The sequence below is a fragment of the Polaribacter sp. Z022 genome, assembly GCF_023555495.1.
GTDB lineage: Bacteria > Bacteroidota > Bacteroidia > Flavobacteriales > Flavobacteriaceae > Polaribacter.
Genome location: NZ_JALCZO010000003.1, coordinates 1 through 57,671, shown reverse-complemented (window position 1 = coordinate 57,671; position 57,671 = coordinate 1). Strand labels below are relative to the sequence as shown.

Here is a 57,671-nt window from a genome sequence, read left to right as displayed (position 1 = left end):
ATACCATACAAGTTCAATGGTTTGGAAGAGGAACAAACTTACACAGAGTTTGGGATGAAAACATGATTGAAGATTGGGATATGAGCTATATTGAGTTGGCTAATAACGCTAAAGATTTATCTAAAAAACAAGTAGAAGCTATAGAAAAAGGTTCTGTTGTAGATTGGGTAAATGAAGTACACAAACTTACAGTAGAAGTATATAAATCTGCTAAAGTTGGAGAAAACTTACGTTACAGATATTCTTATGATAATTTTGGAATTGTAAGAACTCAACTTCAAAAAGGAGGTATTCGTTTAGCTAAAATTTTAAACGAAATTTTTAGCTAAAATAGTTAATAATGATATTAGAAACCTCTTAAACTATTGTTTAAGAGGTTTTTTTAGTTAATGATTTACCAATTATTTTCTTAAGAAAAATCTTATTTGTAATTTTATTGAATGAATAAAAAATATATATACGCCTTATTCTTTTTTGCAATATTGATTTCTTGTAAAAAAGAAGAAGTTAAAAATGTAATAGAAGTAACTTCTGTAAAATCTTACACTTATAAAGAGTTAAAACCTTTGTTAACTAAAAATGATGGTAAAACTTATGTTGTTAACTTTTGGGCAACTTGGTGTGCTCCTTGTGTAAAAGAATTGCCTTATTTCGAAAAATTAAGAGAAGAATATATTGGTAAAGATGTTGAGGTAATTTTAGTTAGTTTAGATTTTCCGAAACAAATTGATAAAAGGTTGATACCGTTTATTAATAAAAAGCAGTTAAAATCTAATGTAATTGTATTAAACGATGTTAATGAAGATGTATGGATAAAAGACATAGATTCTACTTGGTCTGGTGCTTTACCAGCCACATTAATTTATAGCAAAAAAGGAAGGAAATTTTTTGAGCAATCTTTTGAATATGAAGAATTAGAAAAAGAATTACAATCATTATTATAAACCTAAAACCACAATAACATGAATTATAAAAAATCAATTTTAATATTATTAGTAGTAGCAATGGCTTCTGCGTTTACAGGCAAAATAGTAAAAGGTTATAAAGTAGGAGATGTTATAGAAGACTTTAAACTTAAAAATATTGATGATAAAATGGTTTCTTTATCAGATTATAAAAAAGCAAAAGGTTTTATTATCATTTTTACATGCAATATGTGTCCTTATTCTGTGGCTAATGAAGATAGAATTATAGCTTTAGATAAGAAATATAAAAACTTAGGTTTTCCTGTAATTGCAATTAACCCAAATGATCCTGCAGCTTCTAAAGGAGATGGTTTTAATGATATGAAAGTAAGAGCTTCTGAAAAAGGATTTACATTTCCTTACTTATTTGATGAAGGCCAGAAAGTATATCCAAAATTTGGAGCAAGTAAAACTCCTCATGTTTATATTGTTAGTAAAAAATCTATGAAAGTTGAATATATTGGTGCTATAGACAACAATTCTAGAGATGAAGGAGCAGTTACAAAAAAGTATGTAGAAACTGTTGTAGATGAATTGTTAGCAGGTAAAAAACCAAGTGTTACAGAAACTAGAGCAATTGGTTGTTCTATTAAAGTTGTTAGATAAAAATTAAGTTTTTATAATTAAAAAATCCCAAGTTAAAAACTTGGGATTTTTTTTTTGATATATTTTTTTGATTCGATAACGGTTTTGTAAGAAGTCGAGAAAAAATTAATAATTATTATAAAGTGTTAGCTCTTTTTTTCTGTTTAATAACTTTTATTCCAACTACTATTAGTGTAATAAAAAATATACTTGTTGAAATACTTTTTATAACTGAAAATATATTAGTTGTATACACTGTAGTCTCTTTCAATTTTGGATAGTTTTTAAGCATTGTAATAATTCCGATATTTTCTAAATAATCTGCAATTCCTGCAATTATAGGTATAAGACAGAGATAATTATATGGGGAATTTAATTTGTTCAATTTTTTCAAGAAATATCCCAAAAGCAAACAGTAAGAAAGTCCAAACAGTAATGGGTAAATCATATCAACAGGTATTTGATTGGTTAGATATGTCAAACGTCCATTTTCTCCAAGTGAATTGAATAAATCACTTACATAATTAAAACTATATCCTGTTGGCATCATATCCAATAATTTCATCCCATTAGAGAATCCCATTGTTTTGGGGATTGTAACAGTTAGCATAAAAGTGTATACTATATTGGTCAAGATAAAAAGGCCTAAAACTTTTTTTCCTGAAATATTCTTTTCAATGAATTTTGTTAATCGTTCCATTTTTTTTTTAATAAGTGATTATTTACACAGATATACGTTTGTTTAAATAACTTATATCAGTAGTTAATTAAGTTATTTTTTTTTAAGCTTAAAATACAAACTAAACAAATAAAGTAAGCGTCGTTTTTTACAAAACGACGACTTACCAAGTAAACTAATAAAACCAAGTATTAGTAACTATTATATTAGAGTTAGCTATTCTAATAAAATTTTATTCAGATAAAGGTTTGTGGTTGTAACTCAAAACCCTTTTTAATTTCCATTTTTCGTTTTCTAGAATCCAAACGTGGGTAAAATCTGCTATTCCTACAGTTTTAAATTCTGAATTTTGTTTTTGTAAAAAGGTATGTTTTCCTTTTTGTATGGCTCCATATAGAATACCATTTTTGTTTAATTGATGTACTTCTAAAGTACCTGTAACTAATTTTCTTTTATTATTACCAGGTTTAGAACAAAGTCCGTTTTTAATTGAATTTATAAATTCTTCTCTATTCTGAATTCCTCCTAAATCATGATAAAATTCAAAATTATCAGCAATAATTGGTTCTAGCTTTTCAACTTCACATAAGTTAAAAGTACGTTTAAAAATGATGCTATCTTTAGATTTTAGTGTTTTAAATAAGTCAGAACTTTTATCAACTTGAGCATTTAAAACAAAATTGTAAAACAACATTGCAATAAAAATGAGCACTTTTATAAGGATAGAATTTTTAAAAGGTTCTAGAAAATTATTCATTGTTGGTTGGTTTTTTAAAATCTTGTGGTTGTACTTAACAACCACAAGAAAACTAATTTTGGTTGATTGATAATTGGTTATTTTCTAGAAACGCTTCCTCCAGATGAAGATTTTTTATTTACTGATTTTGGATTTCCTTTAAAATCAATATCTCCACCACTAGTAGCTTTTGCTTCTAATTTTTCTGAAGCAAAAACATTAATATCTGCTCCACTAGTAGCTTTAGCAATTACATTTTTACTTTCTAATTCGTATGCATCTATAGATGCTCCACTAGTTGCACTAGTAGCATGGTTAATTGAACTACCCGAAATTCTAATATCAGATCCACTTGTAGAGCTTGTTTCTACACTAGTAGCATCTACAGTTATTTTTATATCTGCACCACTAGTAGCTGCAATAGAAATTTCATCAGTATTAATAACTCCTTTTCCGTAAACATCGCTTCCACTTGTAGCTCTAACTGAAGTTAAATTTTTAACTGTAACATGTACTTTTCTAGCTTTTGCTCTCCAAATACTTTTTTCTGAATACACTTTTAAAATACCATCTTCAACTTCTGTAATAATAATATCATGTAAATTTTCATCAGCTTCTACAGTAATTTTGTTTTTAGAACCTTGTGTAATATATAAGTCTATACCAGTGCTTACTTTAATTCCTGTAAACTTGCTAGAAGTCTTTCTAGTTTCTGTAATTACATTTTTATTACCATTAACTCTATTAAAAACATCTACACTACAAGAAGTAAAAATAGTTGCTATAAATAGTACTGTTATAATTTTTGATATTGAATTTTTCATAAGTTTAGTTTTTAATTAGATTGTAAAAGTCTATTAATAGACGCTTAAAATCAAAAGTTGGTTACTCAATTGTTGTTTTTTATAGTTGAGTTGTATTAAATACTTTCTTGTTCAATAATATTTTCCTCTTCAGTTTCTTCTTCACAATCTGTACATTCTAATGTTTCTGCATTCATTTTAAAATGATGATTTACCATATCTTTATCATAAATGTCTTCATCATTATCTACATTATATAAAAAGTTTCTTACTGTATAGTCAAAATAAACAGTGTTACCTTCTGGTATGTAAAATGTAATATTTACTTCTTCATCTTTCCACATATTTTTAAACTCAGACAAATAGTAAGCATCTAATACAATTGTATTGTCTATAATTTCGAATTTATATTCAACTTTTTCGGCATTTTTATTGGCGCTATTTTTGCTTTTACCTTTAGATTCTTTTTGAAGAATAAAGTAAGCTTCATTAGAATTGCTCTTTTTTACATCTACTTTTACATAATTAGAGTATACTTTTGTAACACCATCTACTTCAACTTCATATTTATGAGAACTTCTTCTTAAATTATGTCTGTAATAAATTTCATCATCATTAACCATTTTTATAGTTAGAGTGTCATTTTTAGCAATATTTAAAGTTGTTTTTTTAACAGATTGCCCATAGTTTGCATGAGATGTTCCAAAATCTAAACCAGTAAATATCATTGTTAATAAAGCAACAATCCAAATACCTAATAAAGTTAAAGATGTAGCTTTTGTAAATTGTTTTACACTGCTAGATAGTATTCTTAATCCTAAAACAAATAAAATTAAAAAAGGAATACCAATTAATAAAAACAATGCTAACGTTAATACCCATTTAGGTAAAACAGCGTCATAGAAAAATGGTGGATATTGTAAAAATTCTCCATCTACATTTAACCATTCTAAACTTCCAACAGAAAACCCACTAATGATTAGTGATAAAATAACAGCAGCAGCAACAAAGACTAGTATTGCTCCAATAAATTTACCAATTACTTTAAAAAACACAAGTATAATCTTGCCTATAGTATTGATAAAATCTTGTAGTCCGTTATTTTTTCTTGCCTTTCCCGAAAAAGTTTGGTTCATTTTTTGAGAAATTTCTGAGGCACCATCTTTTATTTTATCTGAAGCTTGGTTAGCTAAATCTTTAACGTTTTCAGAAACATTTGTAAACTCTTCTCTTATCTTTTTTTCGATATTATCTATGTTTACAGGCTCACCCTCCATTTGTAATTTTTCTGCAGTAGTTTTAGCTTCTGGCAGTAAAATCCAAAGAATAATATATAAGATGATTCCAAAACCACCACCAAAGAATAATGCTAATAATCCAAGACGAATCCAAATAGTATCTACGTTAAAATAATGAGCAACACCAGATGCAACACCACCTAAAAATTTATCTTCACCATCTCTAAATAGTTTTTTTCCAGAAGAACTATTTCTTTTATAAGAATAGCTAGAGTCGTTATAAGTTTCTTCAGCTTCAGCATAATCTTCTGGTTGTCCCATTATTTTAATGATATCATCAATATCACCTTCATTAACAACTTGTCTAGCATCTGTAATTTTTTCAGATAATAATTCACTTATTCTAGCTTCTATATCTGCAATAATTTCATTTTTTCCTTGGGGATCATCGCTTAATGATCTAGAAATAGATTCTAGATATCGTTTTAGTTTCTGATAGGCAACTTCATCTATGTGGAAGAAAAATCCGCCTAAATTTATGTTAATAGTCTTATTCATTTTTCGTTGATTTTGTGCTAATTACTTGGTTAACTGCGTTTACTAAATTGCTCCATGTTTTATCTAATTCTTTTAAAAACATGCCTCCGTTTTCTGTTAAAACGTAATACTTTCTTGGTGGTCCAGAGGTTGATTCTTCCCATCTATAAGTTAGTAAGCCTGCGTTTTTTAAACGTGTTAATAACGGATATATGGTTCCTTCAACCACAATCATTTCTGCACTTTTTAACGTACTAAGAATTTCAGAAGTATAAGCATCTCCATTTTTTAAAATAGATAAAATGCAATATTCTAAAACACCTTTTCGCATTTGTGCTTTTGTGTTTTCTATCTTCATTTATTGTGGTTTTAAATGATTATTTAATAAATTTTATTGTAAAAGGATACTTATAATTTTCTCCTTCTTTTGCTTTTAATGATGCAATTATTATCAATGCAACTTTTATTAAGCCAACAATTCCTGCTAAAGAAGCTAAGCCAATAAATCCAAAAATATTATTAGAGTCAAAATCTATATTAATGTGATTAAAACTATTAAAATTGTCTAAGTTTCTAAATACAGAACCAATAAAAACAGGAACAAAAGACATTGTTAAAATAAATATGTATAAAGAATAACTGATGTTAAAATTTACAGCTTCTTTACCTTGTTCATCTAAAAATACGCTTCTATCTTTTAAAGTTTGCCACGCAATTAATGGTGTAATTATATTTCCAAATGGAAACATAAATCCTGCAAATGCAGAAATATGTATTAAAAAGGCATTGGTGTTTTCGTTATTTTGTTTCATGATTTCTGAAATATATAATACTTTCTTATGCAAATATATATCTTAAAAAAGGTATTATGCAATACATAGTACTATAATTAACATTTTTTTAACAAATTTAAATGAGTAGATTTTTTGATTAAAAAGCTTTGTATGTATTGTAAACATTGATGTTTTTGATTCGTTTATTTTAGTTATCTTGTCAACGAAAGAAATTATGTTAAAATTTTAAAATTGATTCTAAATGAAATTTACTCCAGGTAAAGTGAACCTTTTTAACTTTATAAATCTTCCATTAGCTTATATAGGAGGTGTTAGAGTACGTTCTATTTCTAATGATAAAGTTGTTGTTTCTATAAAACACAGATGGATGAATCAAAATCCGTTTAAAAGTATTTTTTGGGCAGCTCAAGGTATGGCAGCAGAAATGCCAACAGGTGTTTTGGTAATGAAAGCAATTAAAGATTCTAACAGAAAAGTTTCTATGTTAGTAACTAAACAAGAAGCAGAGTTTTATAAAAAAGCTACAGGTAAAATTATTTTTACTTGCAATGGGGGTGATGAAATTAGAAATGCAATTAAAAAATCTATAGCAACAGGAGAAGGACAAGTAATTGTATTAACTTCTGAAGGGAAAAATAAAGATGGAGTAGTAGTTTCTAAATTCCAATTTCATTGGAGTTTAAGAGTGAAACCATAAATTATTCTTTCTTTTTATACAGTTGAGGTCTTTCTTCATTATAATCACAATCTTGAAAAATACCACATGATACATTTGTACGTGCTAAAGATTTTGTTACTTCAAATTGTTTAGAAAGAGCTTCAATTTCTGGAGATAAATATTTCATTTTTTTCTTTAATTTTTATACAAATTTATTGTTTAAAATTATACTAAAAGTAAAATTATTGTTAAAGTTTTTAAAATAATAATCATAGGTTTTAGGTTTTTTAAAACCATATTATTAGTAAACTTTTTCTGTTAAAATAACCTGAATTTAAATTTATTACGCATCTAATTTATAATGATGATGTAAAAAAGTTATTAATTAAAAAATCTTAAATTTGAGAAATAATTATAAATTAATGTAACAAAAATGTTATCAATACTTCTTATATAATGTAAACCTTAAAAAATTAATTATGTATCAAGATAGAATACCTCAAAACTCATCAAATCAAAATGCTCACGAAATAGATTATAAAATTTTTGGTGAAGAAATGCAATTTGTAGAAATTGAATTAGATCCAGAAGAAGGTGTAGTTGCAGAAGCTGGAACTTTTATGATGATGGATGATCAAATTAAAATGAATACAATTTTAGGAGATGGATCTAATCAAGAAAAAGGAATCTTAGGTAAAATATTTTCTGCTGGTAAAAGAATTTTAACAGGAGAAAGTTTATTTATGACCGTTTTTACAAATGTTGGAATAGGAAAAAAGCAAATTTCTTTTGCATCTCCTTATCCTGGTAAAATTGTACCAATAGATTTAACCGAATTTGGAGGCAAGTTTATTTGCCAAAAAGATGCTTTTTTATGTGCAGCAAAAGGAGTTTCTATAGGTATAGAATTCTCTAAAAAATTAGGTAGAGGTTTGTTTGGTGGAGAAGGTTTTATCATGCAAAAAATGGAAGGAGATGGTCTAGGTTTTATTCATGCTGGAGGAACTATGGCTAAAAAAGAATTAAAACCAGGAGAAGTTTTAAAAGTAGATACTGGTTGTATTGTTGGTTTTACACAAACTGTAGACTATGATATTGAATTTGTTGGAGGAATAAAGAACACAGTTTTTGGAGGAGAAGGGTTGTTTTTTGCAACTTTAAAAGGACCTGGAACTGTCTATGTACAATCTTTACCATTTAGTAGATTGGCAGGTAGAGTTTTGGCAATGGCTCCAAGAACAGGAAATGGAACTAAAGGAGAAGGAAGTATTTTAGGCGGAATAGGAGATTTATTAGATGGAGATAATAGATTTTAATTAAGTATGATTCTCTAAGTTTTTTAATATAGATTCATAATCTACAATACATTTATTGCATAAAGAAACCACAGACTTTAACTTACTAGTTATAAGTTTGGGGTTTTCTTTTTTTATTGCTAAATCTTCTAAAATAGTTAAATCATCTACACAATTAATACCCATTAAACCAAATGAAGATTTAAAAAAGTGGGATATTTCTCTTACTTCAGTAAAATTTAAATTTGTTATGTTATTTTCTAAAACTTTAACCTTTGGTTTTGTGTCGTTTATAAAAACAGCAATTAGTTCTATAAGAAGTTCTTTATCATCAGAAAAAAAACTTTTTATCGACGATAAATCTAATATTTTACTTTCTAAAAACCTTTTAAAATCCATATTTTTAGCTTAACTTAGAAGATATATTTAAATGTTGATTTGTTAAAAGTACAAAAGATATATTTTACACTATTATTTTAGTAAAATAGTTTGTATTTTTAGTGTTAATTGTCCTCCAGAATATGTCAAAAGAAATAAAAATTGTAATTGCAGAAGACAATTCCGTTTTAAATCTTCTTTTAAAATTAAGTTTAAAAAAAGAAGGTTATACATTGTTTTTTGCTACAGATGGAAAAGAAGCTAAAACGTTAATTGAAAAACATGATCCAAATGTAATATTAACAGATATTATGATGGATTATTTTAGCGGTTTAGAAATAATAAGTTACGTTAGAAACGAACTAAAAAGAAACACTCCAATTTTAGTTTTTTCCTCATCAGGACAAGAAGAAACAGTTTTAAAAGCATTTAGTTTAGGCGCAAATGATTTTATGAGCAAACCTCTTATACCAAACGAATTGGTTTTTAGAGTAAAGAAAATGTTACTTTAAAAAGATGTAATATGTTTCTAAAATGTTTTTACTTTATATCTATAGACAATTACATAACTGAAACTATTATTTGGAATATAGTATTTGGTTTATCTGTATTTATTTTAATTTTAATTGTTTTTCTAATTATCCTTAGAAATAAAATTAGAATTGATGCAAGAAAGTATGCTATTTACGAGAAGAAAACCGAACAAGTTTTAATAGAATATTTATATGCTGTAAATGAAGGTTTAGAGTTAAAAGATGATAAAAAAAGAAACAAACTAAAATCTGATTTATTAAATAGAAGAAAAAGAAAAATAATAACTTCTATTTTTTTAAAACTAAGGCAAGAAGTTTCTGGTGGTTTAATCATAAATATGGGAGATTTATATGAAAAATTAGGTCTTCATAAATACGATAGAATTAAACTAAATAGCAAAAAATGGAACTCTATTGCTTTAGGATTAAGAGATTTAAGGTTGTTTAGGGTAAAAGGAATTCAAAACTCTGTTTCTAAATTTATTAACCACCCAAGAGAAGAAGTAAGAAGAGAAGCTCACCTATATTTTATTGGGGTTTTAGGTTTTAAAGGATTAAAATTTTTAGATAATTTAACAAGACCTCTTTCTGAATGGGATCAAATACAATTACTAGGTCAGCTTAAAAAGTTTGATGATCAAGAAATGCCAGATATTTCTAATTGGTTAAAATCTAATAATGATTATGTAATACTTTTTTCTTTAAATATTGTTTCTCTTTTTAATAGAATTGAAACTAAAGACGAATTACTGCTTCTTTTAAATCATGAAAACGAAATTATTAGAATAAAGGCAATAGAATTACTAAGTAAATTTGAGTTTATTGAAGCAAAAAGTATTTTAATTAAAAACTATGAGAATTTAACTAAAAAAGAGAAAATCGTTTTTTGGAATTTCTTAAAAGAAATAGCAACTAAAGAAGATTCTACCTTTATTTTAAAACATATTAATGAAGAAAGTTTTGAGGTAAAAGTTATAGCATTAGAAATTTTAGTTTCAATAAATAAAAAAGAATACAAATTGTTAGAAGAAAACTCTAATGATGCTTCTTTAAATAAAATTATTCATTTTTTAAATCGTAATTATGGATATTAATTATATACTAAATACAGTTGCTCAAGTATTTTATTACTTTTTCTTAATATTTACCATATTAATAATTTCGTCATATATAATATTAGCTTTCTTTTCTACTAGAGAAACATCAGATTATATTAAAAAAAATAGCTTTCTTCAGTATAAAGATTTATTGTCATCAGACCTAGCACCATCAATATCTATTATTGCACCTGCCTATAATGAAAGTTTAAATATTATAGAAAATGTAAGGTCTTTATTGTCTATCCATTATGTAAACTTTAATGTTATTATTGTTAATGATGGGAGTAAAGATGATAGTTTAGAAAAACTTATTAAAGCTTATAGTTTAGAAAAAGTAGAGTATTTGTTAGACGAAAAAATAAAAACACAACCATTAAGACATGGTGTTTTTAAATCTTTAAATCCAGCTTTTGATAAATTAATAGTTGTAGATAAAGAAAATGGAGGAAAAGCAGATGCATTAAATGTTGGTATTAACTTTAGTGAAAATAAATACATAGCTTGTATAGATGTAGATTGTCTTTTATTAAAAGACTCTTTGCAAAAAATGATTAAACCCTTTTTAGAATATACAGATACAAAAGTTATTGCTTCTGGAGGAGTAATTAGAATAGCAAATTCTTGTAAAATTGAAGATGGAAAATTACTTGAAATTAATTTTCCTAAAAAGTGGTTAGAAAGAGCACAAATTTTAGAATATTTAAGGTCTTTTCTTTTAGGAAGAATGGCTTGGGCTAGATTAAATGGTTTGTTAGTTATTTCTGGTGCTTTCGGAATTTTTGATAAAGAAATAGCAATTAAAGTTGGTGGTTATGATACCAAAACAGTTGGAGAAGACATGGAAATTGTTGTAAGAATGAGGAAGTATATGGAAGAAACAAAGCAAAAATATAAAGTTGCTTATATACCAGATCCTTTGTGTTGGACAGAAGCTCCAGACAATTATAAAATTTTTACTTCACAAAGAAATAGATGGACTAGAGGTACAATAGAAACTTTAAAAATGCACAAAAATATTGGCTTAAATCCTAAATATGGCATTTTAGGAATGTTAAGTTTTCCTTATTGGTATATTTTTGAAAGATTAGCTCCTATAGTTGAGGTTTTAGGTATAATTTATTTTATACTACTAGTAATTTTTAGAGAACTAAATTGGGTTTTTGTGTTAGGTTTTTTTCTTGTAGCATATCTATTTTCATTAGTGTTTTCTTTTGTAGCTATATTTTCAGAAGAGTTTACTTACCATCAATACAAGAAAAAGGGTACAGGTATAGAACTTGTTTTAACTATATTTTTTGAGCCCCTAATTTTACATCCTTTTGTTTTGTATGCAGCTATGAGAGGTAATTATGATTATTATTTTAATAAAAAGAAAAAGTGGGGGGTAATGACTAGAAAAGGATTGTCTAAATAATCAAAAAATGGAACTATGAAAATATTTAGAAATAATTCAAGAACATATTTACTTTTAAATTTATCATTATTATTGGTTTTTTGTTGTATTAGTTTGTACGAAATAATAACAACTATTATAAATGGTAAAGAGAGTATTAATTTTTTTACAGCCTTTTCATTTAAATTTATAAATCACTTTTTTACGGTTTTATTAATTTTTACATTCTTTTTTCCTTTTTATTATTTATTAAATAAAGTCAAAAAAAAACTTGGTAAATTTTTTATAATATTCATCTTCATTTTATTAGTATTAATAGAATATTCATTAACAAAATATAGCCTTACCACATTATTAAATCTTGGAGCAGATTTATTAGGTTATTCTTTTGATGATATTGTACTTACTGTGAGTTCTTCAGAAAGCACATCTTTGTTGTATTACTTAGCATTTTTACTTTTTCCATTGCTTTTTGTTATTGTTCATTTTCTTAGTAAAAAAGTAATGTTAAAAAGAAAATATTTAATAGTCTTATTGGCTATTTCGTTTATAGTTATCTGTGTAAAATTTATATTTTCAAACATTTCAGAATCTAATTTTCAAAATAAAACCTATTATTTTTTAGAAGATGTAATTAAATTTAAGATTAATAAAGCAAATTTAAAAACGGATAAATTTAAAGATGATAATGAATATCCGCTTTTAAAACCATCTGATGTAACAAAAGATGTATTAGGACCATACTTTAATCACTCTAAACAAAAACCGAATATTGTTCTTATAATTGTTGAAGGTTTAGGAACTGAGTTTATAGATGGTAACAATTATAGTGGTTTTACTCCTTATTTAGATTCTTTAATACCAAAATCTTTATACTGGCAAAATTTTGTTAGTAATGCTGGACGAACCTTTGGGGCATTGCCATCTATAACAGGTTCTTTACCTTTTGGTGAAAATGGATTTTTAGAAATACCAAAAACACCTGCTCACATTTCTTTATTTAGTGTGCTAAAAGATAATAATTATACAACTTCTTTTTATGGTGGTGATAAATCTAGTTTCGATAAAAAGATAAACTATTTAGAATATAATGGTGTTGATAATGTAATTGATGAAAAGAAATATGATAGTTCTTATCCTAAGTCTGTAAACGAATCAAATGGATTTTCTTGGGGATATTCTGATAATGAAATCTTTGAAAAAGCGTTAACTGTTTTCGATGATTTAAAATTACCAAGATTAGATGTAATTGCAACTCAAACGATACATGAACCTTTTACTTTTCCTATAAAAGATATCTACTTAACTAAAGTTGATAGTATTTTAAACAACGCTAAAAATCTAAAAAGTGATAAAAATGACTTTTTAGTAAATAAAGATATTTTTGCAAGTATTTTATATGCAGACAATAGTCTTAAAAAGTTTATGGAGACTTATAAGAAAAGAAAAGAGTATAGTAATACTGTTTTTATTATTACAGGAGACCATAGGTTAATACCAATTTCTCAAAAAGATAAACTGTGTAGATTTAATGTGCCTCTATACATTTTTAGTCCAATGTTAAAAAGAGCAAGTAGAATAAAATCAATTTCTTCTCATTTTGATGTTACACCAAGTCTTCTATCATTTTTATCAAATAATTATAATGTACAATTACCAGAAAAAACTGCTTTTGTTGGCAAAGGTTTAGATACAGTAACTACATTTAGAAACATAAAAAATATTCCGTTAATGAGATATAAAGGAGGTTTAAATGATTTTCTTTATAAAGAATATTTGTATTCTGATGGAACTATATTTGAAATAAATGAAGATTTTAATATCTATAAAGTTAGTAATAACAATGTTTTAGAAGAAGCCACAAAAGCATTTAATAAATTTAAAAATATAAATGCATATGTTACAGAAAAAGATAAAATTTATCCTAAAGAATTCGTTAAATCTGTAGTAGGAAAGTACAAATTTACTGAAGAAGAATTAAAACAAATTTCTTCTTTAACAAAAGGTTTATCTTTAAATGAAATTTTTAATGTGGCTAGAGAAAATGCTTTTAATGATAAGAGAGAAATTGCAAGATTATTATGTAACTATATTTTAAGTACAGAACCAAATTATGTAGATGTTATTTTGTTAAAAGCAAGAACTTTAGGTTGGGAAAGGAAGTATGAAGATGCAGAAAAATCATTGTTAAATGCTTTAAAAAGAGCACCTTATTATTATGATGTTTATTTAGCTTCATTAGATATGTATTGGTGGTCTTCTCAAAACGAAAAAGCAATAAAAATATATGAAAAAGCTAAAAAGAATAAAGTTGATAATGATGAAATAGCATTTAAAATGGCAAGAGCTTATGAGTCTATGGGTAAAATAGAAAGCGCTCATAAAATTATTGACAGTATTCTAAAAAAACAACCTAAAAATGTTGATTTTATTAAATTTAAAAACGCATTAAAATGATAAAGAAAAGAATATTAGTTTGTAAAATATTAATGCTGATTTTATTTTGCAATTATCAATTAGAAGCACAAGAAAAAGTATTTAATGGAGATCCTGATGAATCTTTTAAAATAGCTAGAGATTTAGCATTTAATGGTAAACGTAAACAAGCACAAGATTCCTTAAGGTTAATTTTAACAAAATATCCAAACTATTTAGATATTAGAGCTTTTTTAGCGAGTACATATTCTTGGGATGGAAATTATGCACAAGCAAGAGAAGAGTTTTCTAGAGTTTTAAAACGAGATAAAAAAAGGAAAAATACTTGGGTAGCAGCTATTAATAATGAGTTATGGGCAGATAAACCATTTAAAGCATTAGAGTTGTCTAAACAAGCTATTATTAGTTTTCCAAAAGACGAAGATTTAATTCAATTAAAAGCTAAATCAGAATTTAATTCTGGAGACACTGAAGAAGCTTTTGTAACTATAAACAGTGTTTTAGAGTTAAACCCAGATAATAAAAAAGCTATTGATTATAAAGAATCTATTACCAACCTTTTAAGAAATAATGCAATAGGTGTAAGTTACTCTGTAGATATTTATAAAAACAATGATAGAGATCCTATGCATTATGCTACCATAAATTATTCTAGATCTACAAAATATGGAAGTATAACAGCAAAACTTAATTATTCTAATAGATTTAGTACAGACAATTATCAGTACGAATTAGATTTATATCCTAGAATTGTAGAAGGTATGTATGCTTATTTAAGTGCAGGTTTTTCTAATAGTCCTTTAAACCCAAGTGTTAGATATGGTGCAGAATTGTATAAATCTTTACCTAAAAGCTTTGAAGCTTCTTTAGGTATAAGAGGATTAAAATTTTCTACTACTACATTAATTTATACAGGTTCTGTAGGATGGTATACAGGTAATAGTTACTGGGTTTTTAGAACTTATGTTACTCCAAATGATGCAGGGTCAAGTAAATCTGGAAGCATAGAATATCGTAAATATGGTTCTGATGCAGATAATTATTTTAGAGTTTCAGCTGGTTTTGGAATTTCTCCAGAATTAGATAGGTTTGTAACGAATGTTGGTCAAGATGAAATTTTTCAATTAGATTCTCAAAAAATAAATTTAGGATATTATTTTTCCTCAAAAAGTAAAATAAATGCTTGGGGTTTTTCAGCTAATTTTTACAGAGAAGAAAAGCCTTTTTCTCCTGGAGATTACTTTTTATACACTTCTTTAGGAGTATCTTATAGGGTTCGATTTAAATAAAATTTTTAAAAATTGTTCGCTATTTTTTTATTTTTAAAATAGTTAGTTCACTATTTTTATTTAGGATTATAAGATGTAATTTTCCATTTATATTAATTTTTTTTAAAGCAATAGCTTCTTTATTATTAAAGTAACCATTGTCTTTTGTAAAACTTAAAATATTTTCTTTATTTCCTAATAAAATAAAGCCTTTAGAAGCATCATATCTAATAGTTTCTACTTCTGCACTATAAATATTTCCTACTCCTAAAATATCTAGAATTCCATCATTATTAATGTCAATTATTTCTGTACTTAAAGTTGGAGAAAACTGAGCTTCTTTAGGTAATTCTTGAATTTTAAATTCTCCATTTCCTTTGTTTTTTAGAATTACTGTTGCAAAATTATGTACAACATAATGATGTGCATTTTTTAATTTTTCAGAACCATAAATCTCTGGCATAGTAGAAGCAGCAAATTCTCTAAATGTTTTTACTTTATTTCCTAAAAATGGAGTTTGTTGAGTTGAGCATTCTTTACCACGAACAGGTAATAAATCACCTGTTTTAGAAACTTTACTTAAGGCAATATCAAAGCTTTTATTGTCATCAAAATAGTCTGCATAAATGTGTAAAGGCATCTCTTTAGTTGGGTGAAATTTATTGTTCTTTCCCCAATTACCAACAATATAATCTATATTTCCATCTTTATCTATATCTGATGCTATGATAGATTGAAACCAACCATTTAAAGGGGTTATTCCTTCTATTTCTTTTAGAAAAAAATTAGCGTTCTTATTTTCATAAATTGTAATTGGCATCCATTCTCCTACAACAATTAAGTCTTTATCACCATCGTTGTCAAAATCTGTAAAAACAGCATCATTTATCATTTTAAGATTGGTAATGTTATCAAACTTTTTATCTATTACGTTTGTATATTTTCCATTATTATTTTCTAAAAAGTAAGGTTTGTCAGATAATGGATATTGACCATGTTTTACATTACCACCAATAAAGATGTCAATATCTCCATCTTTGTCATAATCAGCAAAAGCAATCCCTTTAGTATTAGCTAACATTGTTGGAAGAACTCCTTTTTTAAAGTTTCCTTTACCATTGTTTATGTATACTCTATCTTGTAAAAATTTATTATTGCTTTCAATTTCATAACCACCTGATGAAACGTATAAATCTAAATCACCATCATTGTCAATATCTAAAAATGTAGCATCAGTATCTTCAAATTCTTTTTCTGAATCAAATAAAAATTTATTGGTTTCTATAAACTTTCCGCTTTTAGTTTGTACGAAAATTGCTGCTGTTTTTCCTTTTGCATTTCCAACAAAAAAATCATCTAAACCATCATTATTTATATCTGCAACACAAATTGCTGCACCTTTTTCTGATTGTTTTTGTGGAAGTAATATTTGTATTTTAAAATCGTCGAAAGTATTCTCTTTTTGAGTGTAGTTAATTCCAATATTTGATGGATTTATAGCCTCAAACAAATTACTTTCAATTTTAGATGAGGTATTACTTTTTGTTGCATTTTTAAACTCTAATATAGTATTAGTATTAATTTTTACATCTGTTAATATTTGTTGTTTTCCGTTTTTCCACTGAACAATTACACTATCAATTTTTTTATTATTTCCTATTCCAAAATTTAAGGTGTTGCCAACAGAAGATTGAAAACCTCTACTGGCATAATGTTGTTTAGTTTGTTGTAAGTTTTCTGAAAATACTGAGATTTTAGCTCCTATTCCGAAACTGTTTTTATTTGAACCTTTAAAAGAAAATGAAATATAATTATTGGTAGAATTATTTTGATAAATGGACGCTTTTTCAGCTTGATTGTTAACTATTAAATCTAAATCTCCATCATTGTCTAAATCTGCATAAACAGCTCCATTAGAATTTATTTTAGTGTTAAACCCCCAATTTTTAGTTTCGTTTTTAAATGTTAAGTTTTGTTGGTTTTTAAATATGTAATTACTTAATTTATGAGAAGGCATCATTTTTATAGCTTGCTCTAAAGAAACTTTTTTACGGTTTCTAATATTGTTTCTCATTTGATTTCTAAAATCTTGATTAGATAAATCGTGCTCTATGCCGTTTGTAATAAAAATATCATTAAATCCATCATTGTCAAAATCTGCAATTAGAGGAGCCCAACTCCAATCTGTTTTTGCAATTCCTGCCAATTGCCCAATTTCAGAAAAGGTTCCATTTCCATTATTTAACTGTAACATGTTAGACATATATTGATGATGATACCCTATGTTAACTAATTGATGAAAGTTAGAAATACTCATGGTTGCCATATTTTCTTTACCACGAATATGATCTTCTGCCATCATATCTAAAACAACTAAATCTGGTTGTAAGTCATTATTAATATCAGCAAAATCGGATCCCATACTATTAGAAGAAATATGGTTAAAATGTTTTAAAGCTTCATCTTTAAAAGTTCCATTTCCTTGATTTATGTATAAAAAATCTGGTTCTAAAAAATCATTAGCTACAAAAACATCGGGTAAATTATCGTTGTTAAAATCTCCAATAGAAGCACTTAATCCCCATGCTTTATTTAATATACCTGCTTCTTTAGTTACATTTGTAAAAGTTGTGCCATCATTTCTAAATAATTGATCAGAGTTATAATCTTCTTTTGTTTGCTGAATTCTTGGATCTATATTTATATTATTTCTAAAATCTTGACGATGATTAACTAAGTACATATCTAAATCATCATCATTATCAAAATCGAAAAAATATGCTTGAGTAGAAAAACCATAATGATCTAGATTATAGTTAGCACCTTTTTCTTTAAATGTGTTGTTTTTTTGATTGATAAAAAGTTTGTTTTTTCTATTTTGATGACTGTCAAAAGAACCAGATTTACATGCATAAATATCTAACCAACCATCATTGTTTATATCAATCATTGTTACACCAGTTGTCCAACCAATTTCATCAGAAACTTGAGCTTTTAATGTAATGTCTTCAAATTCTAAATTGCCTTTATTTAAATACAATTTATTAGAATTTTGGTTAGAAGTAAAGTAAATGTCTTCTAAACCATCATTATTAATATCACCAACAGCAACACCTCCACCATTATATATATAAGCAAAGTTTAAAAAGTTAAAGTATAAATTTTCTTTTACGGTATTTTTAAAATTTATATTTGTAATGTTATTATCTACTAAATTAAATAGAGTAGGGCTAGTGGTTTGTTTGTTTTTATTATTGCAATTATTACATAAAATTAATAGTAAAACTAAATAAAGTAGGTTTTTTTTATGCATTAACATTTTTTTAATTGCTAAATTTATTCTCTTTTTTGATGTATTCTATGAGGTTATCAATAGGTCTTTGAATAATACTTGAAGCTTTTAATTGGTGTCTTTTCAATAGATTTTCTATATATTCTTTACCATGATAAGCAATAGAACCAACAAAATGTAATGGAACTGTTTCTAATTCTTTTGAGTATTGTAATATATGATTTTTAATAAAAGTATTCATTACTTCATTAATCAAATCTTTCATAAAAACATAACTTTCATTTTCAAACACAAAAGGAGCAAAGTTTGCCAAATATTTATTAGGTGTTTTAGATTGATATAGTTTCTTTATTACTTTTTTTTCTCTTAAATCATATTTTTCTTCAAATTTGATACGCAGTTCTTCTGGCATTTGATGATAGTAATAAGCTTTTAAAAGTTCTTTACCAAAATGATTACCACTTCCTTCATCCATAACAATATAACCTAAAGAAGTAGATCTGTTAATAATTGTAGATCCATTATAATAGCAACAATTAGAGCCTGTACCTAATATACAAACAACAGCCTGTGTTTTAGTAGTAGCATAAACTGCAGCCATGGTATCTTCTTCGACAATAGTAGAAGCATTTTTGAAAAATGAATTTAAAACTAAATGTACTTTGTTTTTATTTTTAGTTGTATTACAACCAGCTCCAAAAAAATAAATTGATTTTATTGATTCTTTATGTTTTGCTAAATCTTTGTTTTCTGAAATTACTTTTTTAAGTTCTTTCTTTTTTAAAATTGCAGGATTTAACCCTTTAGTTCTAATCTTTTTAGTCTCGTTTTTTGTTAGGTTTAATAATACCCAATCGCATTTTGTAGAGCCACTTTCTGCAATTAAAATCATAATTTAATTTTTTAATAAAAGGTTATAAACCGACATTATTTTATCAAAAATAATTTGCCCTTTTTCTAGAATTTTACTTTCTAAATTTATTTCAGCAATAGTTTTTTCTTTAGTTTCTAAAGCACTGATGTGAAATTTTCCTTCAGGAAAAAAAACATGTAAACCATTAGTTTCATCTTGTAAATACAAGTCGAATTCTCCACTAATCCAATTTAAAAACTGATTGTATTTAGTTGTAGAGCTAAAAGTAGCTTGTTTGTTTAATTTATGACACGGTTTTGTATTCATAGAATTATGCTATCTTTTTAAGTAATTCTTTTTACAGAAATACAATAGTTTATTAAACGATTCAACAATAACAACCTCTACATCTTCTGTAGGAGTTTTAAGTTTTTCTATCAGTTTTTCTCCTTTAGAAATATTTTTATTTGATATTTTTTTATTAAGAATTGCATCAAGTAATAACTTAGATACCTCTGAAGTGTTTTTAGATAAAGCTGTTAAAGATTCAATAATAGGATTATGGTCTAATTGTTTAAAATCATTATGATTTTTAATCCAAATGTTTAGGTGTATTATAATTTTGTTTAAACTTTTAGCATCTCTATTTTTTACATATGAAACTACCAAATTGTTAAAAACTAGAGCATCTTCTGCATCAGCACTACAAGCATCAGCAAAAAGTGTAAAAGGTGAAAAAGTTTTATATTCTGTACCTCCTTTGTTTCTAGAATAAACTTTTAGAGGTTCGCAAATTTTAGTTAATGTTTCTAAAGAACCATTTTCTGTGTTATTACTTATGTTTCTTAAAATAACATTTTTATTTCTAAGATGTGTAATGCCTATTTCTTCTAGTTGAAAGTTAATTACTTTCAATCTTTTTCGCATATTTTTAATATCAATAACTTTTTTAGAAGACCAAAAGCGTTCTGCTATTGCTGCTGTTCTAGGCCAAATTCTAGAATCTATTGTTAATGGTGTAACAAGTTCACTCCACATTGTTGCTTCAGCACCTAAAACTCTTTTACGTTCTTCTTTGGTTAAAATAGCATTACCTATAGGGTCTACAGAATAATGTTGATCTACAGAAAGCATTCTGTCTATATAGTAACCTGCAGAAAGTACAGCTTGATATCCTTTTTTTGCAGCTTCAATTAATGTGCTTTGTTCTAATCCTTCATGTTTCCCTCTCCATGAATGAATAACCGATGTTTTTGGAGTTGAAGGCGTTAAAATTTCATCCCAACCCATTAATTTTTTTCCTAATTTATTTAAAACTTTTTCTAGCTTAATATTAAAATAAGTTTGTAAATCATGATTGGATTTTAAATTGTTTTTTTTCTTAAAATCTTGAATTTCTTTATTAGAGTCCCAATGTTTACCTTCGTTTTCATCTCCTCCTATATGAAAATATTCATCAGGGAATAGTGGAGCTATTTCTCTAAATAATGTTTCTAAGAATAAATAAGTTACTTCTTTACTAGGGTTTAAAGTGGGGTCAAAAACTCCAGAATAACGTTCAACATTATATTTGTAATTATCTTTACTACCCAATGCTGGATAAGCTGCTAATATAGCTGAAGCATGACCAGGAACATCAAATTCTGGCACAACTCTAATACCTAAGTTAGAAGCGTATTTTACAACATCTTTTATCTGTTCTTGTGTGTAAAATAAACCATCAGCTGCAATTTCTTGTAACTTAGGAAACACTTTAGATTCTACTCTAAACCCTTGGTCATCTGTTAAGTGCCAATGAAAAACATTTAATTTTACAGAAGCCATTGCATCTAAATTACGTTTTATTACAGCTACTGGTTGAAAATGACGAGCAGCATCAATCATTAGTCCTCTCCAAACAAATCTAGGTGAATCTTTTATAGAAACTCCTTCAAAATAATATTCATTTTTGTTAAAGTTTACTAATTGTAAAAGTGTTTCTAAACCTCTTAAAACCCCAACATCAGTTTTTGCATTAATTAAGATTTTATCTTTTTGAATATCTAAAGAATAACTTTCATTATTATTAATATTTAATACAGAAACAGTATCGAAATTTATTATAATTGAAGCTTTTTTTTCTTTAATAGGAAAACCTTTGTCAATAAATACTCCTGTTCTATTAGCTAATCTTCTTAAAAATTTAATTGAAGCTTTTTCAACTCTCTTTTCAGTATCTTCTCCAAAAATTCCAATAGTTAAACTTTTATCTATTTTAAAAACAGATTTGTTTTCTAAAATATGTTGAGGCCAAGGCATCAAATTATATTTTTCTGAAGGTTTAATTTGAGAGCTTATAGATTGGTGAATAACACTCATTAAAATAATTAGAACAATTTTTTTCATTAGTTAATTTTTAAATATTTTTCTACAATATATCTATTAATTCCAGCAGCTTTTACTTTTTCAGTTCCAGATTGTATTAATGTATCTCCATTAAATACAATATTAAATGAAAATTGATGATTCCTTATTGTTTCTAGTTTTGTAAAACTTAATGTTTCTGTATAATTTTGACCAATTAAAGTATAAGAACCAGCCCCACTATAAAAGTTTTTATTTCCAGATATTTCTTGATTAAAAAATGAAAAATGATTGTTATTAATAATTTTGATAAATGTTGTATTTGACAAATCTTTTAGTTTTACAGAATCGTTTTCAACAATTTCTGCATATATCATTTTCCAGGTACCTTCAATTTTATTTTTTGAGCTAAAGCTCTTTTTTTTATTACATGTAATAAAACCTACACTAATAATTATAAGTAAAAATAGTTTTTTCAATTTTAAAAATGGTATCTTTTAAATGCTTCTATTGCTGCATAATCTGTTAAACCTAAATCATTGTATTTTTTTGCAGTTAACCTGTTTCTGTCTTCAACTCTTACCCAAAACTCTCTAGAATCATCTCCTTGAAACATAACACCATCTTTTTGAGATTGATGATAAAAAATAGCATGCCTTTTTCTTAATACTTGATCTGGACTCATAGGTACTGCCATTTCAATTTCGTGAGAATCCCACTCATGCCAAGCACCTCTGTACAACCAAACCCAACAATCTTTCATATATTCTTTTTCAGATTTCATTTCTTCTAAAGCAGCAAAAAGTGCATCTAAACAAACTTTATGTGTTCCATGAGGATCTGCTAAATCTCCAGCTGCATATATTTGATGTGGTTTAACAGCATCAATAATACTCTTCATTATATCTACATCATCTTGAGAAAGATTTCCTTTTTTTATAGTTCCAGTTTCATAAAAGGGTAGGTTTAAAAAGTGAACATTTTCATCTGGTAAATCAAAATATCTAGTTGCTGCTAATGATTCACTTTTTCTAATAGAACCTTTTAATTTTCTAACATCTAAAGAATCTATAACATCATTTCCCTTTTTATTTTTAATAAACTTTATGATATCATTTATTTTTTGAGAATCTGAATTAATCTCCTTAGAAATTTCTGCAAACTTTAATGCTTCTTCATCTGAAACTGCAATGTTTCCAGAGGTTTGATAAACCACATGAACTTCATGGCCTTGTTGTACTAATCGATCAAAAGTACCTCCCATAGAAATAACATCATCATCTGGATGAGGACTAAAAATAATTACTCTTTTTCTACTAGGAGTTGCTCTTTCTGGTCTGTTAGAATCATCAGCAAAAGGTTTTCCCCCAGGCCAACCTGTAATAGTATGTTGCAGTTTATTAAACATTTTTATGTTTAAATCATAAGCTGTTCCTTCTTCTGTTAATAAACCAGACATTCCATGATCATTGTACTCTTTGTCTGTTAGTTTTAAAATTGGTTTTTTTAATAGGTTACTTAACCATGTAACAGCTTTAAGTTTTAAATCATCATTCCAAAAGCAAGATTTAACTAACCATGGTGTTTTAATACGTGTTAATTCTGATGAAGCATCTTCATCCATAACAAAAGTTGTATTATTATGCTGTTGTAGGTAAGTTGCAGGTACTAAAGAGCTAATTTCTCCTTCAATTGTTTCTTTTATTATTTTACTCTTATTTGCTCCCCATGCTAAAAGAACAATTCTTTTTGCATCTCTAACAGTACCTATACCCATAGTTATTGCTTTTCTTGGCACGTTTTCAATACCTAAAAAAGCAGGAGCTGCATCTACTCTTGTTATATGATTTAAGGTTATAATTCTTGTTCCAGAATTTAAGTGAGAACCAGGTTCATTAAAACCAATATGACCAGTTCTACCAATTCCTAAAAGTTGAAAATCTAGTCCTCCAACAGCTTTAATTTTCATCTCATAATCAATACAATATTGGTATAAATCATCAATAGAAACTGTACCATTAGGTATGTTAATATTTTCTGGTAAAATATTAACATGATTAAACAAATGTTCATGCATGAAATAAAAATAACTTTGAATGTTATTTCTATCCATAGGGAAGTATTCATCTAAATTAAATGTAATTACGTTTTCAAAACTTAAACCTTCTTCTCTATGCATTCTAACAAGTTCTTCATAAACTTTTATAGGAGATGAACCGGTTGCCAAACCTAAAACACAGTTTTTGTTTTCTTTTTGTTTTTCTTTAATTAAATCTGCAATTTCTTTAGCAACCAAGTTAGATGCTTCTAAAGAAGAATTATAAGTTACATTGTGAATTTTTTCAAATCTAGTATCTTCAAATTGACCTACAGGTTGGTGTTTTGTTTGTAATTGTTGAAGCATAATGTTTTTTTAAACTGTTTATTTTTGTTTCTATAAAAGTAGTTCTGCTATATTTTTTTTAAGAATTTATTCGACCAAAAACATAAAATAGCATACAAAAAACAGCCAGAAATATATTTCAATATCTCTGGCTGTAATAATTAACTAAATTGTTTTTTGTTAAAAGTTAGGAGCACCAGTATCCCACCATAACCTTGTACCACCATTATCTGCACCTCCTAAAAGAGAAGTTGCATTTGCAACACCTTCTGCATTTGTAGATTTTTCACTATCAACAAAAGGAATTCTTCTAATTTGGATATTTGTATCAACAGTACCACCACTTTGATTACTTACAACAGGGAAAATTTTTGGGTAACCTGTTCTTCTATACTCACTCCATGCTTCTTGTCCTTCAGGGAACATTGCAATCCATTTTTGAGTAATAATTTTTTCTAACTTTTCTTCATTAGTTGCAGCTGCATCCCAAGCAATAGTAATAGTACTCATTGCAGCAATATTATTTGACGGATTAACAGGATCTACATAATCTGAAGGTTTTGAAGTGTTATCTGCAATGTATGCTGCAGCTCCACTAGCTCCATGTTGTTGAAAAGATAACATAATACCCATTTCGTAATTAGCTTTTGCATCACCAGCTCCAGACCAACCTCTTAATGCTGCTTCTGCTTTTAAGAAAGCTACTTCAGCTGTTGTCATTAGTTGAACTTTTGGAGTATGAATACCATCATTAATAGCTGAAAAACCAATATAATCTGCTTTTTGTTCTAGTTCATCTGCATAACCACTTAACAATGGTAATCCTCCACGAACTCCTTTAACAGAACCACTTACGCTTGTAGGGGCATCAAAATAACTATTTGCTCTTGAGTCGCTATAACCTGTTAAAATAGATTCCATAGAAGCATTCATTCTTATATCTCCCCAAGAATTATCTATTACAGATAAAGGATGGTCTAAAGTACCGTTAACAAAAAATCCATCTTCATTACCAACCATTAAACCAGAAGCTTGACTTAATGCTTTTTCACCTTCAATTTTAGCTTTAGCAGGATCTACTTTAGAAATTCTGATAGCTAAACGTAATCTTAATGAGTTTGCAAGTTTTACCCATTGTTTATAATCTCCTCCATAAGATAAATCGAATGCAGTAAATCTAGGACTATCTAAATTTGCAGATAAATTTGCAACAGCAGTATCTAAATCTGTAAAAAAAGCGTTATATGCTTCTTGTTGAGAATCATATACTCCAGGGTTTGTTAAGTCTCCAAAGTTAGAATATACAATTGGACCAAATACATCAGAAACTCTGTGCATTGCAGCTACCTTTAATATTAACGCGGTTCCATATAAAGTAGGGAAATCATCTTTAGTTAAATCACTAATCGATTTTACATTATTCATTACATTAGAATAAGGTACAGACCAAATAAAATTATTCCATCCACTAACTAAACTATAGGTAGTGTTATTAGCACCTGCAACAAAAGGCCTTGGGTTTGTTAAATAACCAGAATACACATCTGCATTTAAGTTTTGTTGTAATTGATAAGACCAAGCAGGTGAGTATTGGTAAATGCTTTCAAAAATAGGCTTATACTTAGATCCAACATGTTGAAAATCTACCTCTAATTGCTCATCTGATATGTTTTTATCGTTTATATTATATTGTTCTAAATCACTACAAGAAGTAACAAAAAGTCCTAATATAACTACGCAAGAAAATAATTTATTTATATTTTTCATTTTGTTATTTTTAGAATGTTAAATTAATATTTAAACCTACACTTCTAGAAGATGGTAACCCTAATACATCAACACCTTGTAATGCATTTCCTGTACTCAAAGAAAGGTTAGGATCATGTGGAGCATCTTTGTAAAAGAAAAATAAGTTGCTTCCAACTAAAGATGCTTTAACTCTTTTAAAGAAAGAATTATCAGATAAGTTAAAGTTGTACCCAACTGCAAATTCAGCTAATCTTACATTAGTAGCACTATATACATATTCTCCAGTAAATCCATTTCTACCACCTACTTTACCATAATATTCTTGAGCAGTTAATGTTGAAGCGGTTCCATTTAAATCTACTACAGCAACAGATCCGTTTGCAGTTTCTCTTGCAGAGTTGTTACTAAAACCTTCTACAATAGCTTCTGTCATACTTATAGTTTCACCTCCAAATTTACCATCAATTAAGAAATCTAAAGTGAAGTTTTTGTATTCAAAAGAGTTATTCCAACCTAAATTAAAATCTGGGTTAGCATTACCAACTTTTGTTAATCCATCAACTAAGTTTGTATCATCAGCAATTACTGCTCCATTATCTACAATAGCAACACCATTTGCATCTCTTTTTACTACTTGTGCATAAATATCACCAAATGAACCACCTTCAACTAAATAAGAACCAAAAGTATTTACTCCTTTTGGAGATATTGTAAAGAAATCTGTAGGAATTAAACCTTGTACATTAGCGTCTGTAATAGATAATATTTCATTTTTATTTGAAGAGAAATTAAAAGTAGTTGTCCATGTAAAATCTTCTCCTTTAAATGGAGTAGCAAATACAGAAGCTTCTATACCTTTGTTTACAATATCACCAGCATTTAACCCAGCCTCACCAGAAGCTACAATAGTTGTAGATACAGGTACTCTAAAGTATTGGTTAACAGTACTTGTATGGTAGTATCCTAAGTCAAAACCAAATCTATTATCAAAGAATTTCCATTCTGTACCAATTTCATAAGAGCTTTGTCTTTCTGGTTTTGGAGTTGTACCAGGAAAAGGTCTTAAAGGGTCAGTGTTGTTAACTCCACCACCAAAATTTATTGATCTATTTGGACTAATTTGATCTGCAGCAAAACCATTACCAACTTCAGCATAAGAAACTCTAGCTTTTGCATAAGATACTTTTTCACCTAAATCAAAAAGATCGCTTAAAATACCTGTTACACCTACAGATGGGTAAAAGAAAGAATTGTTTTCTTCAGGTAATGTAGAAGTCCAATCGTTTCTAGCAGTAAGATCTACAAAAATATTATCGTTTATACCCACAGTTGCACTTGCAAATATAGAACTACCTCTAGTTTCGTAAGAATTTTCTGTAAAAGCTACAGAAGCATTAGCATTAAAGTTTTGAAAAGCAAAAACATTTGCAAATTGTAAACCACCATTTGTTCCAGAATCTCCAGAGAAGTTTTCTGTTGTAGTTCTAGTAGTACTTAAACCAACTACTCCTGTTACAGAAACTTTATCGTTAACTTTAGTGTTTATATTTGCTAAAATATCACCATATAATTGTGTGTAATCATTTTTAGTTACAATATATCTACCATTTAATGGTGCTAAAGTAGCTTCTGTTGTAGCGTAAATTTTCTTATTAAAATCTAATAAAGATTTGTCATAAGTACCTCTTGTTTGTATTGATAACCAATCGTTAATTTCAAAGTTTAAATTTAAAGAAGCTACTAATTTTTGATTATTGTCTTCAGAAGCATTTCTATTTATAATCCAATATGGATTTTGTTCAATGTCAGAAGTTCCTCTGAACCATCTTTGAGACATAATGTTTCTATTTGCATCAAACTCTTCGAAAGTTGAATAGTCAGATAAAGCTTCAGTTGTAGACTCAAAACCGTAAACACCTACTAAAGGATTAAAGTATAATCCAGAAACTGGTCTGTTTTTTATTTTTTGAGTAGAAGCCATAACACTAGCGTTTAATGTTACTTTATCTTTTAAAAATTTTGCAGTTTCTCTAACATTAAAAGTGTGTTGGTTTAATTTGTTAGTTGGTAAAATACCAGAAGCAGAAGTGTTACTATATGAAAAGTAAGTTTGTGCTTTTTCTGTTCCTCCAGATACAGAGAAAGAATTAATACTTGTAACACCTGTACTTAAAAATGAATCTATATTGTTTTGTGCATCAGGGTTAAAATCCATAGTGTAAGCAGCGTTTTCTACAGTTAAATTTGTAGAAACATCAACTTTAAAAGCTCCACTTTTACCTTTTTTAGTAGTTATTAATATAACTCCATTTAAACCAGCACTACCATATAAAGCAGATGCAGAAGCTCCTTTTAAAACTGTTAAAGATTCAACATCATCTGGGTTGATTAAAGATAATGCATCTCCACCATCTTTGTTACCACCATTAATGTCTCCAAAAGTATCTCCAGGTTGTCCAGAACTAGGGTTTGATAAAGGAATACCATCTACAACATAAAGAGGTTGGTTATTTCCAATAGATGAATTACCTCTTAAAACAACTTTTACAGAACCACCAGCTCCAGAAGCACTTTTAGTAATTGCTACACCAGAAACCTTACCAGATAAACTATTAACAGGGTTGGTTTGTTTTACTTTGTTAAGTTCATCTGCATTAATGTCTTGTGCAGAATAAGTTAATGATTTTCTTGATTTTTTTATACCAAGTGCAGTAACTACAATTTCATCTAATTGATCAGCATCATCTTCTAGGACAACATTTATTGTAGTTGTGTTACCTAAAATTGTAACTGTTTTAGCCTTCATACCTAAAAATGAAAAGCTTAAAATATCTCCAACAGAAGCTTTAATAGTATACTTACCATCAAAATCTGTTTCTGTTCCTCTTGTTGTACCTTGTACAACAACGCTTACTCCTGGTAAAGTTGTACCATCTGATTTAGATGTTACAGTACCAGAAATACTTTTTTCTTGTGCTTGTACATTTAATGTCAAAACAAAAGAAAAAACAGCAATTAGTATTGTGTAAATTTTTTTCATGTAAATGAATTAAGTTAAATTAATTTTTGATAAAAATAGATTTATATTAATGTTAAAAAGAAATTTAATATACAAACAACATTAAATGAACAATGAATGACATTGATTAACTGATTAATCGTTTTTTGATAAAAAATGTAATTTTATTTATTTTTTTAATGTCTTATATTTACATTCTTTAGTTCTAATTTTAACCCTTTTTTCATTGAAGAATTCTTTTAAAAATATCAGTTATAGTATACCTTTAAAGTATCATGTTATGTTTTGGGTTGGGTATTTTTTTTTAAATGTTATTAGATGGGGAAGCTATTATCAAGACTATTGGTATTCTTTTAAATCTAATATGGTTACTGTAACCTTAGGTATGCTATTAGCTTATTTTCATGTTTATTTTTTATTGCCCAAATTACTTTTTAAAAAAAAATTGATAAGTTATGTTTTCTTTTTTTTAATTGGGTTAACCGTTTTTTATGTTGTAAGAACTGAACTGATATTTATTTTTATTAATGAAAACGTATGGCCAGAATCTCAAACTCCTCAAAGTTCTTATGCATTTAATCATATTTTAGTTGTATCACTTATTGGAATTTATGATGTTGGTCTTGCTACAACTGTTAAGTTAACCACAGATTGGATAGTAGATAGAAAAAGAATAGAAGCTTTACAAGCAAGTCAATTAAAAACAGAACTGCAATTTTTAAAAGCACAGATTCAGCCACATTTTTTTTTTAATACATTAAATAACTTATATGCTTTAACTTTAGAGAGGTCTAATCAAGCACCAGAAGTAGTTTTAAAGCTATCAGAAATAATGGAGTATATATTATATGATGCTAAAGAACCAAAAATTAGATTGTTAAATGAAATTAATTATATTCAAAATTATATAGATTTAGAAAAATTAAGATATGGAGATAATGTAAATGTACAAGTAAATATGCAAGGAGAAATAGAAGCACATAGTGTTCCTCCTTTATTATTCTTACCATTTATTGAAAATTGTTTTAAGCATGGTACAATTGATAATAATAAATTAAATGTTATGATTGATTTTGAAGTAGTTGGAAAAAATACTTTGAAATTTACTGTTGTTAATAATTATAATTCATATTCTCAGAATAAAAAAAGCCATGGAATAGGAAATCAAAACGTTTTAAGAAGATTAGAACTCTTATATAAAGATAAGTTTACCTTAAATATTAAAACAGAAAAACAAAACTATATTGTAGAATTATCAATAGAGTTATAATTTGTATATTTAATTATGAAAATAAAATGTGTAATTATAGATGATGAGCCATTAGCAATTAAAGTTGTTGAAAATCATTTAAAAGAGTTTCAAAATTTTGAAATTATTCAAACCTTTAATAATCCAATAGACGCTTTACCATTATTAGAAGGAGGTAAAATTGATGTTCTATTTTTGGATATTAATATGCCAAAAATGAATGGTTTAGATTTTGCCAAAACATTAAACTCTAAAACTAATGTAATCATAACTACAGCTTATAGAGAATATGCTGTTGAAAGTTATGATTTAAATGTGTTAGATTATCTAGTAAAACCTATACCCTTTAATAGATTTTTAAAAGCAATTAATAAAATTACTCAAAAAGTTTATTTACAAAATGGAATAAATAAAGACGATGAATTAAATAAAGATTCTTTTATTTTCTTAAAAGTTGATAAAAAACTGGTAAAAATAAAGTTTGAAAATATTTTATATGTAGAAAGTTTAAAAGATTACATTAAAGTATTTACGACTACAGATAATTATCTGGTTCACAAGTCTCTAACGAGTGTAACAGAAGAGTTGCCTGATCATAATTTTATTAGAATTCATAGGTCATATACAATTGCTATTGACAAGGTAAAAAGTATAGAAGGTAATTTGGTAGAAATAGGCACAACTAAAATACCTATTGGTAGAAAATACGTAAATCATGCAAAACGTATCATTTTAAACATTGATTAAAAACAAAACATTTAGAATCTAAAATAATTCTGTTTGACATTAATTCTATGTCATTCGTAGAATTAATTTTTAGTTTTATTACTTCATCCGTACATTTCAAATGTATTTATAGCTAAAAATTATTTAACATATATATTTTATGTCTCAAATTGATAAAAAATTACCAACTCAAAAAAATAACACACTTGTTCCCATAATAATTATAGCAGGTTTGTTTTTTATTTTTGGTTTTGTTACTTGGATAAATGGAGCTTTGATTCCTTTTATGAAAACAATAAATGAGCTTACAGATGCTCAATCTTATTTAGTAGCATCAGCATCTTATATTTCTTTTGTTGTAATGGCATTACCAGCATCTTATATCATAAATAAAATAGGATATAAGAAAGGAATGTCTTTAGGATTAGTAATTATGGCTATTGGAGCTTTATTGTTTATTCCTGCTGCCAATGCTAGAACTTATTGGATGTTCCTAACAGCTATTTTTATTCAAGGTATTGGTATGACTTTGTTACAAACTGCTTCAAATCCTTATATAACTATTTTAGGTCCTATTGAAAGTGCTGCTAAACGTATAGCAATCATGGGAATTGCAAATAAAGTTGCTGGGGCTCTTGGTTCAGTAATTTTTGGGGCAATTTTATTATCTGGGATAAAAAGTATTCAAGATAAATTAAGTGTTGTTAGTGAAACTGAAAAAGCAAACTTGTTAGATACAATGGCAGATAGTGTTATAACTCCATATATTGTAATGGCAATAGTATTGTTTTTGTTAGGTATATTAATTAGAAAAGCTCCTTTACCAAATGTTGAGGCAGAACCAATTGAAATTGCAGAAGATGGAGAGAAAACAAAATCTAGTATATTTCAATTTCCGCATTTGTGGCTTGGGGTTTTAGCGTTGTTTCTATATGTTGGTGTAGAGGTTATTGCAGGAGATACAATCATTTCTTATGGTATATCTTTAAACATACCTGTAGAGGATGCTAAATTTTTTACTTTGTATACTTTAATGGCAATGGTTGCAACTTATGCATTAGGTGTCTTTTTAATACCTAAATATATAAGTCAATCATTTGCATTAAAAGTTAGTGCAGTTTTAGGTATTGTTTTTTCTTTTTGTATTGTAAATACAACAGGGTTTACTTCTGTGCTTTTTGTTGCTGCTCTAGGAATTGCAAATGCTTTAATTTGGCCAGCTATTTGGCCTTTAGCTTTAACTGGGTTAGGTAAATTTACAAAAACAGCATCAGCTTTATTAATTATGGCTATTTCTGGAGGAGCAATTATACCTCCTTTATATGGAGCTATAGTTGATCATAAAAAGGAAGCACTAATAACTACAGGTGTTAACGATGTAACTGCTTTAGTAGAAGCATCATCTTTTGGATATTGGATTTTATTACCTTGTTATATTATAATTCTTTATTATGCATTTTGGGGTCATAAAATTGGCTTAAAATAGATACTACAATCATGCTAAAAAAAAGGATAGAGTCTGTTGATATTTTAAGAGGTTTTACAATTACTTTAATGATTTTGGTAAATACTCCAGGAAGTTGGTCTAGTGTTTATCCTCCTTTATTGCATGCAGAATGGCATGGATTAACTCCAACAGATTTAATTTTTCCTTTCTTTTTATTCATTGTAGGTATTTCTATTTACTTTGCCTATAAAAGAAGTGAAAACTCTAAAGTTACTTATAAAAAAATAGGTATTAGAAGTTTAAAACTTTTTGGTTTAGGTTTGTTTTTAAATTTATTTATACCTCATTTTCCTTTTTTTACAGATTTTGAAACACTACGATTTCTAGGTGTTTTACAAAGAATAGGAATTGTTTTTTTTATTACAGCAGTATTATACTTAAATTTTAATTGGAAAGTATTATTCAGTCTTAGTGTTTTAGTTTTAATAGGTTATTGGTTGTTTGTTGGTTATATTCCTTTGCCAAATGGTACTTTACCAACTTTTGATAGAGCTTTAAATAATTGGTCTAATTATATTGATTTTAATATTTTAGGAAAACATATGTGGCAAGCTGATTATGACCCTGAAGGATTGTTAAGTACATTACCTTCAATTGTAACTTGTTTAATTGGAGTTCTAATAGGAAAACTTCTTGACAATTTACAAAGTATTAAAACACTCTTATTAGTAGCTTTTTCTTTATTAATTACTGGTTATATTTTTAGTATTTGGTTTCCAATAAATAAAGCAATTTGGAGTAGTAGTTTTGTTTTAGTAACTAGTGGTTGGGCAACTCTTATTCTTACAATGATTTATTATTTAAAAGATATTAAAAGGTTAAAGTTTGGGAATATTTTTAAGTATGTTGGTATGAATGCAATAACAATATACTTTTTGTCTAGTTTTATTTCAAAAAGTATGTATCTAATAAAAGTAGGAGAGAGAAGTAATATTCATAATTATTTATACAATACAATTTTTGTGAATTCTGTTTTTTCAGATAAACTATCTTCTTTTTTATATGGTATTGTTGTAGTATTATTTTATTTGATACTTGGTTATGTTATGTATAGAAAAAAAATATTTATAAAAGTTTAATTTTATAATCTTACAGCAACAATTAATCTTTAGTTACCTATTGATTTAATTCTTTCTTTTAATTCATTTCTGTTTTTTACATCTATTTTAGCATAAATATTTCTAATATGGTATTTAACTGTATTTTTAGAAATAAAAAGTTTTTCACTAATTTGAGTATTAGAATGTCCTTCACAAATTGTTTTTAAAATATCCAATTCTCTTAAAGTTAATGGTATTGATGTAAAAATATTTTCTTTAAGTAAAGAAAAATAAGGATTACTGTCTTTTTCTAAATCTTTAGAATTGTAGCTTTTGTTAGAGCTTTTAATAATGTGTTGTAGGTCTGTAATTCTTTTTTTACTCTCTTTATTTTGGCTAATCATTTTATAACTTAAAGCGTAGGTAAAAACAAGCATATCTAACCAACTAGCAATTTTTATGATTAACATTTCTCCATTAACATTCCATAATCCATAAGGAAAACCAATAAAAAAATATATTGCAAAAGGGATTAATAATAAATAACCTAAAACAAAAAATTTAGCAGAAGGTATTTTTTTGATGTAATAAATTGCAAACATCCATAAAATAGGTAAAAGAAATATTCCAAAAACATCACCAGCAGCAGCAAAAGTATAGTTATTAGTAGTAAAATAAACTGTATATAAAATGGTAATACCTATAGGGAATATTAAAAATAATTTAGAATAAAAGGGGTGTTTATTTTTAAGGTCTAAAAAATTTATAGAAAATAACATAAACCAAATAGCAGCAAATATATGTATGAGAAACTCTAACTTTAAATACAATTTGTTGCCTCTAAAATAATTGATAAAAGAGCCATCATAAAGTAAAAATATTAGCATTAAACAAGAAAGGAATAAGAGGTAGTACAAATAGCTTTTATCTTTAAAACGGATAAAAAATAATAAGTTTATAAAAATTATTACAATACAAGTACCATAATAAAAGCTGTTAATGGTTTGTTTATTAGAAATATACTGTATAAAATTTCTTTCAGGAATAATTGATAAGGGAAAGTTAGCTTCCTTAGGGAAATCTACTCTTAAGTAATAAGTTGTATTTAGGTTCTTATCAATTTTAAAAGCAGGAAATTTATAATTTAAAGCTAAATCTTTTTGTGCAATAGTGTTTCCTGTAGATGATAGATAATTTAACCTATTATTAGAATATTCATAAATATCTATTTTGTTAATATTATGAGTTGGTAAGTAGGCAATAAGTTTTTTGTAATTAGACTTGTTTATGGTTAATTTAAACCAATATATACCATTACGTACACCAAAATTATTACTTTTTGGAAATGCTTTATAAGTATTTAAAATAATATTTTTTTTGTTTTCAATATCTTTTTCTCTTAGAAATGAAATTTCGAAATCAACAATGTCAGAATTAATATTCTGTTTATTGTCAAAGTTTTCTGCATTAGTATTAAAACAAAAGAAAAGACCTATGAAAACTACAAGTAGTCTTAGGTTAGTTTTAGTATTCAATTTGTTGAGGGATTAAATGAACTAATTTTAGTAAAAAGGTTTTTATTAAAATAAAAAGATAAAGTTTAGAGGTAAATTAGCCCATTGAACTTTTAAGAATTAGAAAATCTTTTTCTCGAAGTAAAAATAATTTATACATAATATTTGGATAGTTTGGTTAAAGTAAATATAAGTAAAATTATTTTGTTCTTTTATATGATGATAATAATCAGGTGTTTATACTTGTTTTTATCATTCTGTCATTTCCAAATAAATCTTTTTTTAGCTCAATATTTTTAAAACCTTTTTGTTGTAGCATTTCAACAGTTTCTTTTCCTAAATATTGATTAATTTCAAAAAATAACAATCCATTTTTTGTTAAATGATTTTTAGCTAAATCTGCAATTTTAGAATAAAAAATTAGAGGGTTTTCATCATCAACAAACAAAGCTAAATGAGGTTCGTTTTCTAAAACATTATTTTTAATTTCAAATTTTTCTAATTCTCTTACATAAGGAGGGTTAGAAATTATAAAATCAAATTGTTGAGGTAAACACTCAGCTTTTAAAATGTCTTTCTCTAAAAACTGAACTTCTACATTGTTTAAAACCGCATTTTCTTTTGCAATTTTTAATGCTTCATTAGCTATATCAATAGCAGTAAGTTCAACATTATTTAAATTTTTGGCAATAGAAATTGGTATACATCCAGTTCCTGTACCAATATCTAAAATTTTTATAGATTTCTCAACCTCGTTCGAAATGACAGTAGTTTTTAGCTTTGCAACTTTGTAGTTTTGCAACTCAGTGACTTCATTAATAACCCACTCAACCAATTCTTCAGTTTCAGGTCTTGGTATTAATGTGTGTTTGTTAACTTTAAAAGGCAATCCATAAAATTCAGTTTCACCTAAAATATATTGTAAAGGTTCTTCATTTTTAAGTCTTCCAATTATCAAATTTAATTCAGATAAAATTTCATCAGAGATTAAAAAATCAGGTTTTAAAACAGTATCAATTCTTTGCAGATCTAACTTTTCTTCTATTAAAATAAAAAAGAATGTGTCAATTTCTGTCTTAGGATAAATGTTAGAAAGTGCTTCGTTAAAATGTGTTCTAAATTCTTTTAAAATCATAATTCTTTTTCGATATAAAAACTAATAACTCTTACAAAAGTTGAGTTATTTTCCCAATCAACACCTTTATCAAGTATAAAATTTTTAGCAGTATCAATTCTACTAATTATTAGTTTGTTATTTTCTTTTTTTAGTATTTTATTGAACTTTTTTAAATTGTTGTTTATATCTAAAAGAGAGTAGTTTAAACTTTTAATAGAGTCTAAATTACTAGTTTTTGAATGAATTGAATCAATTATGTAAATAAAACCTTTAGCTAAAACTTCATTATCATCATCAAAATGATATTGATAAAAAGGACTAAATTTCTTGCTTTTAAAAGTTAGGTTATAATAACCACAACCAACAATTACTGTATCCATTCCACTTTTTATAAGTTCATTTCTATCTAGTTCGAATTGATCATCAAAGGGATTGTAAGTTGGTTTTTCTTTACAGTTAAAAAAGAAGAATAAGCAAAAAGAGATGAGTATTATTCTTTTCATAATTCTTTTATCATCCAAACATTACAAGAATAGTGTCCAGTATTTCCCATGGGTTTGTCAAGATTAACAAAACCATTTTTTTTATATAACTTTCTTGCAGCTTCCATATATGGCATGGTTTCTAAATAACAATTATCAAAACCTAAAGTTTTAGCTTTTTTTAAACATGTTGTTATCAATTTAGAACCCAAACCTTTTCCTCTTGCAATAGGCAAAAAGTACATTTTTTGAAGCTCACAAGTAGTGCCTTCAAAGTTATCTAATTTGGCAATTCCTGCTCCACCAACAACTTTGTTTTTGTATTCAACAACATAATAGAATGATGTTGGTTTGTCAAAATTTTCAAACATTTGGTCAGTAGCTTTATCTTCATAAGCAGTACCAGTTTTTGGAGCGCCCATTTCTAAAATTACTTCTCTAATTACAATTGCCATTTGAGCATTGTCTTTAGGTTGAATTTCTCTGATGATAAAATCTTGACTTGTCATTTAATACTGTATTTTTGCAGCAAGCAATTTACCTAATTTTTTAATTAATTAAGATGAAAAACTTTTTATATTTATTACTTTTATTTTTAATAATATCTAGTTGTTCTGTTAATAAACAACCCGTTTTTATAAAGGTAGATAATGTAAAAATATCTTCTTTTAAAAGGGATACAATTCGATTAAAAGCAGAAGCCTTTTTTGAAAATCCAAATGATGTTGGAGGAGAAATTTCTACAGATGAAATTAAGGTAATTATTAATGGAGCAGAAGTTGCACAAGTTTCTTCAGAAGAGTTTAAAGTACCTGCAAGAAAGGAATTTGTAATTCCATTAGTAGTTGTAATTCCTGCAAAAAAAGTATTTGAAAATAATAAAAACGGAATCTTAGGAGGCTTATTAAACTCCATAATAAACAAATCTATAAAGGTGCAGTTTAAAGGAGATATTGAGTACAAAGTTTTTGGATTTTCTAAAGAGTATCCTGTAGATCATATTCAAGAAATTAAATTTTAATTATCAGTCATAAAAAATACATAAAACGTTGTTTGCAAATTGCTAAAAACGGAATTGGTACTTCAAGACCAAATCCGTCTGTTGGTGCTGTTGTAGTTTTAAATGATAAAATTATAGGAGAAGGTTTTACAAGTCCTTATGGTGGTAATCATGCAGAAGTAAATGCAATAAACTCTGTAAAAAATAAATTGCTTTTAAAAGAAGCAACAATTTACGTAACCTTAGAACCTTGTTCTCATTATGGAAAAACACCACCTTGTGCAGATTTAATTGTAAAACATCAATTAAAAACTGTAGTTATTGGTTGTGTAGATTCTAATAGTTTGGTTGCTGGTAAAGGAATTGAACGACTAAAAAAAGCAGGAATTAATGTTGTTGTAGGTGTGTTAGAAGAAGAATGTAAACTACATCACAAACGATTTTTTACGGTTCAAGATAAAAAACGACCATATATTGTTTTAAAATGGGCAGAAACAAATGATGGTTTTATAGCTCCTTTAACCAAAGATGAGCAAAAACCAGTTTGGATTTCTAATCCTTATTCACAACAATTGGTACATAAATATAGGAGTAAAGAGCATGCAATTTTAGTTGGTACCAATACTGTTATTGCAGATAATCCTAAATTAAATGTTAGAAGCTGGTTTGGAGAAAATCCTATAAGAATTGTTTTAGATAGAACTTTAAAAGTATCTAAAGACTTAGCTGTTTTTGATGATTCTGTAAAAACAATTGTCATCACAGAAAATAAATGTGCTGATAATAATGGTAAATTAACTTTTTTTGAAGTTATTGATTTCTCAAAAAACTTAGCATTTCAAATTTGTGAAATATTGCAAAAACATAATATTCAATCTGTTATAATTGAAGGAGGAACCCAAACAATACAAACCTTTATTGATGAAAACTTATGGGATGAAGCAAAAGTTTTTGTTGGAGCAACAATTTTTAAACAAGGTGTAAAAGCACCTATATTTAATAAAAAAAATTATAAAGAAATAAACATCAAAACAGATGTTTTAAAAATATATACAAATGATTAAAAACATCATTTTTGATTTTGGAGACATTTTTATCAATCTAGATAAACCTGCTACATTTAATGAATTAGAAAAATTAGGAGTTACAGAAATTACTGATGATATGATGGCTGTAGCTCATAAATATGAAAAAGGGTTAATTTCTACCGAAGATTTTACAGGTTATTTTTCTGAAGAATTTAATATTCCTAAAGAAAAATTGGTGTTTGCATGGAATTCTATTTTGTTAGATTTTCCGAAAGAAAGATTAGCCTTTTTAAAAGAGCTTGCAAATAGCAAAAAATACAATTTACTGCTATTAAGTAATACAAACGATATGCATATTTCTCATATTCAAGAAAATTGGGGAACTGCATTATACAATGATTTTAAAAATTGTTTTAATGTGTTTTATTTATCACATGAAATTAATCTTAAAAAACCTGACGCAAATATTTTCGAATTTGTTTTAAGAGAAAATAATTTAGTAGCAGATGAAACTTTGTTTGTAGATGATTTAAAAGAAAATACTGATGCAGCAAATAAGTTAGGAATTCATACTTGGAATTTAATTCCAGGTAAAGAAGATGTAACAGAGTTATTCACTAAACATAAAATATAAGAATTGATTTATTTAGTTTTAAGTATCCTTTTTGCAACAGGTTTATTTGTTATTTTTAAATATTTTGGTATTTATAAAGTAGATATTTTAAAAGCAATTGTTGTAAACTATATAGTTGCTTTTATCATAGGTTTTGTATTGGCAGAAAAAAGTGTTTCATTATCAGAAGTTCATCAACAGCCATGGGCTTTAGGTGCTGCATTTTTAGGAGCTTTATTTGTTTCTATCTTTTTTGTAATGGCAAAAACTGCTCAAAATAATGGCGTTTCTGTAGCTTCTGTTGCAGGTAAAATGTCTGTAGTAATACCTATTTTGTTTGGTATAGTTTTATACAATGAATCTGTAACAATTTTAAAAGTAGCAGGAATTTTAATAGCACTTACAGCTGTATATTTAGCATCTGTAAAAGAAGAAAAATCTAATTTAGATAAGGCAAGTTTATTGTTTCCAATATTACTGTTCTTTGGTTCTGGAGCCATAGATACTACATTAAAATTTGTTGAAGTAAATTACGTTCCTAAAGAAGAAGTTTCTATTTTTTCTGGAAGTTTGTTTGGTTTTGCAGCAATTTTTGGATTGATAGTTTTAGCTATAAAAACCCTAAAAAAAAGAGAAGCTTTTGGTGTTAAAAACATAATTGCTGGTATTGTTTTAGGTGTTCCTAATTATTTTTCTATTGTTTTTTTAATAAAAGCACTACAAACAGATGGGTTTGAAAGTTCAACACTTTTTACTATTAATAATGTTGGTGTTGTTATTGTTTCTACTCTGGTAGGTTTACTTTTATTTAAAGAACATTTTAGTGCAAAAAACAAAATTGGAGTAGTTTTAGCAATTATAGGAATCATCTTAGTTACTATTGCATAATATGTTAGAAGACGTTTATAAAACTATAGAAAAGCCTTCAGAAGAATCTCTTTTTAAAGTAAAAGGGAGTAAGTTTTTTGGTTATGCTTTTCCTGTTTTGTCTGAAGACGATGTAAAAGATTGTATAGAAAAAGTAAAAAAACAACATCATTCTGCACGTCATTGGTGTTATGCATATCAATTAGGAATAGAAAAAATTAGATTTAGAGCAAATGATGATGGAGAGCCAAGTAATTCTGCTGGAATGCCAATTTATGGTCAAATCCAATCTTTTGAAGTAACCAATATTTTAATAGTTTCAGTAAGGTATTTTGGAGGAACAAAATTAGGAGTAGGAGGGTTAATTTCTGCTTACAGAACTTCTGCTCAATTAGCTTTAGAGGCATCAAACATTATAGAGAAAACAATTAACATTCAATATAAATTGACTTTTAATTATGATATGATGAATGCTGTACAAAGAATTGTAAAAGAAAAACAGATAGATATTATCAATCAGAAATTAGAAATGAATTGCGAGTACATTATATCTATTAGAAAAAATGAAGCAGATGCTATTTTTAACATTTTTGATAATCTTTATAAGGTTGCTATTAAAATTATAGATTAAAAAAAAAGATGTTATACGTTAAATTTAAAATAGAAGAAACTGAAAAGTTGAATGATTTTCAAAAATTGTACAATCATTTAGTTGCTGTAAGACAACCAGAATTCGATTTTGAAGATGAGGTTCCAGAATTTGATTGGAATAACATGAGCGAAAAAGAAATGGAAGAAGCGTTTAAAAAAATAAACGAAGCTTCTGATGAGGTTGCATTAGAATTAAAGAGATATAAAAAAGTGATTCCAGAATATGCAACTTCATTTTTTAAAAAATACTTTAAAGTAGATAATGAAAAATTAGGAGATTTAGGAATTCAACAAGTAACCTCTATTTTTAATTATTTAGAATTTGGTTTTGAGGTAGATTTCAACAAAATGGAATTAAAAGATAAAAATGGAATTATAGAATTTTCTACAGGAAATTTTCCTTTTGGAGGTTTAGAACGATTTTTTATAACCCTAAAAGCTTTTAATCTAGTTCCTACTCAATGTTTTGATGGTTTTTCTATAAATGATATTCAGTGGCAATCAAATTTTGAGTTCGATTTTATTGAATTGAAAGATGAAACAGCGATTTATTTAAAGAAATTTAGAGGGTAAAAAGTTAAAACCAATTTTTAATATCCCAAACCTTTTAATAAATATTCAGGACAACGTGTTGGTCTCATGGTTTTAGAGTTCATAAAAGCTAAAACAGAACTTCCAGTGCAAATTAATTCATCATTTTGATTTACAATTTCATAATCAAACTCAATTTTAACCATTGGCTTTTTTTTCAGAATTGTTTTAATTGTTAAAACATCATCATACAAAGCAGATTTTATAAAATTAAAGTTAATAGAAATTACTGGCAGCATAATTCCGCTTATTTCCATATCTTTGTATGTAACCCCCAAAGAACGTAACCATTCAGTTCTCCCCATTTCGAAAAATTGAGCGTAATTTCCATGATAAACTACTCCCATTTGATCGGTTTCTGAATATCGTATTCTAGTTTTTGTAAATGAATGTTTCAAAATAATAATTGGATAAATTTTTTACGATGCTACATAAAAAATAATTAATAATCAATAGCAAATTCATTTTTTTATACTGTTTTTTATTCACATTTTTGTAGAACGTTAGAAATGGTACACAAAACCAATTTTTAATTCTAATTATTAACAAAAAATTTACTTAAATTAAATGACTATAACTGCTGACTCAGTTTGGAATGAATGTTTGACCTTTATAAAAGACAACATCAAACCACAAGCTTACAAAACTTGGTTCGAACCAATAAAGCCGGTAAAACTATCAGGAGAAGCATTGACAATTCAAGTACCAAGTAAATTTTTTTATGAATGGTTAGAAGAGCACTATATTAAATTATTACGTGTTGCATTGGTAAGACAATTAGGTAATGATGCTAAATTGATTTACGATGTTAAAATGGAAAACAATTATAGCAGTAATAGACCGCAAATTGTTAAAATTCCTAGTTCTAACAGAGATCCTTTAAAACCTCAAAAAGTTACTGTTCCTTTAGAGTCTAATAAAAGAGAATTAAGAAATCCATTTGTAATTCCAGGATTGCAAAAAGTTAAGATTGAATCTCAATTAAATCCTAATTATAGTTTTGTAAACTTTATAGAAGGAGATTCTAACAGGTTAGCACGTTCTGCAGGTATGGCAGTTGCTAACAAACCAGGAGGAACATCTTTTAATCCATTATTAATTTATGGAGGTGTTGGTTTAGGAAAAACACATTTAGCACATGCAATTGGTGTTGATATTAAAGACAAATATCCAGACAAAACTGTTTTATACATTTCTTCAGAGAAATTTACACAACAATTTATAGATTCTGTAAAATCAAATACAAGAAACGATTTTATTCATTTCTATCAAATGATAGATGTGTTAATAATTGATGATGTTCAATTTTTATCTGGTAAAGCAGGTACTCAAGATGTATTCTTCCATATTTTTAACCATTTACATCAAAATGGAAAACAGGTTATTTTAACTTCAGATAAAGCGCCTGTAGATATGCAAGATATAGAACAACGTTTGTTGTCTCGTTTTAAATGGGGATTATCAGCAGAATTACAAGCTCCAGATTACGAAACTAGAATTTCTATCTTACAAAATAAATTGTATAGAGATGGTGTAGAAATGCCAGAAGAAATTATAGAATATATAGCTAAGAATATTAAATCTAATGTTAGAGAATTAGAAGGTGTAATTATTTCTATGATAGCACAAGCATCTTTTAACAGAAGAGAATTTTCTATTGAATTAGCGAAACAAATTGTAGACAAGTTTGTAAAAAATACCAAGAAAGAAGTTTCTATAGATTATATTCAGAAAGAAGTTTCTAAATATTTTGATATGGATGTTGCTACTTTACAATCTAAAACTCGTAAACGTCATATTGTACAAGCAAGACAATTAGCTATGTTTTTTGCAAAACGATTAACTAAAACTTCATTGGCAAGTATTGGTAATCAAATTGGGCAAAGAGATCATGCAACTGTATTACATGCTTGTAAAACTGTAGACAACTTAACTGAAACTGACAAACAGTTTAGAAAGTATGTTGATGATTTAACAAAAAAGCTGACTTTCTAGAAATTTTATTTTCAGAAGACTTATTGGATTTTTTACGCGATTAAACTTTTTAAGAGAAGAATAGTTTCTTATTTTTAACAAAAATCATTTTATGAAAAAAGTATTAATGGTCTGTTTAGGAAATATTTGTAGATCTCCTTTAGCAGAAGGAATTTTGCAATCTAAAGTTGATGCAGATACTGTTTTTGTAGATTCTGCAGGTACTGCAGCTTATCATGTTGGTAACAAACCAGATGAACGCTCTATAGAAGTAGCAGCAAAATATGGATTAAATATTAGAAACCAACGTGCAAGAAAATTTGAGGTAAAAGATTTTGATGAATTCGATATCATTTTTGCAATGGATGAAAGTAATTATCAAAACATATTGATGCTTGCTAGAAATGAAGAAGATGAGCAAAAAGTAAAAATGATTTTAAACGAATCAAACCCAAATGAAAATTTAAGTGTTCCAGATCCATATTATGGAGGAAATCAAGGTTTTGAAAATGTATATACAATGTTAGATGAAGCTTGTAATATCATCTCTAAAAAAATATAAAAATGATTGGTAAACTCTATTTAATCCCAACTACTTTAGGAGAAACTGAACCTTTAGAAGTAATGCCTTTATCAGTTAAAAAAGTTGTTGAAGAGATTGATTATTATATAGTAGAAAACGAAAAATCTGCTAGAAGATTTATTAAGAAAATTTCTCCAAAAAAATCGCAACCATCTTTACAATTAATGTTGTTAGATAAATATGCAGAAGAAATAGAAACAAGAAAATATTTAGATATTTGTAAAGAAGGTGTAAATGTTGGTTTGTTATCTGAAGCTGGAGTACCTGCTGTTGCAGATCCTGGAGCAAGCATTGTTAAGTTAGCACATGAAAATAATATTAGAGTAGTGCCTTTAGTTGGACCATCATCTATATTAATGGCAATGATGAGTTCTGGTATGAATGGGCAAAACTTTGCTTTTAATGGATATTTACCAATTGATAAATCTGATAGAAAAAAAGCAATAAAAGATTTAGAGCGTTTGTCTAAAGATAAAAATCAATCTCAAATTTTTATTGAAACTCCTTATCGAAATGAAAAAATGCTAACAGATTTAAAAGCCACTTTAACGCCTACTACAAATTTATGTATTGCTGCAGATATTACTTTGCCTACAGAATATATAAAAACAAAAATGGTAAAAGATTGGAAAAATGAAAAGCCAGATTTACATAAAAAACCTGCAATATTTATTATTCATAAATAAGAAATAGAAATAAAAGAAAAACTCGTTATTTACTCTTTAAAAAGAATAAGTAACGAGTTTTTTTATGAGATTGTTTTTTTTAGAAGAACCTTAAACTGTAGCAAATCTATTTGCGTTTATGATTTCTACATCATAACCACCAAACTTAATTAAGTAAGATTGTATAGTTGCTCCATAAGCATCTGCAAAACTTACAGAACCATTACTTCTTAGAAATTTTTTAACGTTTCCTGCACCACTTAAATGAGCAGCAGCTAAAATTCCAGATTCTGTAATTTTAATTCCGTTTATAGTTTTACCAACAGATCGTTTAATGTCTTTTCTTAAAATCCATTTATTAACTTTACATAAAGCAATAAAAGCTTTTTCTTGTAATTCTGGATTGTTTAAAAATTCTTTTGTGTTGTAAATTTTAAATCTGTGTAAAGTAGTTTTTCCAAATTGGTATTTACCTAAATATCCTAAAGTATTTACAGCTGTGTATTTTCCTTGAGATTCTTTAAAAGCTAAAGCTTCTTTAAAACCTACAAAATCTTTTTGTAAATAAGGAATGTTGTAATCTATAAATTCTGGTAAAGTAACTTTGTTATGAGTATCTATTTTATTATCAATAGTTGTTGCATTGATAAATCCTAAAAATATAATACTTAAAATTATTAACTTTTTGATAAATTTAATTTTTCTATTTAGCGGTGCAAATTTATAATGAATTTTTGAATATACTGATAACCAATGTGTTAAAATTTATCAGAAATACAGATAATGAAATTTTATTCCACTTTTGGTGTTAATTTCTAGTGTTGGAGCAGGAATTTTTATGAAATTTACAACAGAAAATATAGATTTTAAGAATTCAGAATTAGTTTTAATTTTAGTTAGGTCTACATCTAAACTTAAGTAAAATTGTCTGTAAGGTTCTTGGGGTATTGGGTTGGTATTGTTTGTGTTTCCATAAAGCATTCCTTCAGCTCCATAACCAAGAGCAATGTTAAGCCATTTTGGAAAAGAGCTTTCTTTATTAAAAGACCAAATATTTGCAGAAAGCCAATAAGTTTGACCATTATAATCTTTTAAAGCTTGTTGCAAATAATTTTCACCTAAAGTGTTGGGTCTTTGTTTTGCAAATTCTGTTTGATGAAAAGAATATTTTAAAGTAATTCGTTGTTCTTGCCAAAGTAATTCTTGTCCAATTAATAAACCAGGACCTGCAGCATTTGCTAAAATATCGCCAGGAGAAGCTCCCCATTCTTCAGAAAAACCATCTAGAACTTCTACAGCTGTTAAAAACGCAAAACCATAAGTTGCACCGTAAATTAATTGGTTTTTTTTAGAAACTCCAGCCCAATCTAAAGCCTCCATACCAACTTTACCAACATAATAAGATGTCATAAAATGACCAATCTTGTCCATTTGTTTCCAATCATTATTATCGTTTTTAAAATGAAAACTAGAACGTGGATAATCTTTATACCAAAGTTGATTTAAAGCAATTAATGCACCACCTGCCATTACACTTTCTGTAATAATAATAGAATTACGTCTTTTCTTATTTAGTGTGTCTGATTTTTTGTAAAAAGATGAAGTTTGCGAAAAAGCAGTTAAAGAAATTAACGAAATAATTAAAAGTTGAAACTTTCTAATCATTATCTGTTTATTCTTTGTTTATTCATCCATTGATGATATTTAGCTGCATTTCTATTATGTTGAGATAATGTTCTTGCAAAAGCATGATATCCTAATTTGTCTACATTTGCACACATATAATAGTACTTGTGTTTTTGCGCATTTAAAACCCCATCTATTGCAGAAATATCTGGCATTGCAATTAGTGTAGGAGGTAAACCTCTATTTTTATAAGTATTGTAGGGAGAGTTAATTTCTAAATCTGCAGTTAAAACTCTTTTAACTACAAAGTTTTGTCCTTTTTTTTCTTTAATACAATAAATTATAGTTGGATCTGCTTGTAAAGGCCAACCTTTTTTTAATCTATTTAAATACAAACCAGCAACAATGGGTCTTTCAACTTTTTTTGCAGTTTCTTTTTGTACAATTGATGCTAGTGTTATTACTTCTTCTTTACTTAAGTTTAAAGCTTTTGCTTTTTTTAACCTGTTATCGTTCCAAAAACGTTTGTATTCTTTAAAAATTTTATTTCTAAATTTATCTGCAGAAGTATTCCAATAAAACTCGTAGCTATTTGGAATAAATATTTGTAAAACAGATTTTTTAGTGAAGTTGTTTTTCTCTAAAAAGTCTTTATTTGTAAAAGAATTTAATAAAGAAATAGAATCGGTTTCTAATTGTTGCGCAATTCTACCTGCTAATTTTTCTAAAGTATCTTGGTTGTTAAAAGATAAATTAATTGGTGTTTGATTACCAACTCTTAACATGTTAACAATGTCATTATTAGACATTCCTTCTTTTAATAAATATCTTCCAGATTTTGGTTTAGAAAAGTTTTTTTGAGCAGCAACTAATAAAAATGTATTTGGATGCTTAGATACTTCTTTAATTTTTTCTTTAATCTCAATTAAGCTATCAGTAGATTTAACGTAAAGTGAGGTTTCTTTAGTTATAGAACTACCAAATATTTTTTGATAATAATTGTTTCCAATAATACCTAAACCTAATAAAATTGTGGCTATAACTGCGAAGATAAATTTTTTACTCAATGTTTTTTAATTTAATAAGAATAGCAAAATTACTCATTTATCAGTTGCAACAAAATTTCATCTTTAAATTTTCTTTCAGATAAAATCCAATCTTTTTTAACTCCTACTTTTTCAAAATTAAATTTGTTAAAAAGAGCAATGCTTTTAGTGTTGTCTGAAGTGATGTTAGCAAATAATTGATGCAGGTTTAAATGAGAAAAAGAATAGTTTATTAAAAGTGATAAAGCTTCAGTAGCATAACCTCTTTTTTCAAAATCAGGATGAATTAAGATTCCAATTCCTGCTCTTTTATGAGTAGGGTTAAAATCGAACAAATCTATCATTCCTATTTGGTTGTTAGATTTTGTTTCTTCAATTAATAAACGTAATTGTTTTACTTCATAAATATCTAAATGTGCATTTTCTAAATATTGTTTTAGCACATATTTTGAAAAAGGAGTTTGTGTGTGACTCACTTCCCAAAAAGATTCATTGTTTTCTATTTGATAAAGAAACTGTAAATCTTCTGGTTCTAAAGCACGTAATTTAATATGTTCTCCTTTTAACTTAATCATTAAAATTAATATTTCCTTTAAAAACAAAAGTAGCAGGTCCTTTTAAAAATACATCAGAATAACTTCCATTTTCTTCAGTAAAAGAAACTTCTAAATTTCCCCCCTCAACAGGTAAAGAAATTAAATTACTATTCGTTTTTTTAGTTTTATGCATTGCAATTGCTACTGCTGTAACACCTGTACCACATGCTAAAGTTTCATTTTCTACACCTTTTTCATAAGTTCTAACTCTAAAAGTAGTATTGTTAATTTGTTGTACAAAGTTTACATTACTACCAGGTTCAGCATAAGAGTATCTAATTTCTTTTCCTTTATCAAAAACAGGGAAATTATTTAAATCGTTAACTAATTCTACATGGTGTTGGGTTCCTGTATAAGCAAAAACTGAGTTTTCATTTACTTTAATTTCATCAACATCAATCATTTTTAAAGAAACAATTCCGTTTTCAATTTCTGCAATATGTTCACCATCATAAGCTATAAACTTAGTTTTAGAATCAATAATATTAAGGTGTTTAGAAAAAGCTACAGCACATCTACCTCCATTTCCGCAAAAAGTTTGGCTACCATCTGCATTAAAATAAATCATTTTAAAATCAAATTTATCATCATTTTCAATTAAAATTACACCATCTGCACCAACACCAAAATTTCTATCACAAAGTTTAGAAATAATTGTGGTATTCTTTTTAGGAAAAGTTTTTGTTCTGTTATCAATCATCACAAAATCATTTCCAGTTCCTTGATATTTATAAAATTCTATATTCATTGTAGCAAATATAGGTATTTAAAGAGAATAAAAAGATTGTTAAAAACCGGTTAAAATCAGTTAAAACCAAGTTAAACAGATTTTTTAAAAATGTTAAAATTGTATATTTGAAATATAAATTTGAAGAATATGAAAAAAATATTAGGTTTATTAGGAATGGCCATTTTAGGAGGTGCTATTACTTTAGGTGGATATAAAATGATGTTTAATGACGAAGTTATTGTAGAAAGAACAGTTACACAACCTATTAAAACTATTACAGCAAATTACAATCCTGTATTAGATAAAATAAATACAGTAACTAATTCTGTAGATTTATCTGTAGCTGCAGAAAATACAGTTAACTCAGTTGTTCACGTAAAAAACACAGCTGTAAGAACACAATTAAGTCCTGCTGATATTTTCTTTGGAAATGGAAGTAAAGGAAGAAAATACGAGCAAGTTGGTACTGGAAGTGGTGTAATTATTTCGCAAGATGGATACATTGTTACAAATAATCATGTTATTTCTGGAGCAACAGAAATAGAAATTACATTAAATAATAGAAAAAAATATAAGGCAGAATTAATTGGTACTGATAAAGAAAATGATATTGCATTATTAAAAATAGATTCTGATGTAGATTTACCATACATTCCTTTTGCAAATTCTGATACAATTAAAATTGGAGAATGGGTTTTAGCAGTTGGTAATCCTTATAATTTAACATCTACTGTTACAGCAGGTATTGTAAGTGCAAAGGGTAGAGATTTAGAAGGTAATAAAAATATAGAATCTTTTATACAAACAGATGCAGCAGTAAATCCAGGAAATAGTGGGGGAGCATTAGTAAATACGCGAGGAGAATTGGTAGGTATTAATACTGCAATTTCTTCTAAAACAGGTTCTTTTGTTGGGTATTCTTTTGCAGTTCCTTCTAATATTACCAAAAAAATTATTGATGATTTATTAGAATTCGGTTCTGTACAAGAAGCAATATTGGGTATTAACATAGATCAAAGAGATGATAATATTGATGGTGTAAAAATTGGAGCTGTTGCAGAAGATGGTGGAGCAAAAAAATCTGGATTGAAAGAAGGAGATATCATTAAGAAAGTTAATAATGTAAAAATTTCTAAATACTCTGAATTAAGGGGGCAATTAACAGCAAAAAGACCAGGAGAATTTGTTGATGTAACTGTATATAGAGATGGAGAATTTATTACTAAAAGTGTAAAACTTAGTAAAAAGGATTCTTACATTTCTAGAAGCTTAAGAGTTGTATTAAAAGATTTAACAAAAAAAGAAATGAAAAAGTATGATATTTCTGGCGGAGCTAAAATAATTACCAATCAAAACAAAAACCTAGATTATTATGGTGTAAAAGAAGGTTATATTATAACAGAAATTAATAAAAAACCAGTTTTAAATGCAAGTGCAGCAGTTAAAGCAATTGAAGCTTCTTATGGAAGTGGGAAATCAATTTATTTAGAGGTAATTAATTTAGAAGGAGAAAGAGAGCGTTATGCTTTTAGATAAAAAAACAAACTTATTTTATTCATGAAATCCTGATAATTTATCAGGATTTTTTTTATTTACGAAACTTTTACGAAACTTTTACGAAATCGATTTCGTGTTTTGATAAAAAGACATATTTTTGTGTAAAATTTTAAATTTAGTTACAACTATGTCAACAATATTAAATTACGAAGAAGAAGTTTTATTGCAAGCCAAAAACAGAAGAGCTACTGTAGAATTTATGACTATTGTTAATGATTTATGGTATGATAAATCTATAGAATTAGTCCTTTTTAGAAATACTTTAGTAGATAAAAGAACAAGCGAAGTTTTAAATTTAATAAACTATGCAAAAGAGTTTGTTAGTAAGCCAATTTCTATTGAAGATGCTTTAGATATAGCAAAGGCAATTCAAGAAATAGATTTACCATCATCTAAGTTAGATATTGGTAAGTTAGCTTATGAATGTCATTTGTGTCCTAAAAAAGGTGCAGATAAAGTAGCTTTTGTTAAAGATAAATTAAAAGAAGCAACAGCGTCTAAAAATATTAAGCCAAAAGATGTTGTTTTATATGGTTTTGGTAGAATTGGTCGTTTATTAGCTAGAGAATTAATGTCTAAAATGGGTAAAGGTTCTCAATTAAGATTAAGAGCAATTGTTACTCGAGGAGAAATAAATGAAAAAGTTTTAAATAAAAGAGCCTCTTTATTAAGTATAGATTCTGTACATGGAGATTTTTTAGGAACAGTTCAAACAGATGTAGATAACAATGCTTTAATAATTAACGGAACAACTGTTCATATGATTTCTGCAGGAAAACCTGAAGATATTGATTATACTAAATACGGTATTAATGATGCTTTAATAATTGATAATACTGGAGCTTTTAGAGATGATGTTGCATTGGCAAGACATTTAAAAGCAAATGGAGCAAGTAAAGTTTTATTAACAGCACCTGGAAAAGGAATACCAAATATAGTTCATGGTGTTAATCATAAACAATTTAATCCAGATACAGTAGATATTTTTTCTGCAGCATCTTGTACAACAAATGCAATTACACCTGTTTTAAAAGTTTTAGAAGACAATTTTGGCATTAAAAAAGGGCATTTAGAAACAATACATGCATATACAAACGACCAAAACTTGGTAGACAATATGCATAGTAAACATAGAAGAGGTAGAGCAGCAGCTTTAAATATGGTAATTACAGAAACTGGAGCAGGAGCAGCCGTTTCTAAAGCAATACCTGCATTAAAAGGTAAACTAACTTCTAATGCAATTAGAGTTCCTGTACCAAATGGATCATTGGCAATTTTAAATTTACAATTAGGTACTAAGGTTACTAAAGAAAGAGTAAATTCTATAATTAAGAAATACGCTTTAGAGGGAGATTTAGTAGAACAAATTAAATATTCTATGGATAACGAATTGGTTTCTTCTGATATTATTGGGTCTACAGCACCTTCTATTTTTGATAGTAAATCTACTATTACAGATTTAGAAACAATTGTTATTTATGTTTGGTATGATAATGAGTATGGTTATTCTCATCAAGTAATGCGTTTGGCTAAACATATTGCAAAAGTTAGAAGATACACTTATTATTAGTAGTGTTATTATTACAATAAAAACCCGAATCAAATTAATGATTCGGGTTTTTTATTTTTCCATAATAATTTTTTACTCTTTCATAATAATTTTACTTTTTCAAAGAAATTTTTACTTTTTCATAATAATCTTACTCTTACATAACATTTTTTTCTTTTTCTAAATCATAAACTATTTTAGTTTATTGTTTTATATGTATATCTGCTGTGCAGGAGCTCCAATAATCAACTTTAAATGTTTTAACTTTTTTATTTCCCCATTTTTAAAACATTTAAATGCAATTGGTTGGTTTCGGAACTCCTGCAATTTTTGCAGATATTTTTAAAGGTCCCCCAGGAAATAGATTGTAGAGTTCTTTAATACTAGTAATTCCACTTCTTCTAATTCCTCTAAGAGATAAAGATTTTTTTGCTTTGAATTGTTCTTGAATCCAAGAGATTATGTCCCAATGAGATAGGGTTAAGACAATATCGTGTTCTCTTGCAATATATTCACCAATTCTAACATTCCACTCTTCAAAGTCGGTTAAATAACCTTCTTCATTGACATGAATTTTAGTTTGATTTATTATCTTAATCATTGTTCTAAGTTTTGGTTTATTAAATTTTTTCCTTTCATGCTCATGTTTCTTGATATAAAAGGTAATGATATCCCTTTTAAAAGTAAGTTCCAGTAAATCCATCTAGAGGCTAACTTACCCCAATGATTAATAATACTTTCTTTTAAAAGTTTTAAAGGTCCAACTTTAGCAAACGGGAATTTGCCAGTTACAGGTTCTAGGTCATAATTAAAATCTATTAATAAGGCTTTGTTTTTGCCTGTTTCAATAAAACAATTTGCATGACCATCATATTCTTTTTTTAGGGGTTTATTTTGTATATACAATAAAATGTTATCAGTTAATGTCTCTGATTGAAAATGTGCAACAGATCCGGCTTTTGATGCTTTTAAATCAGTGGCATCACCAATAACAAAAATATTTTCGTTTTCTATAGATTGTAATGTGTTAGGATGTGTTGGTACAAAATTTAATTCATCTCCTAATCCAGAACGTTCTATTACTTCATCGCCCATGTTTGTGGGCACTGTAACTAATAAATCATAAGGAACTTCTTGATCTATATAATCTATTATTTTATTGTTTTCATAATCTACTTTTTCAATTGCAAAGTCTGTAACTAAATGTATCTTTTTTTCATCTAATAAATATCCTAAAGATTTAGAACAAACTTCTTTTGTAAAGGCTCCAGATAAGGGAGTTACAAATGTTATTTTCACTTTGTCTCTTATTCCTTTTTTTTCGAAAAACGAATCTGCTAAAAAGGCAAACTCTAAAGGAGCAACAGGACATTTTATTGGCATTTCTGTAAAATGAACAACCAATCTTCCTTCTTTAAAATTTCTTAATTTATTTCTTAAAGCTAGAGCACCTTCAAAAGTGTAAAAATCGAAAATTGACTTATGCCATTCTCTACTTAGCATTCCTTCAGTTTCTCTAGGATCAATTATAGATCCAGTTGCAATTATAAGAATGTCATAAGCTAATGAGGTATCTTCTAGTTGAACTAAATTATTTTTACTATCTATTTTTTCTATTCTTTGTTGGATATAATTTACCTTTTCAGGGATAAATTTTGTACCATCTTTTTTTACTTGCTCTTCAGTATAAATATCAAAAGGTAAAAACAAAAAACCTGGTTGATAATAATGTGTTTTATTTTGATCTATAACATGAATCTTCCAATCATTGCTAGGTAACTTATCAATTAAATGGTTAGCCATCATTGTTCCAGAAGTACCTGCACCTAAAATAACTAAATCTCTCATTTTTAGTAGTTTATTTTATTTGTTTTTGTTTAGGTATTCCTGCAATCTTTGTAGAGATTGCTAAAGGATCATTTGTAAATAACCTTTTTAATTCGTTAAGATTACTTATGCCTGTATTCAAAATCGTATCTAAGGTTAATTCTTTTTCTTTTTTAAATTGTTCTTGTATCCAAGAAATTATATCCCAATGAGTTTCAGACAATTCAATGTTATGGTCTTTTGCTATTTTTTCTCCTACTTCAATATCCCATTGTTCAAAATTTGTTAAATAGCCCTCCTCGTTAAATTGGACTTTTAAATCGTTTATTGTTTTTGTATTATTATTCATAGTATGGGGATTTATAAGCTAGTTCATATGAACCTAACTTTAGAATAAAAACAAAATGTTGTTTGTTTAAAATTTGTAAAATTATTTGTTATATAAATGTTGCTTTTAGGGTTTAACTTTTGTCTAGACTTTCAGTTAAGTAAATTTATTAAGAATAAGAAGTTTGTCATATAGGCAATTTCCCTATTTTGCTTAAAAAGTTGTTTTTTATGATTCTTAATTAAATTTATTAAGTGTGCATTTATTATCTTATTTTTGAAATTATTCTTATGTATTAAAGAGCAAAGGAAAAATCATACTTTTAATGACAGTTAAGCAAAAAATACAATCACTTCGTAATGAGTTAAATACGCATAATCATAATTATTATGTGTTAGATAATGCAACAATATCAGATTTAGAATTCGATTTAAAATTAAAAGAGTTAGAAAAATTAGAAGCTGAAAATCCAGAGTTTTTTGATGCTAATTCTCCAACACAAAGAGTAGGAGGAAGTATTACAAAAAACTTTGAAACTGTTACCCATAAAAATAGAATGTATTCTTTAGATAATTCTTATTCAAAAGAAGATTTGTTAGATTGGGAAAAGAGAATTCAAAAAATTTTAGGAAGAACAGAATTAGAATATACTTGTGAGCTTAAATATGATGGAGCTTCTATTAATTTAACTTATGAAAATGGTCAGTTTGTAAAAGCGGTTACAAGAGGAGATGGTTTTCAAGGAGATGAAGTAACTGCAAACATAAAAACTATTTTATCTATTCCATTAACCTTAAAAGGAGACTTTGTTTCTGATTTTGAAATGAGAGGAGAAATCATTTTGCCTTTAAATGGTTTTATTAAAATGAATGAAGAAAGAGTTGCAAATGGCGAAGAAGAATATAGAAATCCTAGAAATACCGCAAGCGGAAGTTTAAAATTACAAGACAGTGCAGAGGTAGCAAAAAGACCATTAGATTGTTTGTTATATCAAGTAGTAACTTCAGAAAGAAAATACAAAACACATTTTGAAAGTTTAAAAAATGCAAGAAAAGTAGGTTTTAAAGTTCCAGAAACAATCACTTTAGCAAAATCTATAGATAAAGTTTTTGAATTTGTAAATCATTGGGATGAAAAACGTCACGATTTACCTTATGAAACTGACGGAATTGTAATAAAAGTTAACAATCTTCAACAACAAGAAGAGTTAGGTTATACTTCTAAAGCACCAAGATGGGCAATTGCATATAAATTTAAAGCAGAACAAGTTTCAACTATTTTAAATGAAATAACTTATCAAGTTGGTAGAACAGGAGCAATTACTCCAGTTGCAAATTTAGAGCCTGTACAATTAGCAGGTACTACAGTAAAAAGGGCTTCCTTGCATAATGCAGATCAAATAGAAAAGTTAGATATAAGAGTAAACGATACAGTTTTTGTAGAAAAAGGAGGAGAAATTATTCCAAAAATTATAGCTGTAGATTTTACAAAACGACCAAAAAACTCTGAACCTACACATTATGCAACAAATTGCCCTGAATGTAATTCAGAATTAATTAGAACAGAAGGAGATGCAAAGCATTATTGTCCAAATGAATTTGGATGTGCTCCTCAAATTACAGGAAGAATTCAACATTTTATTTCTAGAAAAGCAATGGATATTGATGGTCTTGGAGGAGAAACTGTAGATTTATTAAGAAAAGAAGGACTTATTCAAAATTATGCAGATTTATATGATTTAAAAGTAGAACAAATAATTCCTTTAGAAAGAATGGCAGAAAAATCTGCTCAAAATATGATTTCAGGAATCGAAAAATCAAAAGAAATTTCGTTTGAAAAAGTATTATTTGCTTTAGGAATTCGTTTTGTAGGAGAAACTGTAGCTAAAAAATTAGCAAAACATTTTAAATCAATAGATAATTTAATGACTGCAAATTTTGAAACCTTAATAGCTGTAGATGAAATAGGAGATAGGATTGCACAAAGCATACTTGATTTTTCATCAGATTTAGGAAACATACAATTAATAAATCGATTAAAAGATTCAGGTGTCCAATTAGAGGTGTCTGCAGAAAGTTTAGAAAACCAAACAGATAAATTACAAGGACAAATATTTGTAGTTTCTGGAGTTTTTCATCAAATGAGTAGAAACGAACTTAAAAAAGCTATAGAAGATAATGGGGGAAAAGTAAGCTCTTCAATTTCAAAAAAAACAAGTTTTATAGTTGCAGGAGATAATATGGGACCATCAAAGTTGGCAAAAGCTGAAACTTTAGGTGTTACAATAATATCAGAACAAGATTTTATAGATATGGTTTCTTAATAAAAGTAATCTAATTAATGATTTTTAAGTAAAGTTTTGAAAAAAATACTCTACATATATATAATGACAATAACTTTAATTTCTTTTTCTCAAAAAAAAGAAATTGATTCCTTACCTATCAATATTGATGACTATGTTTTTGTAAAACCTGGAGATACATTAACTGTTAATCTTAATGAATTTTCATTATTACCAAAACACAAGTTTAAATCTAAAAACGATATTCGTTATTATTTGTGGTTTCGTAGAAAAGTTTTTAAAGCTTATCCATATGCACAATTAGCATCTAAAAGATTAGATTCTTTAAACTCTAGATTAGAAAAAATAAAATCTAAATCTAAAAGAAGAAAATACACAAAATTAGTTCAAACTTATATAGAGGGAGAATTTACAGATCAAATTAAAAAGATGACCACAACAGAAGGTCGTATCTTAATAAAATTAATTCATCGACAAACAGGTAAAACTGCATTTCAAAATATTAAAACCTTAAGAAGTGGTTGGAAAGCTTTTTGGTATAATACAACTGCTAATGTTTTTAGTCTTTCTTTAAAAACTGAATATCATCCAGAAACAGAAAATGAAGATTTTTTAATAGAAGATGTATTGCAAAGAGCTTTTCAAGATGAAAAATTAACAACACAATCTTCAAAGCTTCCTTTCGATTTTACTGAAATAATTAAAAACCGAAAAGCTGAGGTTAATGTAGAGGTCTATAAAAAGATGTTTGCAAAAATTAGAAAGAAAAAGAAAGCAAAAAAGAAATTAAAGAAAAGATCATAATTTCCCTTAATTCTTAGAAAAAAATCTGTTTTCACAAACTTATTTTCTTTTTTTAAAAATCTAAATTTATATATAGCATTACTTAAAAGCAGGTTAAAATGACATTAATTATTTGTGACTATTTAATTTTAATTCACATTTTTACTTAAAATTATAATTTATATCCATCAAGTAACAACAAATTACTACGTTTTCTAAACGTATAATTTAGTGTTGTTAAAAAAGCAAAAGCCATTTATATATTTATATATCTATAATTTTTTAAAACTATCTATTCGAATAGTTATTCAATATTAAAATATTTTCGTTTCTAAGTGTTTCAATATTATTGAATTATAACTTACTTTTGTTTTAAACTTAAAAAAGATTGAGAAAAAGGTTGTGAGATTAAAAATGGGTAGTATATTTGCACCCGCTAACAAAAATATGAGGATATTTAGTTAGTGAGTTCATTGATAAATTTGAGTTGTATTATTTAGTTTTTATTAAAAAAAATAATTTTTATTAGGTTGTTAATTAAAAACTATTGTATCTTTGCAGTCCGATTTTTTCGGAAGCATAGTTCATTTTTTTTAGGGTGTTTTAGTAAGGGTATAAAAAAAGTTATTTTTTTTCTTGTCAGAATAGAAATAGTTTGTATGTTTGCAGCCGCTAAGAAATAC

56 protein-coding genes (1 of these 56 running past the window's edge) are annotated in these 57,671 nt (G+C 27.1%); 27 read left to right on the top strand and 29 right to left on the bottom strand.

Annotated features, from left to right (window positions below):
• The 3 genes from MPF13_RS07090 to MPF13_RS07080 all read left to right on the top strand — a co-directional run.
• Window positions 1-329, top strand: partial view of a S1/P1 nuclease gene (locus tag MPF13_RS07090; RefSeq protein WP_249981664.1) — the 3' portion only. It extends 454 nt beyond the left edge of the window; 329 of the gene's 783 nt are visible here — the last part of the coding sequence; its start codon lies beyond the left edge, outside the window; the stop codon is at window positions 327-329.
• A gap of 111 nt (window positions 330-440) precedes the next feature.
• On the top strand, window positions 441-944 hold the full coding sequence (locus tag MPF13_RS07085) for a TlpA family protein disulfide reductase (protein ID WP_249981663.1): 504 nt from the start codon (window positions 441-443) through the stop codon (window positions 942-944).
• Window positions 945-962: 18 nt separating this feature from the next.
• Window positions 963-1,571 carry a thioredoxin family protein gene (locus tag MPF13_RS07080; protein ID WP_249981662.1) on the top strand — a complete coding sequence of 203 codons (609 nt, stop codon included), beginning with the start codon at window positions 963-965 and terminating at the stop codon, window positions 1,569-1,571.
• Between the two features lie 115 nt (window positions 1,572-1,686).
• On the opposite strand, the gene MPF13_RS07075 is transcribed toward MPF13_RS07080, so the two are convergent.
• From MPF13_RS07075 to MPF13_RS07050, 6 genes are all read right to left on the bottom strand, one after another.
• Window positions 1,687-2,250, bottom strand: a complete 564-nt coding sequence (locus MPF13_RS07075; protein WP_249981661.1) for a hypothetical protein — start codon at window positions 2,248-2,250, stop codon at window positions 1,687-1,689.
• Between the two features lie 211 nt (window positions 2,251-2,461).
• Entirely contained in the window at window positions 2,462-2,986 is a 525-nt protein-coding gene (locus tag MPF13_RS07070) for a nuclear transport factor 2 family protein (protein WP_249981660.1), read from the bottom strand.
• A 77-nt stretch (window positions 2,987-3,063) separates the two neighbouring features.
• Complete coding sequence (locus tag MPF13_RS07065; protein ID WP_249981659.1) at window positions 3,064-3,789, bottom strand: head GIN domain-containing protein; 726 nt, start codon at window positions 3,787-3,789, stop codon at window positions 3,064-3,066.
• A gap of 95 nt (window positions 3,790-3,884) precedes the next feature.
• On the bottom strand, window positions 3,885-5,564 hold the full coding sequence (locus MPF13_RS07060; protein WP_249981658.1) for a PspC domain-containing protein: 1,680 nt from the start codon (window positions 5,562-5,564) through the stop codon (window positions 3,885-3,887).
• Window positions 5,557-5,901, bottom strand: a complete 345-nt coding sequence (locus MPF13_RS07055; RefSeq protein ID WP_249981657.1) for a PadR family transcriptional regulator — start codon at window positions 5,899-5,901, stop codon at window positions 5,557-5,559. The genes MPF13_RS07060 and MPF13_RS07055 overlap by 8 nt, the downstream gene beginning before the upstream one ends.
• A gap of 19 nt (window positions 5,902-5,920) precedes the next feature.
• Window positions 5,921-6,355 carry a DUF4870 domain-containing protein gene (locus MPF13_RS07050; RefSeq protein WP_249981656.1) on the bottom strand — a complete coding sequence of 145 codons (435 nt, stop codon included), beginning with the start codon at window positions 6,353-6,355 and terminating at the stop codon, window positions 5,921-5,923.
• 223 nt (window positions 6,356-6,578) lie between these two features.
• Here MPF13_RS07050 and MPF13_RS07045 point away from each other — a divergent pair, with 223 nt between their 5' ends.
• Window positions 6,579-7,034 carry a DUF4442 domain-containing protein gene (locus tag MPF13_RS07045; RefSeq protein WP_249981655.1) on the top strand — a complete coding sequence of 152 codons (456 nt, stop codon included), beginning with the start codon at window positions 6,579-6,581 and terminating at the stop codon, window positions 7,032-7,034.
• A gap of 1 nt (window position 7,035) precedes the next feature.
• Here MPF13_RS07045 and MPF13_RS07040 read toward each other — a convergent pair whose 3' ends face one another.
• Window positions 7,036-7,182 carry a hypothetical protein gene (locus MPF13_RS07040; protein WP_249981654.1) on the bottom strand — a complete coding sequence of 49 codons (147 nt, stop codon included), beginning with the start codon at window positions 7,180-7,182 and terminating at the stop codon, window positions 7,036-7,038.
• A 292-nt stretch (window positions 7,183-7,474) separates the two neighbouring features.
• Here MPF13_RS07040 and MPF13_RS07035 point away from each other — a divergent pair, with 292 nt between their 5' ends.
• The gene (locus tag MPF13_RS07035) at window positions 7,475-8,311 is read left to right on the top strand and encodes a TIGR00266 family protein (protein WP_249981653.1); all 837 of its coding nucleotides are present in this window, start codon (window positions 7,475-7,477) and stop codon (window positions 8,309-8,311) included.
• Here the strand turns inward: MPF13_RS07035 and MPF13_RS07030 are convergent, their stop codons facing one another.
• The gene (locus MPF13_RS07030; protein WP_249981652.1) at window positions 8,312-8,689 is read right to left on the bottom strand and encodes an Hpt domain-containing protein; all 378 of its coding nucleotides are present in this window, start codon (window positions 8,687-8,689) and stop codon (window positions 8,312-8,314) included.
• Between the two features lie 122 nt (window positions 8,690-8,811).
• Between MPF13_RS07030 and MPF13_RS07025 the strand changes: the two genes are divergently transcribed.
• Genes MPF13_RS07025 through MPF13_RS07005 form a run of 5 tightly spaced genes read left to right on the top strand, consistent with a single transcriptional unit; the run spans window position 8,812 to window position 15,419 of the window.
• Window positions 8,812-9,180 (top strand): response regulator, encoded by a 369-nt coding sequence (locus MPF13_RS07025; RefSeq protein ID WP_249981651.1) that lies wholly within the window; start codon window positions 8,812-8,814, stop codon window positions 9,178-9,180.
• 11 nt (window positions 9,181-9,191) lie between these two features.
• On the top strand, window positions 9,192-10,295 hold the full coding sequence (locus MPF13_RS07020; RefSeq protein ID WP_249981650.1) for a hypothetical protein: 1,104 nt from the start codon (window positions 9,192-9,194) through the stop codon (window positions 10,293-10,295).
• Entirely contained in the window at window positions 10,285-11,715 is a 1,431-nt protein-coding gene (locus tag MPF13_RS07015; protein ID WP_249981649.1) for a glycosyltransferase family 2 protein, read from the top strand. The genes MPF13_RS07020 and MPF13_RS07015 overlap by 11 nt, the downstream gene beginning before the upstream one ends.
• 15 nt (window positions 11,716-11,730) lie before the next feature.
• On the top strand, window positions 11,731-14,151 hold the full coding sequence (locus MPF13_RS07010; protein WP_249981648.1) for a sulfatase-like hydrolase/transferase: 2,421 nt from the start codon (window positions 11,731-11,733) through the stop codon (window positions 14,149-14,151).
• The gene (locus tag MPF13_RS07005) at window positions 14,148-15,419 is read left to right on the top strand and encodes a YaiO family outer membrane beta-barrel protein (RefSeq protein ID WP_249981647.1); all 1,272 of its coding nucleotides are present in this window, start codon (window positions 14,148-14,150) and stop codon (window positions 15,417-15,419) included. Before MPF13_RS07010 ends, MPF13_RS07005 begins: the two co-directional genes overlap by 4 nt.
• A 19-nt stretch (window positions 15,420-15,438) precedes the next feature.
• Here the strand turns inward: MPF13_RS07005 and MPF13_RS07000 are convergent, their stop codons facing one another.
• The 8 genes from MPF13_RS07000 to MPF13_RS06965 all read right to left on the bottom strand — a co-directional run bounded on the left by MPF13_RS07000 (window position 15,439) and on the right by MPF13_RS06965 (window position 29,058).
• Complete coding sequence (locus MPF13_RS07000; RefSeq protein ID WP_249981646.1) at window positions 15,439-18,711, bottom strand: VCBS repeat-containing protein; 3,273 nt, start codon at window positions 18,709-18,711, stop codon at window positions 15,439-15,441.
• Window positions 18,712-18,721: 10 nt separating this feature from the next.
• Entirely contained in the window at window positions 18,722-19,582 is an 861-nt protein-coding gene (locus MPF13_RS06995) for an N-acetylglucosamine kinase (protein WP_249981645.1), read from the bottom strand.
• Between the two features lie 3 nt (window positions 19,583-19,585).
• Entirely contained in the window at window positions 19,586-19,870 is a 285-nt protein-coding gene (locus tag MPF13_RS06990) for a hypothetical protein (RefSeq protein ID WP_249981644.1), read from the bottom strand.
• 9 nt (window positions 19,871-19,879) lie between these two features.
• On the bottom strand, window positions 19,880-21,928 hold the full coding sequence (locus tag MPF13_RS06985) for a beta-N-acetylhexosaminidase (RefSeq protein WP_249981643.1): 2,049 nt from the start codon (window positions 21,926-21,928) through the stop codon (window positions 19,880-19,882).
• Window positions 21,928-22,365, bottom strand: a complete 438-nt coding sequence (locus tag MPF13_RS06980) for a hypothetical protein (RefSeq protein ID WP_249981642.1) — start codon at window positions 22,363-22,365, stop codon at window positions 21,928-21,930. The genes MPF13_RS06985 and MPF13_RS06980 overlap by 1 nt, the downstream gene beginning before the upstream one ends.
• Window positions 22,366-22,367: 2 nt before the next feature.
• Window positions 22,368-24,290 (bottom strand): glucosamine-6-phosphate deaminase, encoded by a 1,923-nt coding sequence (gene nagB, locus MPF13_RS06975; protein ID WP_249981641.1) that lies wholly within the window; start codon window positions 24,288-24,290, stop codon window positions 22,368-22,370.
• 159 nt (window positions 24,291-24,449) lie between these two features.
• The gene (locus MPF13_RS06970; RefSeq protein ID WP_249981640.1) at window positions 24,450-26,036 is read right to left on the bottom strand and encodes a RagB/SusD family nutrient uptake outer membrane protein; all 1,587 of its coding nucleotides are present in this window, start codon (window positions 26,034-26,036) and stop codon (window positions 24,450-24,452) included.
• 10 nt (window positions 26,037-26,046) lie between these two features.
• On the bottom strand, window positions 26,047-29,058 hold the full coding sequence (locus MPF13_RS06965; protein ID WP_249981639.1) for a TonB-dependent receptor domain-containing protein: 3,012 nt from the start codon (window positions 29,056-29,058) through the stop codon (window positions 26,047-26,049).
• A 205-nt stretch (window positions 29,059-29,263) separates the two neighbouring features.
• Here MPF13_RS06965 and MPF13_RS06960 point away from each other — a divergent pair, with 205 nt between their 5' ends.
• The 4 genes from MPF13_RS06960 to MPF13_RS06945 all read left to right on the top strand — a co-directional run bounded on the left by MPF13_RS06960 (window position 29,264) and on the right by MPF13_RS06945 (window position 33,598).
• The gene (locus MPF13_RS06960) at window positions 29,264-30,307 is read left to right on the top strand and encodes a sensor histidine kinase (protein WP_249981638.1); all 1,044 of its coding nucleotides are present in this window, start codon (window positions 29,264-29,266) and stop codon (window positions 30,305-30,307) included.
• 15 nt (window positions 30,308-30,322) lie between these two features.
• On the top strand, window positions 30,323-31,033 hold the full coding sequence (locus tag MPF13_RS06955) for a LytR/AlgR family response regulator transcription factor (RefSeq protein WP_249981637.1): 711 nt from the start codon (window positions 30,323-30,325) through the stop codon (window positions 31,031-31,033).
• Between the two features lie 139 nt (window positions 31,034-31,172).
• Window positions 31,173-32,498: a sugar MFS transporter gene (locus MPF13_RS06950; protein WP_249981636.1), complete on the top strand. Its 1,326-nt coding sequence runs from the start codon at window positions 31,173-31,175 to the stop codon at window positions 32,496-32,498.
• Between the two features lie 11 nt (window positions 32,499-32,509).
• Window positions 32,510-33,598 carry an acyltransferase family protein gene (locus MPF13_RS06945; protein ID WP_249981635.1) on the top strand — a complete coding sequence of 363 codons (1,089 nt, stop codon included), beginning with the start codon at window positions 32,510-32,512 and terminating at the stop codon, window positions 33,596-33,598.
• A 29-nt stretch (window positions 33,599-33,627) separates the two neighbouring features.
• Here the strand turns inward: MPF13_RS06945 and MPF13_RS06940 are convergent, their stop codons facing one another.
• From MPF13_RS06940 to MPF13_RS06925, 4 genes are all read right to left on the bottom strand, one after another.
• On the bottom strand, window positions 33,628-35,094 hold the full coding sequence (locus MPF13_RS06940) for a 7TM diverse intracellular signaling domain-containing protein (protein WP_249981634.1): 1,467 nt from the start codon (window positions 35,092-35,094) through the stop codon (window positions 33,628-33,630).
• 208 nt (window positions 35,095-35,302) lie between these two features.
• Window positions 35,303-36,208 carry a peptide chain release factor N(5)-glutamine methyltransferase gene (gene prmC / locus MPF13_RS06935; RefSeq protein WP_249981633.1) on the bottom strand — a complete coding sequence of 302 codons (906 nt, stop codon included), beginning with the start codon at window positions 36,206-36,208 and terminating at the stop codon, window positions 35,303-35,305.
• Window positions 36,205-36,693, bottom strand: a complete 489-nt coding sequence (locus MPF13_RS06930) for a hypothetical protein (RefSeq protein ID WP_249981632.1) — start codon at window positions 36,691-36,693, stop codon at window positions 36,205-36,207. The genes prmC and MPF13_RS06930 overlap by 4 nt, the downstream gene beginning before the upstream one ends.
• A complete protein-coding gene (locus MPF13_RS06925) occupies window positions 36,690-37,181 on the bottom strand; it encodes a GNAT family N-acetyltransferase (protein ID WP_249981631.1) in 492 nt (163 codons plus the stop codon). Before MPF13_RS06925 ends, MPF13_RS06930 begins: the two co-directional genes overlap by 4 nt.
• Window positions 37,182-37,234: 53 nt before the next feature.
• Between MPF13_RS06925 and MPF13_RS06920 the strand changes: the two genes are divergently transcribed.
• From MPF13_RS06920 to MPF13_RS06895, 6 genes are read left to right on the top strand one after another with little or no spacing between them, the layout of a single operon-like run.
• On the top strand, window positions 37,235-37,693 hold the full coding sequence (locus MPF13_RS06920) for an LEA/WHy family protein (RefSeq protein WP_249981630.1): 459 nt from the start codon (window positions 37,235-37,237) through the stop codon (window positions 37,691-37,693).
• Between the two features lie 32 nt (window positions 37,694-37,725).
• Window positions 37,726-38,736, top strand: coding sequence for a bifunctional diaminohydroxyphosphoribosylaminopyrimidine deaminase/5-amino-6-(5-phosphoribosylamino)uracil reductase RibD (gene ribD / locus MPF13_RS06915; RefSeq protein ID WP_502924196.1), 1,011 nt, complete (start codon window positions 37,726-37,728; stop codon window positions 38,734-38,736).
• On the top strand, window positions 38,729-39,334 hold the full coding sequence (locus MPF13_RS06910) for an HAD family hydrolase (RefSeq protein ID WP_249981629.1): 606 nt from the start codon (window positions 38,729-38,731) through the stop codon (window positions 39,332-39,334). The genes ribD and MPF13_RS06910 overlap by 8 nt, the downstream gene beginning before the upstream one ends.
• Before the next feature lie 3 nt (window positions 39,335-39,337).
• Window positions 39,338-40,201 carry an EamA family transporter gene (locus tag MPF13_RS06905; RefSeq protein WP_249981628.1) on the top strand — a complete coding sequence of 288 codons (864 nt, stop codon included), beginning with the start codon at window positions 39,338-39,340 and terminating at the stop codon, window positions 40,199-40,201.
• Between the two features lies 1 nt (window position 40,202).
• Window positions 40,203-40,811 carry an IMPACT family protein gene (locus tag MPF13_RS06900; RefSeq protein ID WP_249981627.1) on the top strand — a complete coding sequence of 203 codons (609 nt, stop codon included), beginning with the start codon at window positions 40,203-40,205 and terminating at the stop codon, window positions 40,809-40,811.
• Window positions 40,812-40,819: 8 nt separating this feature from the next.
• Complete coding sequence (locus MPF13_RS06895; protein ID WP_249981626.1) at window positions 40,820-41,404, top strand: hypothetical protein; 585 nt, start codon at window positions 40,820-40,822, stop codon at window positions 41,402-41,404.
• 17 nt (window positions 41,405-41,421) lie between these two features.
• Here MPF13_RS06895 and MPF13_RS06890 read toward each other — a convergent pair whose 3' ends face one another.
• Window positions 41,422-41,820 (bottom strand): acyl-CoA thioesterase, encoded by a 399-nt coding sequence (locus MPF13_RS06890; protein WP_249981625.1) that lies wholly within the window; start codon window positions 41,818-41,820, stop codon window positions 41,422-41,424.
• Between the two features lie 169 nt (window positions 41,821-41,989).
• Here MPF13_RS06890 and dnaA point away from each other — a divergent pair, with 169 nt between their 5' ends.
• From dnaA to MPF13_RS06875, 3 genes are all read left to right on the top strand, one after another.
• A complete protein-coding gene (gene dnaA, locus MPF13_RS06885) occupies window positions 41,990-43,417 on the top strand; it encodes a chromosomal replication initiator protein DnaA (protein WP_249981624.1) in 1,428 nt (475 codons plus the stop codon).
• A 91-nt stretch (window positions 43,418-43,508) separates the two neighbouring features.
• Window positions 43,509-43,958 carry a low molecular weight protein-tyrosine-phosphatase gene (locus MPF13_RS06880; protein ID WP_249981623.1) on the top strand — a complete coding sequence of 150 codons (450 nt, stop codon included), beginning with the start codon at window positions 43,509-43,511 and terminating at the stop codon, window positions 43,956-43,958.
• A gap of 2 nt (window positions 43,959-43,960) precedes the next feature.
• Window positions 43,961-44,665 carry an SAM-dependent methyltransferase gene (locus MPF13_RS06875; protein WP_249981622.1) on the top strand — a complete coding sequence of 235 codons (705 nt, stop codon included), beginning with the start codon at window positions 43,961-43,963 and terminating at the stop codon, window positions 44,663-44,665.
• A gap of 90 nt (window positions 44,666-44,755) precedes the next feature.
• Here MPF13_RS06875 and MPF13_RS06870 read toward each other — a convergent pair whose 3' ends face one another.
• From MPF13_RS06870 to dapF, 5 genes are read right to left on the bottom strand one after another with little or no spacing between them, the layout of a single operon-like run.
• Window positions 44,756-45,376: a peptidoglycan-binding protein LysM gene (locus tag MPF13_RS06870; RefSeq protein ID WP_502924323.1), complete on the bottom strand. Its 621-nt coding sequence runs from the start codon at window positions 45,374-45,376 to the stop codon at window positions 44,756-44,758.
• A 36-nt stretch (window positions 45,377-45,412) separates the two neighbouring features.
• Window positions 45,413-46,309 carry a DUF2279 domain-containing protein gene (locus MPF13_RS06865; RefSeq protein WP_249981621.1) on the bottom strand — a complete coding sequence of 299 codons (897 nt, stop codon included), beginning with the start codon at window positions 46,307-46,309 and terminating at the stop codon, window positions 45,413-45,415.
• On the bottom strand, window positions 46,309-47,337 hold the full coding sequence (gene mltG, locus MPF13_RS06860; RefSeq protein ID WP_249981620.1) for an endolytic transglycosylase MltG: 1,029 nt from the start codon (window positions 47,335-47,337) through the stop codon (window positions 46,309-46,311). The genes MPF13_RS06865 and mltG overlap by 1 nt, the downstream gene beginning before the upstream one ends.
• A gap of 29 nt (window positions 47,338-47,366) precedes the next feature.
• On the bottom strand, window positions 47,367-47,891 hold the full coding sequence (locus MPF13_RS06855) for a GNAT family N-acetyltransferase (protein WP_249981619.1): 525 nt from the start codon (window positions 47,889-47,891) through the stop codon (window positions 47,367-47,369).
• Window positions 47,884-48,660, bottom strand: a complete 777-nt coding sequence (gene dapF / locus MPF13_RS06850; protein ID WP_249981618.1) for a diaminopimelate epimerase — start codon at window positions 48,658-48,660, stop codon at window positions 47,884-47,886. Before dapF ends, MPF13_RS06855 begins: the two co-directional genes overlap by 8 nt.
• 129 nt (window positions 48,661-48,789) lie before the next feature.
• Here dapF and MPF13_RS06845 point away from each other — a divergent pair, with 129 nt between their 5' ends.
• Together MPF13_RS06845 and MPF13_RS06840 are read left to right on the top strand one after the other, a co-directional pair.
• A complete protein-coding gene (locus MPF13_RS06845) occupies window positions 48,790-50,178 on the top strand; it encodes a trypsin-like peptidase domain-containing protein (protein WP_249981617.1) in 1,389 nt (462 codons plus the stop codon).
• Between the two features lie 148 nt (window positions 50,179-50,326).
• Complete coding sequence (locus MPF13_RS06840) at window positions 50,327-51,769, top strand: glyceraldehyde-3-phosphate dehydrogenase (RefSeq protein WP_249981616.1); 1,443 nt, start codon at window positions 50,327-50,329, stop codon at window positions 51,767-51,769.
• 271 nt (window positions 51,770-52,040) lie between these two features.
• On the opposite strand, the gene MPF13_RS06835 is transcribed toward MPF13_RS06840, so the two are convergent.
• From MPF13_RS06835 to MPF13_RS06825, 3 genes are read right to left on the bottom strand one after another with little or no spacing between them, the layout of a single operon-like run.
• A complete protein-coding gene (locus tag MPF13_RS06835; RefSeq protein ID WP_249981615.1) occupies window positions 52,041-52,349 on the bottom strand; it encodes a TusE/DsrC/DsvC family sulfur relay protein in 309 nt (102 codons plus the stop codon).
• Complete coding sequence (gene sqr, locus MPF13_RS06830) at window positions 52,346-53,596, bottom strand: type III sulfide quinone reductase, selenoprotein subtype (RefSeq protein ID WP_249981614.1); 1,251 nt, start codon at window positions 53,594-53,596, stop codon at window positions 52,346-52,348. Before sqr ends, MPF13_RS06835 begins: the two co-directional genes overlap by 4 nt.
• Before the next feature lie 10 nt (window positions 53,597-53,606).
• A complete protein-coding gene (locus tag MPF13_RS06825) occupies window positions 53,607-53,924 on the bottom strand; it encodes a TusE/DsrC/DsvC family sulfur relay protein (protein WP_249981613.1) in 318 nt (105 codons plus the stop codon).
• A gap of 304 nt (window positions 53,925-54,228) precedes the next feature.
• On the opposite strand from MPF13_RS06825, the gene ligA reads away from it, so the two are divergent.
• Together ligA and MPF13_RS06815 are read left to right on the top strand one after the other, a co-directional pair.
• The gene (gene ligA, locus MPF13_RS06820) at window positions 54,229-56,226 is read left to right on the top strand and encodes an NAD-dependent DNA ligase LigA (RefSeq protein WP_249981612.1); all 1,998 of its coding nucleotides are present in this window, start codon (window positions 54,229-54,231) and stop codon (window positions 56,224-56,226) included.
• A gap of 63 nt (window positions 56,227-56,289) precedes the next feature.
• Window positions 56,290-57,009, top strand: a complete 720-nt coding sequence (locus MPF13_RS06815; RefSeq protein WP_249981611.1) for a DUF4294 domain-containing protein — start codon at window positions 56,290-56,292, stop codon at window positions 57,007-57,009.
• Window positions 57,010-57,671: the final 662 nt, after the last annotated feature.

What these genes read in the sequence shown, in the direction of transcription:
- MPF13_RS07085 (WP_249981663.1), top strand. Translation starts at nt 441, where the DNA reads ATGAATAAAAAATATATATACGCCTTATTCTTTTTTGCAATATTGATT.
- MPF13_RS07080 (WP_249981662.1), top strand. Translation starts at nt 963, where the DNA reads ATGAATTATAAAAAATCAATTTTAATATTATTAGTAGTAGCAATGGCT.
- MPF13_RS07075 (WP_249981661.1), bottom strand. Translation starts at nt 2,250, where the DNA reads ATGGAACGATTAACAAAATTCATTGAAAAGAATATTTCAGGAAAAAAA.
- MPF13_RS07070 (WP_249981660.1), bottom strand. Translation starts at nt 2,986, where the DNA reads ATGAATAATTTTCTAGAACCTTTTAAAAATTCTATCCTTATAAAAGTG.
- MPF13_RS07065 (WP_249981659.1), bottom strand. Translation starts at nt 3,789, where the DNA reads ATGAAAAATTCAATATCAAAAATTATAACAGTACTATTTATAGCAACT.
- MPF13_RS07060 (WP_249981658.1), bottom strand. Translation starts at nt 5,564, where the DNA reads ATGAATAAGACTATTAACATAAATTTAGGCGGATTTTTCTTCCACATA.
- MPF13_RS07055 (WP_249981657.1), bottom strand. Translation starts at nt 5,901, where the DNA reads ATGAAGATAGAAAACACAAAAGCACAAATGCGAAAAGGTGTTTTAGAA.
- MPF13_RS07050 (WP_249981656.1), bottom strand. Translation starts at nt 6,355, where the DNA reads ATGAAACAAAATAACGAAAACACCAATGCCTTTTTAATACATATTTCT.
- MPF13_RS07045 (WP_249981655.1), top strand. Translation starts at nt 6,579, where the DNA reads ATGAAATTTACTCCAGGTAAAGTGAACCTTTTTAACTTTATAAATCTT.
- MPF13_RS07040 (WP_249981654.1), bottom strand. Translation starts at nt 7,182, where the DNA reads ATGAAATATTTATCTCCAGAAATTGAAGCTCTTTCTAAACAATTTGAA.
- MPF13_RS07035 (WP_249981653.1), top strand. Translation starts at nt 7,475, where the DNA reads ATGTATCAAGATAGAATACCTCAAAACTCATCAAATCAAAATGCTCAC.
- MPF13_RS07030 (WP_249981652.1), bottom strand. Translation starts at nt 8,689, where the DNA reads ATGGATTTTAAAAGGTTTTTAGAAAGTAAAATATTAGATTTATCGTCG.
- MPF13_RS07025 (WP_249981651.1), top strand. Translation starts at nt 8,812, where the DNA reads ATGTCAAAAGAAATAAAAATTGTAATTGCAGAAGACAATTCCGTTTTA.
- MPF13_RS07020 (WP_249981650.1), top strand. Translation starts at nt 9,192, where the DNA reads ATGTTTCTAAAATGTTTTTACTTTATATCTATAGACAATTACATAACT.
- MPF13_RS07015 (WP_249981649.1), top strand. Translation starts at nt 10,285, where the DNA reads ATGGATATTAATTATATACTAAATACAGTTGCTCAAGTATTTTATTAC.
- MPF13_RS07010 (WP_249981648.1), top strand. Translation starts at nt 11,731, where the DNA reads ATGAAAATATTTAGAAATAATTCAAGAACATATTTACTTTTAAATTTA.
- MPF13_RS07005 (WP_249981647.1), top strand. Translation starts at nt 14,148, where the DNA reads ATGATAAAGAAAAGAATATTAGTTTGTAAAATATTAATGCTGATTTTA.
- MPF13_RS07000 (WP_249981646.1), bottom strand. Translation starts at nt 18,711, where the DNA reads ATGCATAAAAAAAACCTACTTTATTTAGTTTTACTATTAATTTTATGT.
- MPF13_RS06995 (WP_249981645.1), bottom strand. Translation starts at nt 19,582, where the DNA reads ATGATTTTAATTGCAGAAAGTGGCTCTACAAAATGCGATTGGGTATTA.
- MPF13_RS06990 (WP_249981644.1), bottom strand. Translation starts at nt 19,870, where the DNA reads ATGAATACAAAACCGTGTCATAAATTAAACAAACAAGCTACTTTTAGC.
- MPF13_RS06985 (WP_249981643.1), bottom strand. Translation starts at nt 21,928, where the DNA reads ATGAAAAAAATTGTTCTAATTATTTTAATGAGTGTTATTCACCAATCT.
- nagB (WP_249981641.1), bottom strand. Translation starts at nt 24,290, where the DNA reads ATGCTTCAACAATTACAAACAAAACACCAACCTGTAGGTCAATTTGAA.
- MPF13_RS06970 (WP_249981640.1), bottom strand. Translation starts at nt 26,036, where the DNA reads ATGAAAAATATAAATAAATTATTTTCTTGCGTAGTTATATTAGGACTT.
- MPF13_RS06965 (WP_249981639.1), bottom strand. Translation starts at nt 29,058, where the DNA reads ATGAAAAAAATTTACACAATACTAATTGCTGTTTTTTCTTTTGTTTTG.
- MPF13_RS06955 (WP_249981637.1), top strand. Translation starts at nt 30,323, where the DNA reads ATGAAAATAAAATGTGTAATTATAGATGATGAGCCATTAGCAATTAAA.
- MPF13_RS06950 (WP_249981636.1), top strand. Translation starts at nt 31,173, where the DNA reads ATGTCTCAAATTGATAAAAAATTACCAACTCAAAAAAATAACACACTT.
- MPF13_RS06945 (WP_249981635.1), top strand. Translation starts at nt 32,510, where the DNA reads ATGCTAAAAAAAAGGATAGAGTCTGTTGATATTTTAAGAGGTTTTACA.
- prmC (WP_249981633.1), bottom strand. Translation starts at nt 36,208, where the DNA reads ATGATTTTAAAAGAATTTAGAACACATTTTAACGAAGCACTTTCTAAC.
- MPF13_RS06930 (WP_249981632.1), bottom strand. Translation starts at nt 36,693, where the DNA reads ATGAAAAGAATAATACTCATCTCTTTTTGCTTATTCTTCTTTTTTAAC.
- MPF13_RS06925 (WP_249981631.1), bottom strand. Translation starts at nt 37,181, where the DNA reads ATGACAAGTCAAGATTTTATCATCAGAGAAATTCAACCTAAAGACAAT.
- MPF13_RS06920 (WP_249981630.1), top strand. Translation starts at nt 37,235, where the DNA reads ATGAAAAACTTTTTATATTTATTACTTTTATTTTTAATAATATCTAGT.
- MPF13_RS06910 (WP_249981629.1), top strand. Translation starts at nt 38,729, where the DNA reads ATGATTAAAAACATCATTTTTGATTTTGGAGACATTTTTATCAATCTA.
- MPF13_RS06900 (WP_249981627.1), top strand. Translation starts at nt 40,203, where the DNA reads ATGTTAGAAGACGTTTATAAAACTATAGAAAAGCCTTCAGAAGAATCT.
- MPF13_RS06895 (WP_249981626.1), top strand. Translation starts at nt 40,820, where the DNA reads ATGTTATACGTTAAATTTAAAATAGAAGAAACTGAAAAGTTGAATGAT.
- dnaA (WP_249981624.1), top strand. Translation starts at nt 41,990, where the DNA reads ATGACTATAACTGCTGACTCAGTTTGGAATGAATGTTTGACCTTTATA.
- MPF13_RS06880 (WP_249981623.1), top strand. Translation starts at nt 43,509, where the DNA reads ATGAAAAAAGTATTAATGGTCTGTTTAGGAAATATTTGTAGATCTCCT.
- MPF13_RS06875 (WP_249981622.1), top strand. Translation starts at nt 43,961, where the DNA reads ATGATTGGTAAACTCTATTTAATCCCAACTACTTTAGGAGAAACTGAA.
- MPF13_RS06865 (WP_249981621.1), bottom strand. Translation starts at nt 46,309, where the DNA reads ATGATTAGAAAGTTTCAACTTTTAATTATTTCGTTAATTTCTTTAACT.
- MPF13_RS06855 (WP_249981619.1), bottom strand. Translation starts at nt 47,891, where the DNA reads ATGATTAAGTTAAAAGGAGAACATATTAAATTACGTGCTTTAGAACCA.
- dapF (WP_249981618.1), bottom strand. Translation starts at nt 48,660, where the DNA reads ATGAATATAGAATTTTATAAATATCAAGGAACTGGAAATGATTTTGTG.
- MPF13_RS06845 (WP_249981617.1), top strand. Translation starts at nt 48,790, where the DNA reads ATGAAAAAAATATTAGGTTTATTAGGAATGGCCATTTTAGGAGGTGCT.
- MPF13_RS06840 (WP_249981616.1), top strand. Translation starts at nt 50,327, where the DNA reads ATGTCAACAATATTAAATTACGAAGAAGAAGTTTTATTGCAAGCCAAA.
- MPF13_RS06835 (WP_249981615.1), bottom strand. Translation starts at nt 52,349, where the DNA reads ATGATTAAGATAATAAATCAAACTAAAATTCATGTCAATGAAGAAGGT.
- sqr (WP_249981614.1), bottom strand. Translation starts at nt 53,596, where the DNA reads ATGAGAGATTTAGTTATTTTAGGTGCAGGTACTTCTGGAACAATGATG.
- MPF13_RS06825 (WP_249981613.1), bottom strand. Translation starts at nt 53,924, where the DNA reads ATGAATAATAATACAAAAACAATAAACGATTTAAAAGTCCAATTTAAC.
- ligA (WP_249981612.1), top strand. Translation starts at nt 54,229, where the DNA reads ATGACAGTTAAGCAAAAAATACAATCACTTCGTAATGAGTTAAATACG.
- MPF13_RS06815 (WP_249981611.1), top strand. Translation starts at nt 56,290, where the DNA reads ATGACAATAACTTTAATTTCTTTTTCTCAAAAAAAAGAAATTGATTCC.